We start from the raw sequence: 57,671 nt of genomic DNA, 5'->3' as shown, positions 1-57,671 counted from the left end.
TAAGGGTTTAACGACCAGAGGAAAATCCATTTCAAGGGAATAATCGGGTAAATTTTCACTTGAAATCAATTGGGTCTTTGGAATGGCGATGTTGTTTTTCCTTAAAATTTCGTTCGTGAAAAATTTATCATCATACATATCTACCTCCTCAGGTAGCTGTCCTACAAACTTGATATCCCGACTAAAAAAGTGTGTTACATCATGGTCTTTGTATAAAACGGTATTCAGCCAAAATGTGTTGGCACCCTTATCCAGAGCTTTTTGAATACCCTCCTTGGTGTCCGGAAAAACCCAATCCAAATCTGTTTCTATGTTGGGTCGGGGTACAGGCGTTACAATTTCCACACCATTTTTATATAGCTCACAAGCAATATCTGCCCCACTATCTGAATAGCCGCCAGGCTTCATGGGTTTCTGTACGCCATCTTTAATTGGGGGGAGTTTGGCTTGATATAAAATAGCTATTTTCTGCACGATGTTTTCTTTTAAAATGTTGGTAAACTCACTGCCCTGTATGCTTCAATTGGTATAGTTTCTTTTTAGGAAAAGTAAAAATACCGGCTAGGGCAGTTTAGAAAGATAAAGGTAAAAAAAGGAATTAACAGAATTATTCGGGCTTGATAATAATCTTAAGAAAGAGGACTTTATTAAGCGTTTAAGTGTGATTGATGTTTTTTTGCATCCGTTTGAAACTAAGCAAGTTCACTCTGTTTTCTAACGGAAGTGGTTGAATATCTGATGAATCCATAAAAATAGACGTTCTCCCTTCCGTATTTGTCAAAAAGGCCGTGACCAGACATCCATAAGGCGGTAAGCTCCGTATTTTACCCTGAAGACTAACCAATAAAATACCTAATTACGCCGGATGACTTATTTAAAAAAACGGCTTGTTCTTTTTATTTTCCTAGGTTTCCTGTACCAGTCTTATGGTCAAGAGAAGCAGCAGTACAGTGGCCCACTGCAAGTGGGAGGCTATGAAGGGAAAGCAAATTACTCTTATGTAGTACAGGGACAAGACACCCTTTACAATGGTACGTTTCAACTCCAAAGTAGCAATCTTGGAGCTTTAGTTGAAAAAGAAGATACCTCTTTTCTTATTGATGGAAATTTTGACAAGGGCACGCCCAATGGTCCTTGGCATTTTCAGTTTGGGGAGTTTCAAACTGAGAGTGAAAGCAAACTGGTAGGGTACGAGTACCGGGTATTGATAAGTGGCCGTCAAGAAGAATCTAAAGGGAAGCTTGTAAATGGGATACCTAACGATAAATGGACGTATGAGGTAAACCAAATAAAATCTTCGGAGGTTGAAAAGACTCTTTTTAAAAGTGTAATCAATTTTCAAAACGGAATACCCCAGCAAAGCTTTCAGATTGAAAATGATAGTACCGTACTTATAGGTCGGTTTTTACGTAACGGACTGGCACATGACGAGTGGACATCTTACAGCGCCAATGCCATAGATGATACGGAAAACTGGATTTTTAAAGAGGGTGTGTTAAAAGAAATTATAACCGTAACGGATGGTTTAACAAATCGGGTTCCAGTTTTTGGAACGGACAAAACGTATAAGGTCGTAGCTTTAAACCTTGGTTATTTAGAGCTGTTGAAAGCTACAATTTCTTCAAATGGATCAGTAGACTTTTCCGGTGGGGTTTCCGAACTTTTGTCCAAGAACAATGGTTATTATAAAAAGCTGAATGATATCCTCAATGAAATGGGGCCAGCCAGTGTTGCTCCCAATTTTAAGGTAAAAGTTCCGTTTTACGCGTTGGACTCTTTGCAGATGAAGACCATAAATCAAATAGCAAGAGACTACAAAGCTGCGCAAGTCATAAGTGATACCCTTTTAAATAACAGTCACTTGAATATTGTACGTCGCTCCGATGCCGATGCACAGTACAGATATGAAGTGGTCAAAAAAATAAATGCCGATTTTCTGCAACCGCTCAGCACTTTTGTAAAGTACAAGGAGGAAGATATTCTGGAATATATGGAGCTTCCTAAATTGATGCAGCAATTGTGGCCCTCCGGAAAACCCAATACGAAAATTGAAGTTGTAATGGATACGGCCCAAAACCTAAGAACTTTTGTGCTTGCCAATACAGGTGAATTCAATTTTAACGGGAACTCCACTAAAACGGTCGCGGCAATAGCCGAATACGCCAAACTCAGCCTGCAAGAGCTTATGGAGTCCTTATCCGATAGATTAACGAACGAAGCGCGCCTACAAGCACTGAACGGACTAGAAAAGGATTTGATTGCGGCTAATGACAGTTTGGTTCAAAAAATAGATTCATTGCAACCGGAACTTACTCTGGATTATAAAGCTCCGTTGAAAAACTTGAAGAATCTAGCAGATGGGTTACTTGGGGATTATGCTTTGTTGAAAAACCCTGAGAAGAAATTGGCTTTTGGAAACAAGTTAAAGGTATGCCTAGCCGAATTACACGAGCTGACAGGTGTTTTGGGAGACCTTCCCCATACATCCCTAGAAATAGAAGAGCTCTACCAGGATGCCATTTGGAATCCGTTTATGGCCACGGTTATGCAAGAAGGTGTAAAGAAACGTATTACCTCTGCCTATAACGAAATATTGATACCCCATTTTTTAGAAGAAGCTACAGCAGTAAATTGTGAAAAGGTAAAACCACTTACGGAGCAAATAACCCATACCAATAAGCGTATGGTAAAGCTTAGGGAGGGAGATACCAAAAAATTAGAACGCAAGTTGCGTAAGGAGAAGAATCCGCAAGAAGTTATGAAACTGCTCCACGAGCAATCAATCGCCAAAGAAAAATAGAAATGGAAAGTAGAAAATTCAATTTTATTTGGCTCGTACTTTTTCTATTGGTCGTAACCAATAGTGTAGTCGCTCAGGAAGAAGAAAAAGTAGAATTACCTGCGTATTCAAAATATAAGGACCCAACCACCAAAGTTTGGGTGAATACGTATGGTAAAATCCGAATAGGGAAACGTTTGTTTTGGGATGCACAGACCCATTTTCGTTTTCAAGAAACCGAGGATACACCGTTTATTGGCCAAATTGGTCAGATTTATAACCGTCATGCCATTGGGTATATCTATTCTAAAAAAGTGAATTTTAGTTTGGGTGGGGTAGTGCGTATAAATTTTAATACGGATGAAGATTCAGAAGATAGAAACGTAGTTCCCGAGTGGCGTATTTGGCACCAATACCAATTTGCCATGCCGTTATATTCGGCAATGATCTATCACCGTATCAGAATTGAGCATCGCTGGACACAGGGTTTCGAAGAAAATAGCGAATACATCTTTAGAAACCGATGGCGTTATATGTTTCGGGCCAAAGTACCGTTGAACAGTCACAAACTTAAACCCAAAACGTTTTATGTTTCCCCGGAAGCGGAATTGATTATGCAAAGTGGAAAGGAAGTTGTAGGCAGCCCCATGGAAGACCTGCGATTGACCACTACCTTTGGGTACATTGCCACACCAAGGTTAACATTTGCAGCGGGATTAATGTACTCGCAAGGGCAGGATTTTACCAATGCTGGATATTACAAGCAGGCTTGGACCTTACGTTTTCACATGTACTATTCGCCTGATTTTAGAAGGGTTAAAAACAAATTGCCAGAAATCCATTTGGACGATTGATGCGTATCTAAAACGTAAAATGAAGAAAACCATGAAAAAGAATATCATTCTCTATTTGATTCTGGCGGTAACTATTGGTAGTTCCGTGTTCTATTTTACCAAGTCTAGTTCTCTAAGTAAGCAACTGGAAGAAATACAGGAGCAACAAGGCCAGATTTCCGAGGAACTTGGCGAGTATGAAAAATTGGCGTTGATAGATTCCATGCTTCTAGCGGGTAATTACGATACAGCAATAGAGTCCTATACCGCTTCTTTAAAAGTGAAGGAAGAAAATAAAATGGGAATCCCGTTACGCATTGCATTGGCGCAGAAATTGGCGCAAGCGAAGTCCAAAGCTCAACCAAAAGAAGATTCTTTGAAAGCGGAATTGGACAGTCTGCCGAAACCAGTGATAGCTTCGGCAAATGAGGTTCGTAAATACGATTCCCTAAATTTTACGTTGGAAAAAACAAAGGTACAATTGGCCCGTCTAAAGCGCCAAATGAAGGATAGGTCTTTTGGGGAATATCTAAAATTTAAAAGTGCCAAGGGCAATTTTATGCACTACGTAGGAAAAGTAAAAAACGGAAAAGCCAATGGCTACGGCATTGCTCTTTTAGACAGTGGAAGCAGGTATGAAGGGCAGTGGGTAAACAATAACCGTGAGGGCGAAGGTACTTTTTACTGGCCTGACGGCGAATACTATATTGGTACGTACAAGAATGACAAACGTAGTGGTTTTGGAACGTACTATTGGCCCAATGGTGAAAAATATGCCGGTCAATGGAAAGAGGACAAGCGCAGCGGAACAGGCAAATTCTTTGACTCCCATGGCGATTTAGTCGCCGGTGGCGAATGGAGTGATGATAAGTTGGTTGAAATCAACGATAAGTAAGAAGAGTAGCGATAAAAGATTCTTTAATACAAAATAAAAATCCCCATGAACATAGTGTTTACGGGGATTTTTGTTGGCCTCTATTTTCGGCTGAAATACATTACTAGGATTCTCTTCGGAGTACTTCCAGAGGAGAACTACTTAACACAGTTCTAATATTGCTTAGGCCAATTGCCAATACCAGTACCGTAATTGCTGGTAAAAACACCACAAATGGTATCAATGAGGGTACAAAAGGCTCCTTAAAGACAAATACGGCTAGGCAAAGGCTACTTATCAAGGCAAGTACAATTCCCACCAAACTACCTAATAAACCTAGGAATACATATTCCAGGGCGCTTATCTTTAAAATCTGGTTGTTCTTGGCGCCCAAAGTACGAAGCAATACACTTTCCTTTATACGTTGATATTTACTAGTTCTAACCGAGCCGATAAGGACGATTAAACCTGTAAAAATACTAAAGAAGGCCATAAAGTTTATAACCCAGGATACTTGGTCCAGTATGTTCTCAATTAGCGTAGAAACTTGGCGTAAATCGATAAGGGTCAGATTCGGAAATTGAGCGACCAAATCCCGCTGCAGGATTGCTGAACCTTTTTCGTCCGGGATATTACTGGTAAAAACATTAAACTGTGGCGCCTGCTCCAGAACCCCTTTAGGAAAAACCACAGAAAAATTAAGCTGCATCTGCGCCCAATCTACTTCACGTATGCTACCAACGGTGGTTTCCATTAAAACACCTTGTACATTAAAAACAACGGGGTCTCCAATACTTAGTTTTGCGTCTCTGGCAAGATTATCGGAAATGGATATGAATACGGGCTCACCCTGTTTTACCTCAGGCGTCCAGGTGCCTTCTAGTAATTCCTCGGAAGGCGCAAGTGAGTCACGGTAGGTAGTCCTGAATTCGTGGTTCAATATCCAACGGCGAATTTGGTGTGTAGTATCTTTTCTGAGCTCGTTTACAGATGTGCCGTTAATGTTATGCATGCGCATAGTAACCAAAGGAATGTCTTTGAGAACGGGAAAACCTTTGTCTTTAATACTCCTTGCTACGGAATCGCGTTGCTTTGGCTGTATATCCAAGATAATAATGTTCGCATTTTTGGAGGTTTGGCCAATTTCTGCCTTTGCCAGCAAAATATCCTTTGTAAAATACAAAGTGCTGATTAAAAAGGTTCCTAGGCCAATGGCAACTACCAATACAACCGTTTGGTTGTTCGGCCTAAAAAGGTTGAGTAAACTTTGGCGAGCCGTAAAGCTCCAATGCTTGGGAAAAAAGCGTTTTACCATCTTGGTAAAAATTAGGGCTACAACTGCCAAGACGGCAAATGTAACCACGGTACCGCCCACAAAGCCCAAGGCGAATTTCGCATCCTTTATCAACCAAAAAGAAAATAAGAACAAGAATACCAAGATTGTCCCGAACACCAGCATCCGTATGGATTGCGGTTCCTGCGATGAATTTTCATCTACACGCAGTACATCTAATGGTGATACGTACCAAGTTCTCAATAAAGGCAAAAGCGCAAATAAAACGGACATAAATAGCCCGAGCAACACACCAATAATCAGCGGTTGTGCGGTAATGGTAATTTCAAGGTCAAAAGGTAAAAATTCCTTAAGCAGGTATGGAAATAGCTCTTGAACACCAATACCTATCAAGGAGCCGATAAGACCTCCAACAATACCTATTCCGCCTATCTGAATTAAGAAAATCAGAAAACTTTGAAGTCTTGAAGCCCCCATGCATTTTAAAACGGCGATGGCCTTTAATTTCTCTTTGATATAGATGTGAACGGAACTGGCAATACCAATACACCCTAAAAGCAAGGCAATAAAGGCTGCTAGGTTCAAGAATTTGCCCACGTTGTCATAACGCCGGCCTAAACGGTTGGTAGTACTGGTATGCGTGTCCAGGTCCGCATTTTCTAGCTCCAGTACAGGTTCCAGTTGGTCTTGAAGTCGCTTTAAATTGACCGTATCTTGTACCTTATAATAATATTGATATTCCTTTCGGCTTCCAAATTGCAACAGATTGGTCGCTTTAATATAGCGATAGGGGATAATCACCGGTGGTGCCACAGAACTTGAAATGGCCGTGCTTCCGGGAATAGCTTTTAATGCCCCTGCAATAGGAATGGTCAGTTCGCCAATTTTTATGGAATCCCCGGGGTGTACATCAAACTGAAGCATTAATGTAGCATCTACTAATGCGCCGCCCGACTTTTGGTAAGTTTCTGCAGCCGTTATTGGTTCGGTATCAATGTCTCCGTAAAAGGGAAAATTACCGTCCAAGCCCTGTACCTTTACCAATTTGGTGCCACCATTTTTCGGAAAAACCACCATGGATACAAAGTTGACCTCATAAGCATCGGGCCGTAACGAATCTATAATGGCCTGAGCCCGTTTCGTAGGAATTTGTTTTGAGTCTATTTTAAAATCGGCACCCATCAGCGCTTTTGATTGGCGCTGTATATTATCCTTTAAATTGGTGCTGAACAATTGTATGGAAACGACCGCTGCAATGCCCAGAATAATCGAAGCCATAAATAATAGCAGACGCACTTTGCTGGCTTTGGCATCGCGCCACGCCATTTTAAAAAGCCAAGGTGTGCGTAAACTTTCGTTAGATTTAGAATTCATCAAATTAAAGCAGTAGGTTGATTGGTTACTATTTTTCCACCTTTAAGTCGCAATATTTGTTGCGTACGGTTGGCTAATTCTAAATCGTGGGTAATGATGACCAAAGTGGTTCCGTTTTCCTTGTTCAGGTCCAACAACAACTGAATGACCTTCTCACCGGTTTCCGTATCTAGATTTCCCGTAGGCTCATCAGCAAATAAGATGGTAGGCGAATTGGCAAAAGCTCTTGCCAATGCTACCCGTTGCTGCTCACCCCCGGATAATTGGGAAGGGTAATGGTGTAAGCGGTCTTTTAAGCCCACTTTTTCCAATAAGTTTTTGCTCTTTTCTGTTGCGTCCTTGGCACCTTGAAGTTCTAGGGGCACGCTCACATTTTCCAGAGCCGTAAGAGTAGGCAACAACTGAAAATTCTGAAATATAAAACCAACTTCCTTATTACGTAACTGGGCGCGCTCGTCTTCATTTAAGGTATTTAAATCCTGTCCGCATAACGCTACTGAACCTGCATTTGGCGCATCTAAACCCGCACATAAACCCAGTAAGGTTGTTTTGCCACTTCCCGAGGGTCCTACGATTGAAAAAGTCTGTCCTTTCTCAACATCAAAAGTAATGTCGTGCAAAACTGTTAATTGCTTGTTACCGCTGGTATAGGTTCGCTCCAAACCGGTAATCTTTAATATCTTTGACATGATCTTAATTTAAATACCATTTATGTTCAAGCCGCATAATAAAGATTTCCGTTCTAAATTGCCAATGTCATTGGAGCGGAAACTCATAAAGTTTAGTTATTTTTTTATAGCTCTGTTTCTACTTTCTTGTGGTGATGCAAAAAAGGAAAAGACGGCTGAGGTAGGGAATACCTCGGAAAAAGTAGAAGAAACCATAACGGCAGATACCGAAACAAAGCGCATTCTGTTTTTTGGTGATAGTATAACAGCGGGTTATGGGCTTGATGATAGCAATGATGCCTATCCTGGAGTGGTGCAGCAAAAGATTGATTCCTTGAACTTGGATTATACCGTAATCAATTCAGGGGTGAGTGGAGAAACTACCGCTGGAGGCAGAAGCCGAATTGATTGGGTCATAAAGCAGGATATAGATATTTTTGTTTTGGAACTGGGAGCCAATGACGGCCTACGCGGAGTAGACTTATCCGAAACACGAGCCAACCTACAAGGCATAATAGATGTAGTGCGAGAGAAAAGTCCGGATACCAAAATCATTTTGGCCGGTATGCAGTTGCCCCCAAATATGGGAGATAAATACACCACGGAATTCAGGCAGCTTTTTATAGATATAGCTGATGAAAATGATATAGGTTTTATTCCCTTTATTTTGAAAGATGTAGGTGGTGTTGCTGCGTTAAATCAGCCCGATGGAATCCATCCTACCATTGAAGGTCATAGAATTGTGGCCAACACGGTATGGGAGACTTTGCAACCTTTGCTTAAAAGTTAGATGTTGCACCTGAGATATAATTAAAAAACCACCCTTTTAGGTGGTTTTTTAATTTTGTGGAGCCGGAGGGATTCGAACCCTCGTCCAAACAAGCAATAATAGAGCTTTCTACATGTTTAGTTCCCGATTAATTTTCGATGCATACCTGACCGGAAACGGCCTAATATACACTTAGCTTCTTAAAGTTTTGGTGCCGTTACCAAAGCAATAACGACCTTATGTTGACTTTTCTGGTGCCTCTAAATGAACCGCCGCCAACAAGGGCTGTTCAGAGACATCTCGCTTTCCAACCTTGTTGGAACGAGGCAAATCTTACTATAATTCAGATTATGCGGCAAGAGCGTAATTGTTTTCGCCAATTAAAAGTGTGAAGTATGATATTAATGAGCTGTACCCCAGCGCTCAACATGCTTACAATACCATTGGTCTCGCTGTCAAAACCAGTCGGCCCCGTAATAAGATGGCAAATTTTCATTTGTCCAAAACTCATTTTATTTTCAAAGAACTGCCTCAATTAATTAAGAAAGGCGTAATCGTTATTTGTGCGTTCGAGCGGGCTATCCGCTTTTACTCCTAGGCCCAATTTGCAAAAAAAACAAATTTGTCCTGCGGGGTAACCGCTACTATCCCTAACGCAAAATTTTTTGTAGCAAAAACTACCACGGTCGGCAAAGATACCCCAAAAAGTATTCCAAAAAAAGTTTTGATAGGCTGCAATCATAAGTTACATTTGAAACCATAGTCTATCCATAAGTTATAAAAGTCCATTATCATGAAGTTTGGAATCATTCGGGAGCGTAAAAATCCACCAGATCGCCGTGTAGTATTATCGCCGGAGGCCTGCCAAAAAGTCTTGGCCAATCAGCCAAAAGCGGAAATTATTGTAGAACCGTCGCCAATCAGGGTTTTTTCGGATGCGGAATATAAAGCAAAAGGCATTACGGTAGCTGCAAAAATGGAAGAGTGCGATGTACTTTTAGGGGTAAAGGAAGTACCTATTAAAAACCTGGTTCCCAACAAAAAATATTTTTTCTTCTCGCACACCATAAAAAAACAACCTTATAACCGAGACCTTTTACGTGCGGTTCTCAAAAATAATATTGAGTTGTACGATCATGAGGTAATTACCAATCAAAAAGAACAACGTTTGGTGGCCTTTGGTCGTTATGCCGGTATTGTTGGGGCGTATAACGGACTACGTACATACGGACTCAAATACAATTTATACCAATTGCCAAAAGCAGAGGATTTGGCAAATCAGCAAGAGTTGATTGCGGAGCTTCATAAAATTAGCCTTCCTAACATAAAAATTATTCTAACCGGTAGGGGCAGGGTAGGTAATGGCGCGCGCGAAATGTTAGATGCCATGAATATTAAAAAAGTTAATGTCACGGAATATCTAGAAGAAACGTTCAATGAGCCCGTTTACTGCCAAATAGATGCATCGGATTATAATAAAAGAAAAGACGGTGTAAGAGGCAATAAAGCCGACTTTTTTGCCAACCCAGAAGAGTACAGGAGCAATTTTTTCCGTTTTACCCAAGTGTCGGACTTTTTTATTGCCGGACATTTTTACGGACAGGGAGCCCCGTACCTTTTTACTCGGGAAGATGCTAAAAAAGAAGATTTTAAAATAAAGGTGGTGGCAGATGTAAGTTGCGATATAGATGGTCCTGTGGCAACCACCATACGCCCTTCTACAATTGCGGAACCTATTTACGGGTATGACCCTAAAACAGAATCTGAAACCGATTTTAAAAATGATACGGCCATAGCCGTTATGGCGGTAGATAATTTACCTTGCGAAATTCCTCAAGATGCTAGCGAAGGGTTTGGACAGGCATTTGTTAAGAATGTTATCCCTGCTTTTTTTAATGGAGATAAGGATGGAGTGTTAGAACGGGCAAGAATGACCAAAAATGGTAAGCTTACACCACGTTACCAGTATTTATCGGACTATGTGGAGTCATAATGTAGGGTAAATAAATAGTTTTTTTATTGTTAAGGTATTGTTAATAATTGTTATATTGTGATGCTCTTAAAACAAGAACCTATGACATTCAATTGGATTGCTGGTCGTGAAATAGATGAGAAATTACATCGTCTATGTATAGAACTTGAATACGAGTTTCGACCAAAAATCATTAAGTTTTTGATTGCACATTTTGATATGGAATGCTGTTCGGATTTTTCATGTTTTCATTTTAATGTTGATCTTGTTTCTAAGAAAGTAACCTTGTCAGATGACACTCCGCTTCTGTATCTACAGCAGATTAAACCGGATTTTAATAAGAAAATGGAGATGGCATTGGCCAGCCACTAGTTTACGGATATTTTCCAATCAATAATGGGCTGTTGTCTAGGTGCGGTAAAACAGCCTAGCGCTTTTAATTTTAGTAGTATTTCAGTTTTGGTTTCCAACGTCTTGACCAGTAATTGTTTTGTTTCTCCAGCGGGTATTTCAAATACGGGAGAACTGTCATAGAAAGTATATTCCATTTCATTTTCAAACAACAGATCGCTGCTGGTTATGTTTTTTAACTGTATTTCCAGTATTTGGGATTTTGGTCTGTATTTGGCCTTTACCACCTCTAAACTATTTTGCAATAGAGGTTTTAAGAATTCGGCCTTGCCTACCATTAAATCATTGTAAACGGCCACGGTCCTGCCTGCAAAAAGGGCTTCTTGCAAGCTTTGCATATTTTTCTCCTTGGCGAACACCAAGGTAATGGGGCGGTGATTTCCTTTTTCGGTATAATCCCAGTCAATAAGTCCGTGAATATCACTTGTACCCATTATCGTCAAATTATTTTCTAACGCCAAGGTTAGTGCCTCTTCAGAATAATCAACAGAATTTATGACCTCAATGCCGTGCAACTCTCCTTTTTTAATGCGTTTTTTCTGAAAATCTGTTAGAATGGGAGTGCCTTTAGGGCTTTGAGCGTACCAGGCCGGGTGATTCCAGAAGACAAAGGCGTTCTGTTTTTTGGCTTCCGAGAACGCTTTTTCGGCTTTATCAACATTCAATAAATTAGCATCTTGAATAAAAATCGCGTTATTATGGCCCACAGGCGCCGAACGTGTAATTTCCGAACCGTGAACAATTAGAAGATTGTGTTCCTTGGCTTCGGCCAGGGCAAGGTCATAGGAACGGTTGCGGTTAGGATGTGGAATATCCGCTTCATGAGGCTGGTACTCTAGATGCTCGGTAAGTGAAATGGCATCAAGATTTTCCCGTAGTGCTTCTTGCACACGAATGGTGGGCCAAACATTCCCGTCCGAAAAAACGGTGTGCTGGTGTAAATCCGTCTTTAAGGTTTTGTACCCGTCAATATCAGGGTAGGTCATAGGTTGCGCTCCAACATGTGAGTGTGTTTGTGAAAAGGTGTGCTGTAGAGTAAGGAATACGACTAAAAAGGCTAAATTTTTCATGAGGTTGGTTTATGTTGCTAAAATATACAACAACAATTTCAACCTTTATAAAACCGTATTAAGTAAAGTTAAATTTTTGAACTATTTAAGGATGTTGTACCGTGTCCTCGTAAGAACGGTTTAAGTGCCCAAAAAGACACCCAAATAAAACTTCCGAAACCAAAAATCCACAACCATGCGTCAACTAATAACAAGGAGTCAAAAAGACTTTGAGCTAAAGTCAAAGGTTTCGTTACAATATCCCACGAATTAAAACGTAAGAAACGACCAAGAAAAACACCATAACCGCTCAATAAACTTACAAATAGCATAATGGCATTGGCCAAGACAGGATGGTTTCGTTTTCTAAGGTAGCTAAAGACATCCATCATAGAGAGAACACCTAAAATTAATCCGTTCAAAGAAAAAACGAAGAATAATAGAAGATCCAGCCAAAAAGTGGGTCTTGAGCCATCTAAATGAACAAAATCTGTAATAATATACGGACTGTTGGGTAAAAAAAGTATCCACAACATTAGGATTACAATACGTAATGCCCGCGATTTTCCAACCTGAACATTGAATAAAAATTGCTTGGAAAGAAAGAGCGGGATAAGCGCCAAAAACAGATTCCACAGTAAAAAAGTAAAATCTATGGATTGTGTTAAATATACCCGTAACGCCAGAAGTATGGTGCCCAATGCAGTGAGCAACAGTAATCTCTTATGAAATAAATTGTTTTTTAAAGCGCTGATAATCATGAAAAAACTGAAGATTTAGTCTATAAAGTAGAACGGGAGGTGGTTATATTTGTTGTTGTTGAACTTAACTTTTGCCAATGAACCCAGCAGAACATTATATTCTTGATAAGCCTGAGCCTTTTAGAAGTATCTTATTGCATTTGCAATCGGTTATAGAACGAGCGGTTCCCGATGTTGATTTAAAGTTCAAATATAGAATTCCATTTTATTATATCAATGGGAAACCTTTTTGTTATTTAAATCAGAGCAAAAGTTATGTTGATCTAGGTTTTTGGAAAGCGGCCCACCTGACCGTACACCAAGAGCATATGGTTGCCCAAGGACGCAAGGTTATGAAATCTTTGCGCTATACTTCCTTGGAAGATATAAACGATAGAGTCCTTAAAGACGTGCTGAAAGAGGCATATGCTGTGCGGGATGCGAAGTTTTATAAGTAAACCAAGAAAACATCAGATATTATATTTTTTTTAATACTATAAGCGAATTGTTCTGTATATCCGTTACATGCTTAAAGACGGCCTTTAGATTTTCATAATCATCTGCGCCTATATGTGGGGAGTTGATAGAAAGCTCAAATAGAATAGTTATATGATTACTGTTACTTTGTGTTTGAAAATTCATTCTGACCAAGTTTTCTCCCATTTGTACGGTTTTGGAATTTGGAAGTTCATGAACTAGGTAACCTTCAGGAATGGTAATGGCCATTAGATAATTGAATTTACGGGCGTAACCAAAATCTACAGGGTAAGCCCTTTTCTCAAGCAAAAATGGGTTTTTTGGGAAAAAGCGTACTAAAAAGGGATTGAAATAGACCATTTCTCCATTCAAGGCATTGGGTATTTCAAAACCTAGGCGTTCCGATGTTTTTTTATCACTTTGTTTTTCCTCTTTCTGCTCATAGGAGGTAATTCTAAAATCTCCTTCAAAGCTTTCTTCTATGCTGTCTAAATACTCATCATTGGTTTGAGTGTCAATATTCTTGCGAGTGCTAATGGCATTGTAGCCTGTATTGGTTATGTCTAATAGACCCATTGCTTTTTTGTCTTCCGTATCAAAATCTAATTGAACACGTATTTTATGTTGGTTGTCACTTTCGGCCTCTATGGTGTGCCAGTAACTATCATTCTTAAAATCCATTACCCTGCCATAATAATTCAAGGCTCTATAAGGTAACATTGCAAATTCTAAGTACTTATCGGTAGCGTCTAGCAAGTATGTTTTACCATCAATATCCAATTTGGCAATGCAGTAGTTGAAATCGCTCATTACCGGATGGGATTTTTTGGGCAGACCGCTTTTACGGGTAGACATCAACATTAGGTTAGTTTTAATATTAGCCGCATTTAAAAGGTTTATTAAAGACATGTTTATTTCGGAAACACTCCCACGACCCTCATCAAAAGCTTCTTTGACGCGGGCTTTTCCGTAAATTCCATATTCTTCGTTCCAGCTAAAATGGTTCTGGACAAATGCATAAATGTTTTTAGCACGTTGTAGTTTATCCGGTTCGCTCAATAGGGTTTCCGGTACATGGTTTTCAAAGAATCCTTTTTTGGTAAGTTGTCTTCCTATGTTCTTATCGGTGCGGAACTCTTGGTCAACATCTTTCCAGCTTTTGGTATAACGGTCAACTACGCCATCTATTCTTCTGTGTTCGGAAAGTTCAAAATCAATACGTGAAATATAATTGGAAGGTGCAAGCATAAATTCTTCGGCTACTTCAAATGCCGGAATATCCTTCATTGCATAGGTCAATACTTCACAATCGGCACTTTGGGAATACCCTTCAATGTGAAAACAATTCTTTTTAATATCCGATTCGTTTATGTCTAATTCCAAACTTCCTATCATAGCCCTGTTATAGAGGTAGTTTCCCGGAATTTTAGCTTTAAACTCACTAAATATTTTAGGAATATCAGATTGAAACTTCCATCCTTTAAAATTGTAAATAAACGGAGATATCAATTTGTATTTGTATTCAAGAATACTTCCTTTCTTTAGATTGGGAAAAGTAAAGGTCTTTTCCGTGGCAAATTCATGCCGGTCTTTTGTAAATATATCTTTAGAAAGTACTTGGGTTTGGTTGGCTCCGTTATGTGTAATAGCTTTTAACTCCTCTAGTTTTTCCGAAGACTTTTTATTTCTCCTCAAAGGAATTGAAATAGTGGCTTGGTCATAGCCTTTTTCATTAAAAATTTTAATTTTTACATGGTACTCCTTTACAATTTGAATTCGATCATTAATAACCTCAAAGTAATTGTTGCCACTTTCGTAAAGCACAACCGCATTAGCTGTGGAATCATTGGGGTAGACCGTCATTTTAAATTCGTCCGGTTTTATTGACCCGAATGTCTCATCGTGTTGAGCTCGTAAATTACTGGTCAAAGCGAAAAAAAGAACATAAAAAGTGTATCGAATACGCATATTGATGGTTTAATCAACTCGATAACCCCTTTAAGAAGTAATTATTGTGAGGTTTTGTCGCTGAACAGATTTTTTTCGATAATCTATCAACTACATGACATGTTCTTATGAAATGACTATTACAAATCGTTAATAGTTTTTCTAATAGCTGTCAAATCAGTCAACAATTTTTTCATTAACCCTAAATCTAGCATGTTGGCACCATCACTTTTTGCATTGGCACAATCAAAATGTGTTTCTATAAAAAGCCCGTCTACGCCAGCGGCAATTCCTGCTCTTGCCATAGTGCCTATTAATGAAGGTCTGCCACCTGTTACTCCTGAAGATTGATTTGGTTGTTGTAACGAATGGGTTACATCCAACACAACAGGAGCAAATTGTTTCATGGTAGGTACGCCTCTAAAATCAACTATCATATCTTGATAGCCAAACATGGTGCCACGATCGGTAATAATTGCTTGTTGGTTACCCGTTTCGGTAACTTTATTAACCGCATGTTTCATGCTTTCCGGACTCATGAATTGTCCTTTTTTGATGTTCACGGTTTTCCCTGTATTTGCAGCAGCAACTACTAAATCCGTTTGTCGTGCTAAAAAAGCCGGAATTTGTAATACATCTACATATTCCGCAGCCATAACGGCATCTTGTTCCGTGTGAATATCGGTTACCGTAGGTACTTTAAAAGTTTCAGAAACTTTCCTTAATATCCTTAGCGCTTTTTCATCACCAATACCTGTAAAAGAGTCAAGCCTGCTTCTATTTGCTTTTTTGAAACTACCTTTAAATACATATGGTATTTTTAAATCACTGGTAATTGTAACAACATGTTCTGCAATGCGCAGCGCCATATCTTCACCTTCTATGGCACAAGGGCCAGCAAGTAGAAAAAAGTTATTGCTATCGGTATGTTTTATTTGAGGAATTAAGGATAAGTCCATTCGTCGAAAATTTTTGAGCAAAGATACTATTTTATGAGGCTAACTGTTGTCTTTACATAAGATTGTATAAAAACCAGATTTACATGTACTCTAAACAATGCCTGCCCTTGTTTTTACTATTGTTACTAGTTTGCCAAGTAAATGCGCAATTTGGTAAAAATTGTGAGTTGAGACAAATGAAAGTCAATCTCTTAAACCCTGGTTTTGAGTATGAAATGGCACTTGGTACGAACACTACTTTTGATGTTAAGGCAGGAATGCAAGTGTGTTTAGATCCGTTACGGTCTAATATTTACGAAGAACTAGGTTTTTTTCCTGCTGTTGCTGGTCAGTATCGGTATTACTACAACTTTGAAAAAAGGCAACAAAATAGAAGACAGATTTATGGTAATTCCGCAAATTATGTAGCACCTGCTGTAGCGGTTTTTTTTCCTGGTTCTAGAACAATTAATGAAGAAGAAGTAAAAGGGGCTTTTGGTTATGCGGGTTTGGTAACAGGATTGCAGCGCAGTTATGATTCCGGTTTTAATTTTTCCGTAGATGTTGGTGCAGCCTACTATTCAGGGCAGTTTAAAGGTGGGGTTTATCCTGTAGCCAATTTAAGTATTGGCTGGATTATTAGTGAAAAACGATGGTGTGTAGGGCGTTAATGTGTTTTTTAATCGAAAATCAATCGAGTTATTTTTTCTTACAATTTGTTTGGGAAAAATGAATTTTAGGCTTGATATTTGATGATTGTTTAGACTCAATTAATAGCTGAACCATTATATGAAAAATACCAATATCTTACTCGTTTTTTTTGTTTTTACAATTTTTGCAAATGCACAGAACCAAAAAAATGTAGAGGAACATCAAGTTCAGTTAGGATTGCCCATGCCCGCTATTCTTTATGAGAAAGGATTGGGCAGGAATACAACAGCTACAGTGGAGTTTGTTTCTGGCTTTGGTTTAAGAGGTTGTACCGGTTGCGAGACCGAATTTGGTATTTATCCCATTCTAAGAGGGCAGTTGCGTTACTATTACAATATGGACAGGCGGCTGGATAAAGGGAAAAATATTTCCGGTAATTCAGGAAACTATATTGCCATATTAATGGCGTATCAAGACCAAAAACCTTTTATTGGCGATTTAACCTTGTCCGAAAGTATTCTTGCCGTTGGCCCGGTTTATGGAATTCAACGTACCTATAGACGAGGGTTTTTCTATCGTTTGGAAGGTGGTTTGGGGTATTCTGAAACTCAGAATGAAAATGGTTTGGCCTTGTTATTGGCTGCACGTATAGGCTGGGCATTCGGAAAACGTCGTTAAGCCTCTGACACATATTTTTCCGCACTGTTTACGGGAGAAAATAAGCTTAGTTCAAAGTTGTCTACTACAATTGTAGCGAACTCTCTAAAAATCAACAACATAAAAATAACATAAGTTTGTGTTACTGCTAGAAAAATAGCAGTATCTTTGCACGCTTAAAATAGCGGCGGATTGCTATTAAATAATTACATATGTCAACAACAACTAAGAACATCGCGATCATTGCGCACGTAGACCACGGTAAAACAACCTTGGTAGATAAAATTATGTATCACTGTCAATTGTTTCGTGAGAACCAGAACACAGGAGATTTAATTTTGGATAATAACGATTTGGAACGGGAGAGAGGTATTACCATTACTTCAAAGAACGTATCCGTTGTTTATAAAGGTACCAAGATAAATATCATTGATACTCCTGGTCACGCCGATTTTGGTGGTGAAGTAGAGCGTGTATTGAACATGGCCGATGGGGTTTTGTTGTTAGTAGATGCTTTTGAAGGTCCTATGCCTCAGACGCGTTTTGTACTTCAAAAAGCAATTGATTTAGGTTTGAAACCTTGTGTGGTTATCAATAAAGTAGATAAAGAAAACTGTACTCCTGAAGAAGTTCATGAGAAGGTTTTTGATTTGATGTTCGAGTTGGGTGCTGAAGAGTGGCAGTTAGACTTCCCTACCGTTTACGGTTCGGCAAAGAACAACTGGATGAGCGATGATTGGCAGAACGAAACAGAGAACATTGAGCCTCTTTTGGATATGGTTATTGAGCATATTCCAACTTTTGAGCCAAAAGAGGGTAATACACAAATGTTGATCACTTCTTTGGATTTCTCTTCTTTTACAGGTCGTATTGCAATTGGTAGACTGCAAAGAGGAACATTAAAAGAAGGACAACAAATTTCTTTGGTAAAAAGAGACGGTTCTATAGTAAAATCAAAAATCAAGGAACTTTTTACTTTTGAAGGTCTGGGAAGGCTAAAAGTACAGGAAGTAGCTACTGGAGATATTTGTGCTATTACCGGAATTGAAGGTTTTGAAATTGGAGATACTATTGCCGATATAGAAAATCCGGAAGGTCTTAAGACTATTGCAATAGATGAACCAACTATGAGTATGTTGTTCACTATTAATGATAGTCCATTTTTTGGAAAAGACGGTAAGTTCGTTACCTCTAGACATATTAATGAGAGATTACAGAAAGAACTTGAAAAGAACTTGGCGTTACGTGTAAGCGAAACGGATAGTGCGGATAAGTTTTTGGTCTTTGGACGTGGTGTTTTGCACCTTTCCGTATTGATCGAGACTATGCGTCGTGAGGGGTATGAACTTCAAATTGGTCAACCTCAGGTTATTATTAAGGAGATAGACGGGGTTAAATGTGAGCCGGTTGAATCTCTAACTATAGATTTACCGGAAGCAGTTTCTGGAAAAGCTGTAGAAATGGTTTCTATGCGTAAAGGTGAAATGACCAGTATGGAAGCCAAAGGCGAACGTATGGTCTGTGAGTTCTTGATTCCATCAAGAGGTATCATCGGTCTTCGTAACCAATTGTTGACGGCTACTGCAGGTGAGGCTATTATGGCGCACCGTTTCTTGGAATACCAACCTATGAAAGGAGATATTCCACAGCGTCAGAACGGTTCTTTGGTTTCTATGGAAACCGGAAAAGCCATTCCTTATTCTATAGATAAATTACAGGATAGAGGTAAGTTCTTTGTAGATCCAGGTGAAGATATTTATGAAGGTCAGGTAATTGGTGAAAACTCTCGTGGTGATGACATGACCGTGAACATCACTAAAACCAAAAAACTTTCTAACGTCCGTTCTTCAGGAGCGGATGATAAGGCTAAAATTGTTCCTGCAATTAAATTCTCGTTAGAGGAAGCATTGGAATATATTCAGAAAGATGAGTATGTGGAGGTTACTCCAAACCATCTTAGACTTAGAAAGATATATCTAAAAGAAGTTGACCGAAAAAGGTATAAAATAGCATAATTTAAAAGCCCTGAATTTCTCTTCAGGGCTTTTTTTTGCCTTCTATTGAAAGGTATACTAAACGGATTCGACTACACAGTTTAACCTAAAAACAAGACTATGAAAATTAACGTACAAATAGCTGGTTTATTATTGATAGGCACCTTGCTATCCTCGTGCAACGAGCAGCCTAAAAGCAAAAAATCAGAAACTACAGCTGTTGTTCAAGAACAAGCTCAGGATTACGTGATACCTGAGTCTTGGGTAAATAACCGCGTAGAAAAAGCTAAAGATAAACTAGAACAATCAGAAGCGGGTAAGATTGTGTGGGCGGCTATGGAGGCCCATGGCGGTCTTAAAAATTGGTATGGGAACGGAGCGTTGTCTTTTCGTTTTAATTATCAGCCGTTGGACGGTAGTACGCAACGTGATAGCTATCAAGTGGTAGATGTTTGGCGTAATAAAGCGGTGCATACCAGTGCTACGGATAGTACGGCAAGGTTTGGTTGGGATGGAAAAACGGCTTGGGTACAGGCCAAGGATTCTACAGCATTCGCGTATGATACCAAGTTTTGGGCCTTGACGCCATTATATTTAATGGGGCACCCTTTTATTTTGGATGGAGAAGGTGTAAACTTGGAATTATTACCTGAAGCAACTTATAAGGGTAAGGCCAATGATGTGGTAAAAGTAACTTTTGCCGCAGGTACCGGAGATGCTCCAGATGATTACTATATTCTACAGTTTGATAAGGAAAGCCATTTGTTGACGGCTACGCGTTACATAGTTTCTTATCCGGAATATTTTAAGGATGGAGGTCATAATCCTGAAAAATTCATGGAAGTTGGTGAGTTACTGGATGTAAGCGGTGTATTATTGCCTAAAGAACTGAAAACCCACTGGACTACCAAAGACGGTAAACAGGGAGAGTATATTACTCAAATAGATATTTCGGATATCCACTTTGTAAAGGATATTGACAAAGATTTCTTTGCAGTTCCGGATAATGCGGAAATTAAATAGAAAAAAGGCCTTAATCTAGTTAAGGCCTTTTTTTTGTTCTATAGTTTTTTAATGGTATGATATGTTGTGGAAGGCTGCTGCAGCAGCACCTACAATACCTGCGTGGTTCTGAAGACCTGCCGGTATAACAGGAGTTTCTATGGTAATGTAGTCTTTAAATTGATCAAAGTCTTTTGAGGCACCACCACCTATAAGTATAGTATCCGGTGAAACGATAAGTTCAACTAATTTTAAAAATTTATTGAAACGTTTGCCCCATTTCTTATAGGATAACCCTTCTCTGTCTTTAGCGGAACCCGCCGCCCAGAGCTCAATTTTTTTGTATTCTTTATAAGGAATTTGACCTAGCTCAAAATTAGGGATCAATTTACCATCTAGAAAAGCACCACTTCCAAGACCGGTGCCAATTGTAATCATTACCACAAGGCCCTCCATGTCTTTACCCGTGCCATAATTCATAGAAGCATAGCCGGCAATATCGGCATCGTTTACCACGGTAACGTCAAGACCCGTTTTTTTGCCAAAAAGCTCTTCTACATTGGTGTTCTGCCAGCTTTTATGAAGGTTTCCAGGGGATTTACAGACGCCTCTTTTAATAACCGTTGGAAATCCAACACCAACTTTTCCCTTATAATCAAAATGCTCAACGATTTGGGCAATTACATTGGCCATATCCTTGGGTTTGCGAGATGCGGGCGTAGGTATACGATGACGTTCCGAAACCAATTTTCCGGTTTCAATATTTACAAGGGCACCTTTCATGCCAGAACCTCCTACATCTATACCTAAAACTTCCATTATTCCTTTTTAAAATTTGTTGGGGCAAAGTAACAAAAACTTTTCAGAGTAATCCAATGTTATGGACTTGCGAACATTTTATTCGGTTACTGTGAAAATGCCTGTATCGCCTTTTTCTAAAAGTGGCATTAACTCTTTTATTGTCTCAGGGTTTTCTTTTGCTATGTTTTTATTCTCCATTGCATTGCCTTTATGATGGTCATAAAGTTCAATTACGGGTTGGCCTTTTCTAAAGTATTTGGTTAATCTATAATTTTTGGTTCGCATTGAAATTCCGTTTCTAAAATAGCTATATGCAACTTCCTCAGTATCCGGAATGTTGTATTTTATATGTTTTTCAAAGCTTTCTCCATCGGTAGGTTTTATTTGGTCTATACCGCACATATCCAGTAGGGTGGGGTAGATATCCACACTTTCCACAATAGCCCGTACTTTTTTTGCTTTGTGTTGCGGATAGGGTGAATTGATAATTAGCGCGCTTTTTAAGGCATTTTCAAAAAGGGTGTGTTTTCCCCAAACGCGTTGGTCTCCCAAATGCCAGCCATGGTCTCCCCAAATGACAACGATGGTGTTTTTATCCAATTCCAAATCTTTTAATTCTTGATATAGTTTGCCAATTTGCGCGTCTATGTAGCTGATTGAAGCCAAATAGCCATGCCTTAATTTTCTGGCATAAGCATCCGATACTTGGTTGTCAAGACCAGCCTTTTCTTCCCCTAAAGCGTATTGGTTGAACTCGCCGCTGGTATGTAGGCTCTTTAAACTTATGTTTTCGGGGATATTTGGATTTGGTGAAACCGGTATTTTCTCCTCGTCATACAGGTCCCAGTATTTCTTAGGGGCATTAAAGGGAAGGTGGGGTTTAAAGAAACCAACACCCATAAAAAACGGTTCTCCATTTTTCTTCAGCTCCTTTAATTTTGAAATAGCAAGATTGGTCGTTAGACCATCAGGATAACCTTGGTCATCGGTTTCTCCTGCTTCGTACGGCTTTACTTGTTTTTTAAGGCTTTGTCTGTTTTCTCCATTAGCGTATGCAAAAAAGGCGTTCCAACCGGTTTTCCATTTGCCCGGGTCAAAAAGCATTTCGTTCCAGCTATAAGGAAGCTCCTTTTTTGTAGAGGGTTGTTCTTCGTAGCCATATACAAATCCATCCGCCGAATGGCTTATTTTTCCAATACCTACTGTGTGATATCCGTCTTGTTTAAAACGATGGATGAATGTTTCCGGCACGGATTTTTCAGGCTGATTGGAGATTTCTTCAATTATGGCATTATTGGATATATGAATAGGTTTTGAAGGGCGCATACCTGTAAGGATAGCATGCCTTGAGGCACCACACGTGGGCACTTGAACATAATGATTGGTGAACAGCGCTCCGCTTTTTGCCAAGGCATCCATATGGGGTGATTTTACATAGTGTTTTCCATAGGCACCTAGCTCCGTACGGAGGTCGTCTACACAAATGAACAGGACATTGGGTTTTTCTTTGTTTTGGGCCAATAGCTGGTTATTATTGCTAAGGCCTACTATGAGTAATAGCGCGGCAAAATGTTTGAGCATCTTAGTTGGGTTTGGTAAGTAAAAACTAAAGATACAGATTTTATGCAAGCTCACCGTTTTGGTGCAAAACATCAAAAATAAGTTGGTCTACCTCACTTAAATTCTCTTTGTCTTCATAAGATAACCAGGCTATTTCATGAATTTGGGAGTCGGGTTGTAGTGTGCCGCTGTGTTTGGCGGTATAGCAGGTCATGCGGGATAGAATTCCCGGTTTTTTGCCATGTGCCTGCGCTTCAAAAATACCCACGAACTCCATAGTTGGGATATCAATAGCTATATTAAAGTTTTTCTTGGTGCTTTGGGCGAGGGTGTGTGCATCGGTTTCGCCCTTGATGCGAATTCCTCTGGGGATAAAATAGAAGTCTTTATTCGTCTTTTTTAAGCATAGTATCTGTTCGTTCTTAATAAGTATCCATGCCAAATGATCTATAATATCCTCGGAAGGCTCTACATAATAATCAATGGAATTTAGGGAGTGGTCAGGGTCTATAATATCTAAGATTTTATCCATTAATCTTCCTGCGGCCGTGAGGGTTCCCAACTTTTTGTTTCGGCCTAAAGCACTTGAAATAGTCTCATCCCTATTTCCGAATTTATAACCGTTTCTAGTCGTCCACAAGATGTTCATTAAATGCTGCATCATTACATTGCCTAACTGGTCTACAGAAATGGCAATTTTTAATAGATACTCCCCAATGCCTTTTACACCTCTGGTAAACAGACTATGGAAAATACCGTATACAAAGCCAAGGGGACCTGTAATGAGTAAAAGAACAATAGAAATCAGAAAGAGGAGTGCACCAATAAAAGGATTTACGGGTTTGTCCGGTCTGTAGGTTCGTTTTTTTAAAATCATGATGTAGGCTTGAGGCTGCCGTAACAGCAAATCTTTTATAGGATTTTAAAGATAGCCGTTTCAATTTGTAGAACCATTGTTTTTGGTGGGTAATCAGTAAGTAAGTTTCAATTTTAGTGGCAAGTGGTCCGAGTATCCTTTGGGACTTGAAGATTTGTATTTAAAAGACCTGGGCCTTCCGCTGGAGGTGGCCAACACAGGGTCGTCAACAATGTCAAAAGTTTCTATTTGGGCTTCTACGCCGTTACCGGAAAGGAATCCGCGGGTAACCACAAGTTGGTCTAGCATTTGGTAGCGGTTGGCAAAAACGGTGCCGTCATACAATCCGCTTAAGAAGTAAGTACCAGTATTACCGGTGGCGGATTTGTTCATGATAGAAGTACTTAAATTATAGAGGAAAATTTCTCGCGCACGGTATTTTGAAGTGTGAACGAATTTGTCAAAATCATTGGTGCCTCCCATTACCTTGTCCAAGTCTCTGGACGCTTTTAAATGTTGAACGATACTGCGGTCAAAAGGCTCATCATTAAAATCACCCACTACCAAAACTTTACTTTCCCATTTAGCTTGGATGGCTGCAAGGTCATTATTGGCCTGTAGCTCTTCATAGGTAGTAGATTCTACTTTGGTATGCGCATCCACTAGAAATGAAATATGTTCGGCAACGGCAATGCGTAAAGGTTCCGAATGGTATTGACCTCTGCTACGCGAAGGCCAATGCGATGCAATTACTACAAATTCTTCTCCAGTATCATTGATTCTAAAAGTCACTTCAAAAATATCTCTGGTACGGTATCTTAGGTGAACCAAGTGAGATGCCCTTGAAACCACGGTAAGCTTACTGGGATTGTAGGCCATGGCTACGTCAATTCCCCTCAAATCGCTTGTGCCGGAAGCATCAAAAACCACACTAAGGTGGTTCATGCCCGCCTCGTCCAATAAATCTTGTAAGAGGGTGTCTTTTTCTATTTCACAAACGGTCAACAGATCAATTTGCTCGTTGGGCCAAATGAGATTTAGGCCTTCCGCCAGATTTTCTTTTTTCTTGTTGAAAACACTTTCTGTCCAACCCGCCGCAGGTGTAAAACTGAAGTCGTTGGAAATTGGGTCATCATCCGTATCAAAAAAATTTTGGAGATTCCACCAAGCAAAGTTAATGTGGGACATAACGTTTTGTGTTTAAAAATTACATTACCTAACAAGGTTGTGCCCAGCATTTTAAAAAATACTTAAAGCTTATACCTGTCTAAAGTTATGAAAATTACCGGCCTTCTATGTTATGCTTTTGTAGGGATACGGTTATTTTATGTGTAAGTGGGGCAATACACTACACGGCTCGCTGTACGACCTCAAAAATTTTGTTTCCGTCGCACTTCAATGTTTTTGAAGGGTATTTTAAAATTAAGGCGTAATCATGTGTTGCCATTAAAATAGACCGGCCGGATTTATGGATTTCCTGTAAGACCTTCATTACCTCCACACTGGTTTGCGGATCTAGGTTTCCAGTAGGTTCATCGGCTAGAATAAGCTCAGGGTCGTTTAAAAGGGCCCGCGCAATGGCTACACGTTGTTGTTCCCCTCCGGAAAGCTGATGCGGGAATTTGAACCCCTTGGTCTTCATACCCACTTTGTTCAGGACCTCTTCTATTTTCTGGTTCATTTTGTGGGTGTCCTTCCAGCCCGTTGCCTTGAGTACAAAATAGAGGTTTTTATTAATATTACGATCGGGCAACAATTTAAAATCTTGAAAAACAATACCAATTTTACGTCGTAAAAACGGAATGTCCTTTTCCCGTAATTTAGTGAGGTCAAAATCTACAATACGCCCGCTACCTTGCTTTAGGGGAAGGTCTCCATAGAGCGTTTTCATAAAGCTACTTTTGCCACTTCCAGTTTTACCGATCAAATAAACGAATTCGCCTTTAAGTACATCAAGTGTTACCTCGTTTAAAACAAGACTATCCTTTTGGAAAATTGCTGCATCCTTTAGCTCTAAAATCGTTTCAGACATGTTTAGCGGTAGTGGGTTTAAGGTTAATTTGTTAATCAATCGTTAAAGGTAGGGCGTAGTTTTACTTTGTGATCGCCAAATCTCGAACTTTGATTCGTAATATTGATATAAAAGTAATAAGTTAAAAACTAACGTACGGCAGGCACGGACAAAATCTTTTCGCTTTTTTGTAAGATTGTTCAGAGTGTGTAATTATTAAAATGAAAACACCGCTTGCCATATACTTAGATGCAATATTCAACGTTATTAAAATTAATTAACGGTAATACATATTTCTAGTTAGAACACTATGCTAAAAAAAATCACCGCGCTTATCCCTATTTTCTTGGGGATGGTTTCTATGGGAATTGCTCAAGAAACTGAAATTTATACCCACGATCAAAAACAATATCAAGATGCCTTGGCGCTCTATAACAATGAGCAATACCAAGCGGCACAGTCTATTTTTGCAAAGGTCAAGGACAATACCAATAATTTGGAGACCAAGGCCAATAGTGCATACTATGAGGCAAATGCTGCCGTAAGGCTCAACCAGTTGGGCGCAGATAGGCTCATGGAAGATTTTGTGACCAATTATCCAACTTCTACCAAAAGGAATTCCGCTTATGTAGATGTAGCCGAATACTATTTTGAGACGGGAAAGTACCCGTATGCTTTAAAATGGTACAATAAGGTTGAGCAAAGCGCCTTGTCTCGTAAGGAGATGGACAAGTTTAATTTTAACTATGGATATTCGCTCTTTTCTTCGGGAAAACAAAAGCAGGCCGAAAGCTACCTTCAAAAGGTAGAAAATTCTCCAGTTTATGGCTCTCAGGCCAAATATTACATGGGGTACATAGCTTATCAGCAAGATGATTACGATACGGCAAACCAACGATTTGACCAGATAAAGGATCCTGAAATTCTTGAAGAAAAGATGGATTATTACCAAGCTGATATGAATTTTAAGCTGGGTAAGTTTGATCAGGCCATAGCTTTGGCAAAGAAGCAAATGGCAAAAGGAGACCGAAAGGAGAAATCCGAACTCAGTAAAATTATTGGAGAAAGCTATTTTAACTTGAACGAATATGCCAATGCTATTCCTTATCTAGAGGATTACCAAGGTAAAAAAGGCAAGTGGAGCAATACGGATTACTACCTTTTGGGATATTCATACTACAAGCAAGGAGATTATGCCAATGCGGTACAGCAATTCAATAAAATTATAGGAGGAACCAACAGTGTTTCGCAAAATGCATATTACCATTTAGCGGAATGTTATTTAAAGTTGGACAAAAAACAAGAGGCATTGAACGCTTTTAGAAATGCTTCGCAAATGGACTTCTCACAGGAGATTCAAAAGGATGCCTATTTAAACTATGCCCGTTTGAGTTATGAGGTGGGTAATGCCTATGAGCCGGTACCACAGGTTATTTCGGATTATTTGGCCAAATATCCGGATAGTGCCAATACAGAAGAAATGCAAGAGCTGTTGGTAGATTCCTATATCACTTCCAAAAATTTTGCAGGGGCTATGGAACTTCTGGAAAAGAACAAAAATTATGCTAGTAAATCTACCTATCAGAAAGTGGCCTACTATCGTGGTATAGAACTGTTCATGAACGGTGACTATCAAGGTACCGTTGAAAATTTAGGAAAGTCATTAGGTAGTGCAGAGGGTAATCTTTTTAAGGCGAAAGCCAATTATTGGAAAGCAGAAGCGGAATATGCGCTCAATGATTACGGAGATGCATTGGTAGATTATATTCAGTTTCAGCAAAATCCATCGGCTAAATCTACAGAGGAATATAAAGAGCTGGATTACAACTTGGCATATACTTATTTTAAGTTGAAGGATTATAGTAATGCCATATCGTATTTTGGTAATTTCACCAATGCAGGGTCTAACGATACACAGAAATTATACGACGGTTACCTGCGTTTGGGAGATAGTTACTTTGTAACCAGTAAATATTGGCCGGCCATTGAAACCTATAACAAGGCACTTGCCCTGTCCGGACCGGAGAAAGATTATGCGGCTTACCAAAAGGCCATCAGTTATGGTTTTGTAGATAGACGCGATACCAAAATAGAAGAGTTAAGAACCTTTGTGTCGGCCTATCCAAAATCCAGTTTAAAGGACGATGCCCTTTTTGAGTTGGCCAATACCTTAATTTCTACAGGACAGGAGCAACAGGGGCTTCAGACCTATCAAAGGATGATTACGGAATATAAAGCCAGTTCATTGGTGCCACAGGCTATGATGCGCCAAGGTTTGGTGCACTATAATGCCAGCCGAAACGAACAAGCCTTAAAGGAGTTTAAAGCGGTGGTCCATAATTTTCCTAATACACAAGAAGCTATTCAGGCAGTTTCTACGGCAAAATTAATTTATGTTGATTTAGGCCGGGTTGATGAGTATGCAGAATGGGTTCAGAAACTAGACTTTGTAGAGGTTACGGATAGCGAGCTGGATAATGCCACTTTTGAATCTGCGGATAAGCAAAATATGGAGGGCAAAAAAGATGCTGCCATTAAAGGGTACGAAAATTACATAAAGCAGTTCCCTAACGGATTAAATGCGGTCAAGGCCAATTTCAACTTGGCGCAATTATATTTTGCAAAAGGAAAAAAGGAACAGGCATTGCCAAATTATAAATTCGTTGCGGATAAAATGGGGAGCGAGTATGCAGAGCAGGCGCTGACACGGGTTTGTGAAATCTATTTGGGCAAAGAAGATTATGCTTCGGCATTGCCTTATTTACAGCGATTGGAAAATCAAGCGGATATTCAGCAAAACAGAACTTTTGCCCAGTCTAACTTAATGAAAGGTTACTACAAGCAAAAAGATTATGGTAAGACGTTGGCCTATGCCGAAAAGGTTTTGGCTACACCCATTATAGATAATCGTATTAAAAGTGATGCTCAGATAATGATTGCCCGTTCTGCAATTGCTACGGGAGATGAAGCAAAAGCGGAGAAAGCCTATGCAGATGTATTGAAAATAGCGTCAGGTTCTACTGCTGCGGAAGCACTATACTATGACGCGTATTTTAAGAGTAAGGCGCAGGACTATGAAAACTCCAATATTGCGGTACAGAAACTGGCAAAGGATTATTCCGGTTATAAAGAATGGGGAGGAAAAGGGCTGATTTTGATGGCCAAAAATTTCTATGCTTTGGGAGATGCATATCAAGCTACTTATATTTTGGATAGTGTGATAAGTAATTTCGGTCAGTTTGATGAGATCGTTTCAGAGGCCAAAGCGGAACTTTCCATTATTAAGGCTAAGGAAGCGCAGAGCAACTCATCTGTGCGAACGGACTAACATTAAGAAATAGATTTAACAAGATTGAAAAAATTGAATCTGAGTGGGGTCTTAGAACCGGCTTCGCTTTTAAGGTGTAAATTCAAAAAAGAACACAGAATGCACAAACATATAAAGCTTACTCTTATTTTTCTTACGGGTGTTTTTCAGTTAGCCATAGCGCAAGAAGAAGAAAAAGATGATATAGGTACGGAAACCGTTACCGTAACCAAGGCCTATACGCCAACGATCAATGATGCTTTTAAGATTAAGACCATGCCTAATCTTAATGATTCTATCGTATTGCAAAAGAAGAAAATCAATTATAGTATTTTTTCCGTTCCGGTAGCGTCAACATTTACACCTGCCAAGGGCAAGGCTTCGGCCGTAAAGAAAACCCCGCCACCGGTACTGTATAACTCATATGCTTCTGCTGGTATTGGTAATCCTGCCAATTTAATGGGTAAGTTTTATACGAGCAGAACTATTGATCGTGAATCCGGATATACCCTTGGTTTGGGACATAATTCCTCTCGTGGGGATATTGATGGCGTAGCGTTGGATAATATTTACTCGAACACGGAATTAAATGCCAGCTACACCAAAAGGGATAGTGATTTTGACTGGGGAGTAGATGTAGGTGCCCAACATCAACTTTACAATTGGTACGGTATTCCAGATGCTACCTTTACTGAGGAAACCGTAGATGGTATTGATGAGCGTCAGAATTATTATATGGCAGAAGCATCGGGTCACATAAATGTTGAGGATTCTTATTTTGAGAACGCAAAACTAGAATACAGAAGATTTTGGGATGCTGTTAAATCCGGTGAAAATAGGGCTGTTTTTAAAACTGGCTTTTCATTTCCGGTGGCAGATGAAGATTTTAAGGTCAAAGCAAAAGTGGATTACGTAAGCGGTAGTTTTGAAAACTCCAGTCTTAACAACCCAACTAATACACCGGGAATAGATTATAGCAATTTACAAGTAGGTATTAATCCTACCCTGGTATTGGTAAATGAAGATTTATCGTTGAATTTAGGGGTAAACCTTGTGTATGGTCTGGATACCCAAAACAATGATAGTAACTTTTATATTTATCCAGCGGTTACCGCATCTTACAGGTTGTTAGATGACATGGCCATCGTTTACGGTGGGGTAGAGGGTGATTTAATGCAGAATTCCTACTACGGTTTTGTAGAGGACAACCCGTACGTATCTCCAACATTGACCATTGTTCCTACGGATAAGAAGTACGATGCCTATGTAGGTCTTAAAGGGCAAATCCTGCCTAATTTAAGCTATAATGCCAAAGTAAGTTATACCACGGAAGATAGAAAGGCATTGTATAAACTTAATGCTAGAAATGACTCAAGAACCGATGAAAAAGGCTATTACTATGGTAACTCTTTTGAGGTGTTCTATGATGATGTAAAAACTATTGGAGCTTTTGGAGAGTTGAATGTAGATGTAAACCGGAATTTTAGTTTGGGAGTAAATGTGGAGTACTTTAATTACAACACCGAAACGGATAACCCGGCTTGGAATTTGCCAAACTTAACAAGTTCATTGTTCATGGATTATCAAATAGGGGAAAAGTGGTATGCTGGAGCCAACCTTTTTTATGTGGGCGAAAGAGATGATGTGGCCACTATTGCCAGCGCAAGCGGAAACCCGGCAGATTTCTTTGCTACGCCAATAACTTTAGATGGTTATTTTGATGCTAATTTTCATGTGGGCTACCGGTGGAACGATCAACTTTCCTTCTTCTTAAAAGTAGCGAATATCGCTAATAACAATTACCAGCGCTTTGCGAACTATCCGGTTCAGGGCTTGCAGGTTATGGGCGGGTTAACCTATAAGTTTGATCTTTAGGTTTGAAGTAAAAATAAATAGGGTGTATTCAACCGATTTTTATAGGGTCTTATCTATACCGATGTAAGATTCATGGTAGAATACGTATTTTTGTAGCTATTGCTATAAAGAAAATGTATCATGTTTTATAAGAATAAAAAGGCTTGTGTGAGCTTCGGTAATTACGGGTTCCTTTTAGGGCAAAAAGTGCTTGGTGCCATTTTTTTAGTATCAATGGTTCTGTTTGTTGCATGTGGTTCCGATGATTCCGGTACGCCATCTACATCTGATATGGATACTGATGGAGACGGTATTCTTGACTCTAAGGAAGTGTTGGATGGTACAAGTAAGACCAATCCGTGCGATCCTAAACAAAATAGTGGTTATACAGGTTATGATGTTGATAATACCATTTGGCTAGGGGCCGATTGTGATACGGATGGAGTTACCAATTCCGAAGAGCTTGCCAATGGTACGAACCCTTATGTAAACGAAATTAAAGATACTGACGGGGATGGTATTCCTGATTTCCAAGAGGATGCGGATGGTACTGATAAAGAGAATCCGTGTGATCCCGTGCAAGATGAAAATTATACAGGATACAACCCTGCGAACAACATTTGGAAAAGTGCAGATTGTGATGCGGATGGTGTAAATAATGGCGATGAGGTAACCGCAGGAAGCAATCCATATTTGGATGATACGGTTTATGCCGTTGCCCAGTTCCTTCCTAAATTGGCCGATCTTAAAATATTTAGAGGAAATCCATCGGATTTAATTCCTAATACAACTTCGCATGAATATAGTCTAAGTACACCTCTTTATAGTGATTATGCTCAAAAATTCAGAACGATATCCCTTCCTGAAGGTGCGCAAATGACTTATAATGACCAAGGCCTTTTACAGTTTCCGGATAACACGGTTATTAGTAAAACATTCTTTTATTACAATGATGAAAGAGACCCATCAAAAGGGAAAAAACTACTTGAAACCCGAATTTTGATAAAGACCAACGGTACGTGGGATATGGGGAACTACCTTTGGAATGAAGATCAGACCGAAGCGGAACTTAGTAACGAGGCACCGGTAATCCAAGTAAACTGGATAGATAGCTCGGGAAGTGGTCAATCTGTAGGATATAAGGTTCCGTTTAGCGTTAACTGTACGCAGTGCCATGACGTTAACAATACTACCATTCCTATTGGACCCAAGGCAAGAAATTTAAATTTTGTCTATAATGGCAAAAATCAACTTCAATATTTTATTGATAAAGGGTTACTTTCCGGTGCGCCTGCCATTTCGGAGATTGAACGTTTGCCGGATTGGTTGGATGATTCTTTTACGTTAACCGAACGTGCCAAAGCCTATATGGATGTGAACTGTGCCCACTGCCACCAACCTAGCGGTTATCATAATTCTAACCAAGGTGTCCGTCCGGATTTTAGGTATGAAACCTCGTATGCGGATAGTAATGTTGAAGATTTTAAGGCCGATATTAGGCTAAGAGTAGAGACAGATCCAGCTTACGGCCCATCTATGCCACTTGTTGGCATTACGCAATTACATGCGGAAGGTGTAGATCTAATTCAAGCGTATATTGATTCTTTGGATTAACGTTCGAAAATACTTTTCAATTTTCATGTAGAAGTAGCTGTATAGACTGAAATACAGGAACATCGCCTTAATTTACTTATTTTAGAGTCCGTTTAAACGCTCTATGATGACCAAATTTTCACTGAGGGATTTTGTATTTCTTTTGTTGGGGCTTTGTTTTTTACTTCGCATGGAGTCGCAAAACCTAGTTGAAAACCCCAGTTTTGAAGACTTTGTACATTGTCCTGAACATTTGGGCAACTTTAGTACGGATGTAAAAGGTTGGTCAACACCTACCGAGGGTTCAACAGATTACTTTAATGGGTGTAGTGCGGAAATGGGTACACCAAAAAACTTCAATGGTTCGCAACCGGCAGATTTTGGTCAGGGTTATGCAGGGTTGTATCTATATGCGCCAGATGATTACAGAGAATATTTTCAGACCAAATTGTTACGACCTTTAACAAAAGGGGTTACCTATAAAGTATCTTTTTTTGTGAGTTTGGCCGAACGTTCAGATTTTGCCATAAAGGAATTTGGGGTGTTGTTCGCTAAGAATAAATTAAGCGTACCCATAAAGAAAGCCCTATCAAAAAAGCAGTTGTATCAACAGAAAAATAATGTTTACAATTATTTGGAAATTGGGTATTCAAACTTCTATTCGGATACCCAAGATTGGATATTGGTGCACACCCAATTTGTAGCAAAAGGTTCTGAGGAATATTTAATTATTGGTAATTTTAAGAGTAATGCGCGTACACGTCTTTTTAAGACAAAGCGAAATGCCAAGCAAGGCGCATATTACTATGTGGATATGGTTGAGGTGTCCGAAGCTATGGGCAATAATACTATCTTACCCAAGGGAAAACCGCGCACGTTTGAACTCAATAAAACTCATGTTTTTGAAGATGTACTCTTTGCTTTTGATAAAGCGGTCATACTCCAAACGGCAAAACAGGAGCTTCATGAAATCTATTCTTACTTATCTGAAAACCCAACGCTCAAAATTTCAATAAATGGATATACGGATTCTGTTGGAAGCAAGAAATATAATGAATCATTGTCCAAAAAAAGGGCAAAAGCGGTATCGGATTATTTGGTTCATTTAGGGTTGAACAAAAATCGGATAGTTTGGAAAGGTCATGGAGGCCAAAAACCCATTGCGGACAACGGTACTTCTAAAGGTAGGAGAAAAAATAGAAGGGTGGAGTTTATGATTAGCAAACCCGCACCCTAACTTTATGTTTTAGTAATCTGAATAATCAGTAGGGTAAAGCAGCATGATGTCCGCTTTGCTTACATTGTTTTGATAATTAGGATCGGCCTTTAGTTTCAACCACTTCGGGGCAGTTCTAAAAGCATCCCAATGAGCATCTCTAGATTCCATATCCTTAAAAGTGGTCATATACATGAGGTTGGGCATACGGTCACCGGATAGGACTTCGGCATAAAAAACAGCATTAAAACCTAGGGATTCAAAAAGTTCTACTTCGCCTCCCGCATTAAACATATCTACTTTATTCTGGTAAATTGCTTCGGTGGCAGATTCATAACTACGTAATTCATAAACGCGATCTTTTCTCGGGCCTTCTACTTTTGAAGCCTCCATTGTTGGCATTTCTGAAAAGGCTTTCATTAAAGTAGAACTTATTCTTTCGTACGGTGCATCGTTATATTTTGCATTTATATAATTGGAGCCTGCGGAAACATAACTTTTATCCTGAGACAGCATATGGTCCAAGGTCAAGAATTGTTCAAACGACTTAAAGGGTAGGAGTACATAAATTTTAAGTTCTTCACTATCTTCCTCCGGAATAGGTTTGAACACGCCTACATGCTCTATTCCGGCCCGTTTTAATGCGGGTAGGTAAGCATTTTCCAAATAACTGTCCACAGCCGTTTCTTGATTTTTATCTTTGAGAAAATAGGTTTTTAGCTGGTAAAATTCACGTTCTTGAGTTTGTGCATTTGCAGAAAAACCAATGGCGAAAATCAAAAGTAGTGTTGTAAAGTAACTCTGAATACAATTTTTCATATGAAATATAGGGTTTGGTAAAATCAAACTTAACAAAGAACCCTGTTAAAACCTAAAATAACCAAGGATAAGGTGATTGTGCGATAGCGTTGAATTATGAATTTATATAGCTTATTATTTCTGAAAGAATCAACGTAACTTGCAAGAAAGAAGAATAACATGGATTTAAATCTTGCGGTACTTATAGATGGTGATAATATCCCCTCAGCATATGTAAAAGAAATGATGGAGGAAATTGCCAAATATGGCAATCCTACCATAAAACGAATTTATGGCGATTGGACCAATCCACGTTTGGGTAAATGGAAAAATGTCCTACTGGAAAATGCCATTACCCCAATACAGCAATACGGGTACACCCAAGGTAAGAATGCCACGGATTCTGCTATGATTATTGATGCTATGGATATTTTGTATTCGGGCAAAGTAAACGGTTTCTGTCTTGTGAGTAGTGATAGTGATTTTACCCGTTTGGCAACTCGTTTGCGGGAAGCCGGTATGCAAGTTTTTGGTATAGGAGAGAAGAAAACTCCAAATCCGTTTATTGTAGCTTGTGATAAGTTTATTTATATAGAAATCCTTAAGAAGGAAGATGAGGAGGAAGAGAATGCCGTGAGCAATAAAACCGCAAAAGTTGCTAAGAACAATGTAGATAGGATTACGGCCAAGGATATTAGGTTAATAGCTTCAACAATAGATGATGTGGCCGATGATGATGGTTGGGCTTTTTTGGGTGATGTAGGGAGTCTTTTGCAGAAAAAACAACCTAATTTTGATTCTAGGAACTACGGTTTTCAAAAACTTACCCCGCTTATAAATTCAATAAAATCAATTGAGGTAGACCGGCGCGAGGATTCTAAAGGGCGCAAAAAATTGGTGTACGTGAAAATGGCGGAAAAGCCAAAATCCCGTTCTACAAAATAATAAGGGTCTAATGTTCGTTTTAAATAGATGGTCTCATTTTTCAATGAAAAATGTACCGGAAATTAGTACGAATTAATTTGTTGAATACATGAGAACTTTCAAAAAGAATTCACCCGCCTTGTTTGCAGCTTTTTTAATGAGTGTAACATTTAGTAGCGCCATAGATGCCCCCGTCATAAATGTTGATGTAGAAGATTATAAGGCCTCAAAACCTGCCGAAAGTGAGTTGCTGGGAAGTTGGGAATACGCTGCCGAAAATGCACCGGATAAGTACAAAGTAGGAGCGCTTTCTATCTTTCATGAACATGGAGAAAACAATGTCTTCGTTCAATTGGATGAAAGGGAAATCTTAGGAACAAAAGTTAATTTGGTAGGCAATACCATCAGTTTTGAAGTAACCTTGGAAGGAACTGTTTTTGCTGTTAAGCTTACGGCCAAGGGCGAGGCTCTAACGGGTACGTACACCTCTGCGGACGGTACGTTTGAAATAAAAGGTGCACGTGTAAAAATCATGTAAAACCAGAATTGGGGAAAAACACTTTTTTTCTCAAAAGCTAGTAGTAAGGGAGTAGTACAATATTTATGTACTTTTGGAAAGCTTCAAATTCTCTTACTATGAAAAAAATACTTCCTTTATTAGTACTGTTCCTTACGGGTTGTGAATACCTAAAGGAAAAAGTAGATTTGGTTATTGTGAACGCAAATGTCTACACGGTAGACGCCGAATTTTCTAAAGCGGAAGCCTTTGCCATTCATAAAGGTAAATTTATTGCAGTAGGTACTACCGAAGAAATTAGGGATAAATATACCTCGGACCAGTTGGTAGATGCAGATGGCCGTACTATAACTCCAGGACTTATTGATGCCCATTGCCATTTTTTTGGCTTGGGACTTAAACAACAAACGGTAGATTTGGTAGGTACCAAAAGCTTTGAGGAAGTTCTGGAACGTGTTCAGGCTTTTCAAAGCGAGAATCCTAAAGAATTCATATTGGGTGATGGTTGGGACCAAAATGATTGGGAGGTAAAAGAATATCCCACCCGTAAAGAATTAGATCAACTTTTTCCGGATACTCCAGTGGCCTTAAGTCGCATTGATGGTCATGCGTTGTTAGTCAATAAAGCTGCATTGGATTTGGCGGGTATCGATTGGAGTACAAAAGTAGAGGGAGGAGAAATTGTAAAAGGTGCAATGGGTATTACCGGAGTACTGGTAGACAACCCAATGGAATTGGTGTATTCTAAAATTCCAATGCCTGACTTGGATGCTCAAGTGAAGGCATTAAAAGATGCAGAAAGAATTTGTTTGAATAATGGATTAACTACCGTTGATGATGCAGGATTAAATCGTGCTACTATAGAGCTAATTGATAGTTTGCAACAAACCGGAGAACTTTCGATTAAGGTGTACGCCATGGTGAGCAATAATCCAGAAGACGTAGACTATTTTATCTATAAAGGACCTATAAAAACCGAAAGACTAAACGTACGTTCCGTTAAAGTGTATGGAGACGGTGCACTTGGTTCTAGGGGAGCGGCTTTAAAAAAACCTTATTCCGATAAATGGGGGCATTATGGTGCCATGGTTACACCTATAGATGAAATAGAGCATTTGGCGCGGCGTTTGGCAATTTCGGAATATCAAATGAATACTCATGCCATTGGCGATTCTGCCAATGCGGTGGTGCTAAGAACTTACCAAAAAGTATTAAAGGACAGGCCCAATCGTCGTTGGAGGGTAGAACATGCCCAGATTATAGATTCGTTGGACTTTGATTATTTTGCGAATGGGGTAATACCCTCTGTGCAGCCTACTCATGCTACGAGTGATATGTATTGGGCCGAAGACCGTTTAGGAGAGGACCGTGTGAAAGGAGCGTATGCATTTAAAAAGCTTTTGGATAAGGCAGGAACACTTGCTTTAGGTACAGATTTTCCGGTAGAACAGGTAAGTCCGTTTTTAACTTTTTATGCTGCTGTAACTAGAAAGGATGTTAAGGGGTACCCTGAAGGCGGTTTTCAAATGCAGGATGCACTCACGCGCGAAGAAGCGTTAAAGGGTATGACTATTTGGGCGGCGTATTCTAATTTTGAAGAAGATGAGAAGGGTAGTATAGAGGCTGGGAAGTTCGCGGATTTTGTTATCTATGATAAGGATATGATGACCGTTCCTGTTGCTGAGATTCCAACCATTATGGCAGAACAAACCTTTATAAACGGTAAGACAAGATAGTGGGCAAGAGTTCACAAAATAAAAAAACCGAAGCCCTAAAGCTTCGGTTTTTCTAATTATAGATTTCAGGATAAATTACATTTTTGCAGCGGTAATAGGAACGGCAATTCTTGTTTTGTCCCATCCCATAACCATTTTAAATCCAGCGCCATCTTCTTTAAAAGCAATAGAAAATTCCTCCAATGAATTGGAATCTTCAGAACTAGGTACGCTTACACGTGCAACATCTGCGCTTTTATCATAAGAATAAGCACCCCACTGGTTAAGATTTTTGTTCAATACTACGGTCCATTCGCTTTTACCTGGAATAGTAAAGATAGAATAGGTTCCGGCTTTAATTTCTTTACCACCAAAATTTACGTCTGAATAGAATGTAATCTCAGCGGCTTCATTGGCACCGGTACGCCATACTTTTCCTGCCGGAGCCAGTTCGGATAGCGAACGACCTTTTAATTGTGGGCGACTATAAATAATACGAGCGGTTTTTGTAGATACCTTGTAATCGGTAGGGAATGCGGCCATATCCATAGGGCTTTTATCCAACCCGCTAAATTTCTGGGCTAATGCATCTGTAGAAAAGGTCATGGCAAAGGCCATTAAAGCAATAAAAAGTACTTTTTTCATAATTGTGTTTGTTTTGCTATAAAACTAATTAGTATTCAATGTAAAATCTACTAAAAAGTCGTTAATTTTTATACTACTTACAGAACGTATTATTTTTAATGAAAAAAAACAAAAATAACAATATATTGATGTTTTTAAATTGTTTTATATTTCGATATGAAATCAATAAAGGCATTTGTGTTTTATAATTGAAAGTTTAGTTGCAATTTTGATTTCAAATTAGAAATAAACAAAGAGTTATGTGTGGAATTGTATGTGCATTTGATTTAAAAGAAAGTTCAGATGTTTTAAGACCCCAATTATTGGAGATGTCTAAGAAAATACGTCACCGTGGTCCGGATTGGAGTGGTATCTATGCCGATGAAAAAGCCATCTTAGCGCATGAGCGTTTGGCTATTGTTGATCCAGCTTCCGGAACCCAGCCGTTGTACAGTGAGGATAAAAAATTGGTTTTGGCCGCAAACGGCGAAATCTATAACCATAGAGAGTTGCGCAAGCAATTTGAAGGAAAGTATAATTTCCAGACCGAATCTGATTGCGAAGTTATTTTGGCCCTTTACCAAGAAAAAGGAGCTAGTTTCTTGGATGAGATGAACGGTATTTTTGGTTTTGCCATATATGATACGGAGAACGATTCTTATTTTGTGGCACGTGACCATATGGGTATTATACCTTTATATGTAGGATGGGATCAAAACGGGACGTTCTATGTAGCTTCTGAATTGAAAGCTTTGGAAGGAACCTGTACAAAAATTCAACTTTTTCCTCCGGGCCACTATTTGAGTAGTGAAGATGGCGAGTTCAAAAAATGGTATTCTAGAGATTGGATGGAGTACGATGCCGTGAAGGAAAACGAAACGAGCATAAAGGAAATTAAAGAAGCGTTGGAAGCTGCCGTACACCGTCAGTTAATGTCAGATGTACCTTATGGTGTATTGCTTTCAGGAGGTTTGGATTCTTCCGTTACATCGGCGATAGCGAAAAAATATGCACAAAAACGTATAGAGTCAGGTGATACTACAGATGCTTGGTGGCCTCAGTTGCACTCTTTTTCGGTAGGTCTTGAAGGTTCTCCGGATTTGGCTGCTGCTCAAAAGGTGGCAGACCATATTGGTACGGTACATCATGAAATTAAGTTTACCATTCAAGAAGGTTTAGATGCTATTAAGGATGTGGTTTACAACTTAGAAACGTATGATATAACTACCATTAGAGCTTCCACGCCAATGTATCTTATGGCAAGGGTGATTAAGTCTATGGGTATTAAAATGGTGCTTTCGGGAGAAGGTGCAGATGAGCTTTTTGGTGGATACCTTTATTTTCATAAAGCACCTAATGATAAGGAATTTCATGAAGAGACTGTTCGTAAGTTGAGCAAGTTGCATATGTACGATTGTTTACGTGCCAATAAGTCCTTGGCGGCTTGGGGTATTGAAGGTCGTGTGCCGTTCTTGGATAAAGAATTTATGGATGTAGCTATGCGCATCAACCCAAAAGATAAAATGATCAATGGGGAGCGTATGGAGAAATGGGTAGTGCGTAAAGCATTTGAAGATATGTTGCCCGAAAGCGTAGCATGGAGACAGAAAGAACAATTTTCCGATGGTGTAGGATACAGCTGGATTGATACTTTAAAGGAGATTGTAAACGAAGAGGTATCTGATGAGCAATTGGCAAACGCAAAATTCCGTTTCCCAATTCAAACACCAACATCAAAAGAAGAATTTTACTATCGTTCTATATTTGAATCTCATTTCCCATCGGATGCTGCAGCATTATGTGTGCCTCAAGAAGCATCGGTTGCTTGTAGTACGCAAATAGCTTTGGAGTGGGATGAGGCGTTCAAGAACATGAACGATCCATCTGGTAGAGCCGTGGCAAACGTTCACGATGACGCCTATTAGAAGTATTTAACCATTCTTTTATAGAATTAGCTAAGAAATGACCTGTTGTGCAATAGAAGCCAACAGGTTTTTTCGTTTGCGCCTTAGATGGAAGGAGATGCTTTTAAGTTTCTATAAATCATAAAAGTTGTTTTGGTATTGCTAATCTGTTTTTTATAAGCAGAGGTTTTATAAGTTGAAGTTGAGTGATTTAGGAGCTGGTTAGGTGTAGATTTCCTATGTTGCCCTATAGTTGTAATTTTCCACAATTTTTGTTGATAACTTAGAGGTATCGTTATTCTCAAAACCCTATATTCCATGGGGTTTTGCGTATATTTGTGAGATTGCCAAAAATTAAGTCTAACAACTAGTTAATTTTATGAGCGAAGAAGCAAATAAAGAAGAAAACAAAAAACAATATTCAGCGGACAGTATCCAGGCTCTAGAGGGTATGGAACACGTACGTATGCGCCCATCCATGTATATTGGAGATGTTGGTGTAAGAGGTCTTCACCACTTGGTATACGAGGTGGTGGATAACTCCATAGATGAGGCTATGGGTGGTTATTGTGATACGATCAGTGTTACGATAAACGAGGATAACTCCATAACTACACAGGATAACGGTAGGGGTATTCCTGTAGACTTACATAAAAAAGAAGGTATATCCGCTCTAGAAGTGGTTATGACCAAAATTGGTGCCGGTGGTAAGTTTGATAAGGATTCCTATAAGGTTTCCGGTGGACTTCACGGGGTTGGTGTTTCTTGTGTGAACGCACTTTCAAATCACCTTAAAGCTACCGTTTACCGCGATGGTAAAATTTGGGAGCAGGAGTACGAAAGAGGTAAATCTCTTTATCCTGTAAAAAGTGTAGGGGAGACCGATAAGCGGGGAACCGTGGTGACCTTTATACCGGATGACACAATTTTTAAGCAAACTACGGAGTATAGTTATGAGACTTTATCCAATCGTATGCGTGAGCTTTCCTTTTTGAACAAAGGGGTAAGCATTACTATTACGGATAAACGTCAAAAAGACGAAAACGGGGAGTTTGTTAGTGAACGTTTTTATTCCGATCAAGGTTTAAAAGAGTTTGTTAAGTTCCTTGATGGAAACCGTGAGCCGCTAATCCAGAATGTAATTTCTATGGAAGGCGAGAAAAACGATATTCCTGTTGAGGTTGCAATGATTTATAATACGAGCTATACGGAAAACCTGCACTCGTACGTAAACAATATTAATACCCATGAAGGGGGGACACACCTTTCCGGTTTTAGGAGAGGGCTTACAACTACCTTGAAAAAGTATGCCGATGCTTCTGGTATGCTTGAAAAATTGAAATTTGAGGTTCAGGGAGATGACTTTAGAGAAGGTCTAACGGCCATTGTTTCCGTTAAAGTTGCAGAACCACAATTTGAAGGGCAGACCAAAACCAAATTGGGTAACCGTGAGGTTTCTTCTGCAGTTTCACAGGCAGTTTCAGAAATGTTGTCGGATTATTTGGAGGAACATCCGGATGATGCCAAAATCATAGTTCAGAAAGTAATTCTTGCCGCTCAAGCACGTCATGCCGCTACTAAGGCCCGTGAAATGGTTCAGCGTAAAACCGTAATGAGCATTGGTGGTCTTCCCGGGAAATTATCGGATTGTTCGGAGCAGGATCCTGCACAATGTGAAGTTTTCCTTGTTGAGGGTGATTCTGCGGGTGGTACGGCCAAGATGGGCCGTGACCGTAAGTTTCAGGCAATTCTTCCGTTGCGAGGTAAGATTTTGAACGTGGAGAAAGCTATGCAACACAAGGTTTTTGAAAACGAGGAAATTAAAAACATCTATACGGCCTTAGGGGTTACCATTGGTACCGAAGAGGATAGTAAAGCTTTGAACTTGGAAAAGTTGCGTTATCATAAAGTAGTGATCATGTGTGATGCCGATGTTGATGGTAGCCATATAGAGACACTTATTTTAACCTTCTTCTTTAGATATATGCGCGAGCTTATTGAAAGCGGACACGTTTATATAGCCACACCACCGTTGTATTTGGTGAAAAAAGGATCTAAAAAACGTTACGCTTGGTCAGATAAGGAACGTGATGAAATCGCGGATAGCTATAGCGGAGGCGTTAGTATACAACGTTACAAAGGTCTGGGTGAGATGAATGCCGAGCAGTTGTGGGATACCACCATGAACCCGGAATTCAGAACATTACGTCAGATACAGATAGATAATGCTACCGAAACGGATCGGGTATTCTCTATGTTAATGGGTGATGAAGTACCGCCACGAAGAGAATTTATAGAGAAGAATGCTGTTTATGCGAACATTGATGCATAACAATTAGCGTTTTCACAACAAATATTCGTCCGCCACTTGGCGGACGAACTATTTTAGGGGGATACAATAATTCAAAACCCCTATTATGAAAGTACAATTAGTATCAATGGTTTTATTTATGTCCAGCGTAGTTTGCTTTGGACAGGAGAATCTAAAAGAAAGAGAAAAACAGGCGGCCTTTGATCCGGCCTACACATCTTATTCTAGAAAAAAACCAGCCTACGTTACGCTTAAAGATGGAGCCAAGATAGAGGCGGACATCAAAGATGTTGACCGTAAAAAAGGTCAGATCAATGAAATTAAATTCATTAAGCCAGATGGTAAAAAGCTACGTGTAAAGGCAGAAGAAATTGTAGATCTGTATATGGCTCCTGCTGGGCTTGAAAAATTGAACAATCAGAGTAATTTCTTGAACGATGCTACCAAATGGGGTAAAACCGATGCTTCAAAATATATGAACAAAGGCTATACCATGTACACCAATCAAATGGTTTCCTTAAAAAACAAAAAGAAGGAAGCGGAATATTTGATGCAAGTTATCAATCCAAAATTCAGTCAGGTTATTCAAGTATATTCTGATCCATGGGCTAAGCAGACCGCTAGTTTTGGAGTTGGAGGTATGAAGTTGGCGGGAGGAATCGCTAAGTCGTATTATATTAAAAAAGGTGATGAAAAAGTGCTGTGGTTGACCAAGAAAGACTTTGATGAGCATTTTGAATCTTTGTTTATGGATAACGAAAAATTCAAAGCTAAGTACGGAGGGGAGAAATTCAAATGGAGTCTGTTAGGTGTATACATTCTGGATTACACAGAGTTTGTTCTGGAAGATAACATGTAGTATTCTGCATAGATCAACTCATAATTTTAAAAAGGCCGCAATCAGTATGATTGCGGCCTTTTTGTTTTAAGTTGTCAATTATTTAAATATTTGATAATCTGTAAGCCAAGTTCCTCTGGTTTAAAATGTTCTTTATTTACCACATAATATAAAACCAGAGCACATTGGATTTTTCAGTTGTAGTTATGTATTTGGGCTTCATCTTGGCCGCTTACTCAGTAGTAGGAAACGATACCATACAGACATTGGGTACTTTTTTAAGTTCTAACGAGCGGAAAAAATGGTGGGTTCTGTGGTTGTTTGCGGGCGGTATCTTGGCGGCGACCTTAATTTTTGGATACGTAACCCATGGAGGGGATGTTTCTTATGGGAGATTGGCAAAATATCCCATGCCCCAACCGTTTGCTTGGTATTATTTATTGCCTCCCATTATCCTTATGTTGTTAACACGAACAGGTATTCCTGTGAGTACGTCATTTTTGATTCTTACTTTCTTCAACGAGAAAAATTTGAGCAGTATGGTCATTAAATCGCTCTCTGGCTACGGAGTGGCGTTTGCAGCGGCTATTGTGCTCTATTTGGCTATATCCAGATTGGTGGAAAAATGGTTCATAGAACGGTCTATAACGGCAAAGGAGGAAAGGCTCTGGACAATCTTGCAATGGTGTTCTACCGGTTTTTTATGGTCACAGTGGCTTATTCAGGATTTTGCTAATATTTACGTTTATTTGCCACGCGAATTGGATGTCTATTCAATGATTTTCTCCTTGGTGGTTATTTTGGGCTTATTGGCCTTTATCATTGCGTCCAAAGGTGGGGCAATTCAAAGTATAATCAAATCAAAGACAAATACGGTAGACATTAGATCTGCAACGATCATAGATTTCGTCTACGGTATTGTACTCTTTTATTTTAAAGAAATGAATAACGTACCTATGAGTACCACATGGGTCTTTATTGGTATTCTGGCAGGTCGTGAAATAGCATTGAACTATATGCTAAGGAAAAACGAGCCCAGGGCAAAAATGTTTAAATCGTTGGGTATGGATTTAGTCAAGGTGGTTATAGGTCTTGTTGTTAGTATCATCTTGGTATTCGCTGTAAAATATTTGGCAACGTCTATTTAATTTTATTTAAAATGAAGCTTGGGTTTGTATTTATGTCTGTCTTTTTACTGTGTAGCAATGCTATTGCGCAAGATGAGGATGAAAGAAAGGGCATAAATATAGCTGACTTGGTAGAGATGTCCGGAGATTGGTTTATTGCTTACCGAGACGGAATAAAACAGGTTCAGGCAGACGAGACCGTACCTGTTGAAAATGAGCATACAAGTAGTTTTGTTTTAAAGCGAAGTTATTTTACTCTTAAGAAAGAACTGAATGATATTTTTTCGGTTAGGTATACTATGGATCTTACTATAGATACGGAAGGCGATGATGCGGGTAATGTTGAAACACGCTTAAAGTACCTTTATCTAATGACCAAGCCTAGAATTAATAGTAAGGTGTTTACCGGTACCGGAATAGAGGTAGGAATGGTACATAGGCCTTGGTTAGATTATGAGCAAAAAATAAACACCTATAGAGTTCAGGATAACATGTTTATAGAGCGAAACAGGATATTCAACTCTGCAGATTTTGGTGTAACGGTTACGGGTAACATAGGGCCTAAAATGGATGAGGAATTCCTGACAAACGTAAACGGTGTTATGAAAGGTAAATATGCTAGTTATTCATTGGGGATATATAATGGAGGGGGCTATTCCGGAATAGAAAATAATAACAATAAAGTGGTGACCGGCCGTTTAACCGTGCGCCCTTTGGTCAATAGGTTGCCGCAATTGCAATTAAGTGGTTATTTTAATAGGGGAAAAGGAAACAGTGAGTTTTCTCCGGATTTTAATCAGGTTTTAGGTTTTTTGGCCTTTACGGAGAAGCAGTTTAGAATAACGGCTCAATTTCATGATGGTGTGGGGGATTTTAGAGCCAGATATGTAGATGCGGAAGACCCATCGCATGCTTTGGCCAATCATGGGTATAGCTTCTTTGGTGAGTATAAATTTGGCAAATCCCCTTTTTCCATTTGGGGGCGTTTTGATGAATTTACAGTAGAGGAGATAAATGAAGAGACCCAGCGCGTCATTGGAGGGTTTACATATAAGGTGAATAAAATGATTCGGCTCATTTTAAATACCGAACATACCACGGTAGATGGTAATACAGAAGATATCTACGAACTTAACCTAGAAATATCATTTTAAAAACAATAGCTATGGAGAGTATACTTTTTCCCACAGATTTTTCCGAAGTTTCAATGAATGCCTTTTTGTATGCTGTTGACTATGCAAAAAAAACAGAAAAGAAAATCATTGTTTTTCATGCGTATAATTTAGAAACCGAAACTTCGGAGGTAGAGCAAGCGTTGTACGAAAAACTGGATATTCAGAATTTCAGGAATAAAAAAGAAACCTTTCCGCCTTTTGAAAAAATACTCAGAGAAAGACAAATAGATAGTCTAAAGGTAAAATACGTGGTTCGTGAAGGAAATTTTATAGAAACGTTTACCCATTATATTGATAAAAGGGAAGATAAGATTGATCTTGTAGTGATGGGGACACAAATTAGCAAGAGTGGCCTTTTTCAGTTGTTTACGGAGACCAGTACATTAAAGATTCTGGATGAAATTAATAAACCCGTTATTGTAGTTCCGGGCAACGCAAAGTTTGATGGCAACTTAGATAATATTCTTTTCTTGGTAGATTATCATGAAGATGAGAAAGAACCTTTGGAGGATTTGATAAACGAGTCTAAAGGGTTTAACGCAAAACTTCATGTAGTTCATTTTGATTTGGCTCATGGAGATTCCATTGTGCCGCTAATGGATCGGTTCAAGGCTTCTCTAAAGAATTTTGACATAAGTAACGTTACGTTTGAAACTATAGATTCCATAGACATTAAAAAGTCGCTATTAGACTACTGTATTCAGCATGAGATAGATATTGTTTGTCTGATCAACCATAAGCGTAATTTTTATCAAAGATTGTTTACCTATAGTTTAACCGAGGATTTAATAAGGAATATTAATACACCCGTAATGGCTATTTATAGGGATTAATTAGTGAAAGAAATACTCACCAGCTCGTTAAAGAAAACGGGTTAATGAGAATTTGTTCTATTTTAAAACCCCATATTCAATAAAGAATATGGGGTTTAGCGTATTTGAAACCTAGTAAAATTTTTACTCCCGTAAGGCCATGGTGTTGCCTTGTGAGTCGGATAGAATACTTCCTTCCGTAGACGCTTTCATGGAGACAATTTCGTCTGCCATATCGGTTCCGGGGTATGATATTATGTAAGTGTCATTTTCATGACTCCATGTAAAATCGGTTTTAAAAGTAATTTTGCCATTACTCTTTTGGTGGTATCTTCCTAAATAGGCATCGTTAAATATCCATTCTTTACGGATGGTACTCCCTCCTTTGGATGTCTGACTTGCTGCTGTTACCTCTACGTCTGACCAAATGCCGATAACTGGGTCATTGTTTTCGGGAATTTCGGTACAGTTGCTTACCAGTACTATGGCAATTATCGCTAAAAATGAAAAGACTTTTTTCATTGTCGTAGGTTTTAGTTGATTGGGGGTTTTCTTTAAATTAGAACGCCTGTTTTTAAATTCCTATTGCTACAATTCGATGTACGGCAACAAATCCCTTTTATCTTCGTTAAAGCGCAATTTTTTTTAACAGGAGTGTATTTCAACGAGTAGTTTATCGGTTAAATTTCTTCCATTTAACCCAATTTTCACCGTAGTTTTCCTTTCAGATTGTTTATTTTTGGGAACCCTTTTCAAAAAAATGATTTTTAATAAGAACAAAGCTTGCTAGGTTCAGCAGGGCCGAGTAAGATTTATTAAGGTCAAAAAAGGGCGTTTTTTGAGAAAAGTCTTTAATAACAAATAAATAATAACAAATGAAAGTTACCGTAGTAGGGGCAGGAGCAGTAGGAGCAAGCTGTGCCGAGTATATTGCCATAAAGAATTTTGCATCTGAGGTAGTCTTGTTGGATATCAAAGAAGGTTATGCCGAAGGGAAAGCCATGGACTTGATGCAAACTGCATCATTGAACGGTTTTGATACCAAGATAACAGGTGTAACCAATGATTACTCTAAAACTGCTAATAGTGATATTGCCGTAATTACTTCTGGTATTCCAAGAAAACCGGGTATGACCCGTGAGGAGTTAATAGGTATTAATGCGGGTATCGTAAAAACGGTATCGGCTAATCTTGTAGAGCACTCGCCAAATGTAACCCTTATCATAGTAAGTAACCCAATGGATACTATGACGTATTTGGTGCACAAAACTACAAGTTTGCCTAAGCATAAGATTATAGGTATGGGCGGTGCTTTGGATAGTGCACGTTTTAAATACCGTTTGGCCGAAGCTCTTGAGGCTCCAATATCAGATGTAGATGGTATGGTAATAGGTGGCCATAGTGATACCGGTATGGTGCCATTAATATCTCATGCTACAAGAAACAGTATTCGAGTATCGGAATTTTTATCGGAGGACCGCTTAGAGCAAGTGGCTGCAGATACTAAAGTAGGTGGTGCTACACTTACTAAATTATTGGGAACAAGTGCATGGTACGCGCCAGGTGCTGCGGTTTCAGGTTTGGTGCAAGCTATCGCTTGCGATCAGAAAAAGATTTTCCCATGTTCTACCTTGCTAGAAGGTGAGTATGATTTAAACGATATCTGTATAGGTGTTCCGGTTGTTTTGGGTAAAAACGGAATCGAAAAAATAGTTGATATTCCACTTAGCGATGCCGAAAAAGCTAAAATGCAAGAAAGCGCTGCAGGAGTGAAAAAGACCAACGGTCTACTAGAATTATAGTAGTTGGTTCAATAATAAATAAGAACATCTGTTCCGGAAATATTTCTGGGGCAGATGTTTCCGTTTTACAATAACTCCAAATATATTGCCAATTCCTATGGGAAAATCATATATTTGCACGCTGTTATAAAAAGCACGCAATTAATTCACATAACCAATGCAGAATAAAGGACTTATTAAGCTTTTTGCCCTACTCTTTGGGCTAGTAAGTATCTACCAGCTATCCTATACTTTTATAGGTGGTAAAGTAGAAAACGAAGCTAAATCGTATGCGGAAAGCCGTATTTCAGAGGCAGAAGAGAACTACGTTTCTAAACGTGAAGAGTTAGAGACTAGGTATTTAGACTCCATAGGAGACAATTCTATTTTAGGTTTTACAAATTATAATGAAGCCAAAAAGAAAGAATTGAACAAAGGTCTTGACCTTAAGGGTGGTATTAACGTTACCCTTCAGATTTCCGTAAAGGATATCTTAAAAGGATTGGCCAATAATACCAAAAACCCTGTTTTTAATAAAGCCTTGGCAGATGCCGATGCCGCTTCAAAAAATAGCGATGACACGTATATAGAGCTATTTTTTAATGCTTTTGATGAAATAAAAGGAGATACTAAACTAGCTTCTCCGGATATTTTTGCTAATAAAGGCCTTAGTGGAGAAATTAATTTTCAGATGTCAGATGATGAGGTTAAGCCTATCATCCGTACAAAAATTGACGAATCCATTGTTTCTGCTTTTGAAGTACTTCGTGAGCGTATAGATGGTTTTGGTGTAACACAGCCAAATATCCAACGTGAAGGTAACTCAGGCCGTATCTTGGTTGAATTGCCAGGAGCTAGAGATATTGCCCGTGCGCAGAGCCTATTGTCAAGTACCGCTCAATTGGAGTTCTGGGAAACTTATGAGCCTAATAATCCTGAATTACAAGGTTTCTTTTTTCAGGCCAATGAAAAGTTGAAGTCGCTTGTAGATATGGGTGATGATGAAGAGCCGGTAAAGAAAGAGTCGGAATTGGATTCTTTGCTTTCTGATGTATCTACAGATTCATTGGATATTGCTGGTCAGAAAAACCCATTGTTCGATAAGTTTCAATTAGGAGCGCCTAGCTATGCTGTTGGTGTTGCCGCTATTCAAGATACTGCCGAAATAGGTTCGTACTTAAGAATGAAAGAAGTTAGAAGATTACTTCCTGCAAGTATGCAGTTCGTAAAGTTCTTATGGGAAAGACCATCTGAAGGTTCGGAGATAGCCGAACTTTATGCATTAAAATCTAATCGTGACAATACACCAAGAATTAGTGGTGATGTGGTTAGTGATGCTCGTGACGAGTTTGTAAACGGTAAACCTGCCGTAACCATGAGCATGAATACCAAAGGGGCTAAGGAATGGGAAAAGCTTACTGGTGATGCTTATAATAATAGAACGGGTATTGCTATTGTACTAGATAATAAAGTATACACTGCTCCAGGGGTTTCGTCGGGACCTATTTCCGGTGGACGTTCAGAGATTACCGGTACTTTTACGGTCAACGAAACAAAAGATATTTCAAACGTATTGCGTGCTGGTAAATTACCGGCGTCCGCAGAAATCATTCAATCAGAAGTTGTAGGTCCATCTTTGGGACAAGAAGCTATTGATAGTGGTTTTATGTCGTTTATGATCGCTATGGCCATTGTATTGGTCTGGATGGTTTTCTATTATGGTAAAGCGGGTGCTTTCGCAGATGTTGCTTTGCTGTTAAATATTCTGTTGATATTTGGGGTGTTGACCAGCTTAAGTGCTGTATTGACCTTACCTGGTATTGCGGGTATCGTTCTAACCATTGGTATGTCCGTAGATGCGAACGTACTTATTTTTGAACGTATAAAGGAAGAATTAGCAAAAGGAAAAGGAAAATCATTAGCGGTAGCGGATGGTTTTAGTAATGCCCTTTCGTCTATTCTTGATGCAAATATAACAACGGGTCTTACGGCGATTATTCTCTTTATTTTTGGTTCGGGTCCTATTAAAGGTTTCGCAACAACCTTACTTATAGGTATTGTAACGTCTTTATTTACTGCAATCTTTATTACACGTCTATTGGTAGATTGGTATATTGAAGGAAAAGGTCGTTCGTTGGATTTCTCAACAGCACTTACAAAGAACCTTTTCAAAAATGTAAATATCAATTTTCTTTCAAAAAGAAAGTTTGCCTATATACTATCTGCAATTTTAGTAGGTATAGGTGTTTTCTCTTTAGCAACCAACGGATTGCAACAAGGGGTTGATTTTATAGGAGGACGCTCGTACCAAGTTCGTTTTGAGCAGTCTGTTAATCCATCTGAGATAGCTTCCGAGTTAAATGATGTATTTGGTAGTGGAACTAACGTAAAAACGTTTGGAGATGCCAACCAGATTAAGATTACTACGCCATATAAGGTAGATGTAGAAGGTATAGAGGTTGATAATGAGATTCAGAACAAATTATATGCCTCGTTACAGAAATACCTTCCAGACGGTATTAGTGAAGAAAACTTTAAAGCAGGAGGTTCAGGCGATAAATCAATAGGTATATTGCAATCTGTTAAGGTTGGACCTACCATTGCGGATGATATTAAGAACAACGCGTTCTTGGCAATTTTAGGATCTCTTGCAGTGGTATTCTTGTATATATTGTTCCGTTTCCGCAAATGGCAATTCTCATTAGGTGCTGTAGTGGCGGTTTTCCATGATGTTATGATTGTATTGGGAATATTCTCTTTGTTCGGTACTATTATGCCGTTCAACATGGAAATTGATCAGGCTTTTATAGCGGCAATACTTACGGTAATCGGATACTCATTGAACGATACCGTGGTTGTTTTTGACCGTATTCGTGAGATAATAGGCGAGCGTGGTTGGCGCGGTGGTGAAAACATCAACTTGGCACTTAACAGTACATTAAGCCGTACATTAAATACGTCTTTAACTACATTTGTGGTATTACTAGCTATCTTCATTTTTGGAGGGGAATCGTTAAGAGGATTTATGTTTGCTATGATAGTAGGTGTTGTAGTAGGAACCTACTCATCACTATTCATTGCAACCCCGGTAATGTTCGATACGTTGAACAAGTCTTCTAGAGCTGGTGACCTAGTAAAAGATACAGCTAAACAAGAAACTGAGGAAGTAAAATAAATTTCTCTATATTTGAAGAGTTAAGAACTAACTAACTCAATTAATTACAAAAAGCCGTTTGCATTTGCAAACGGCTTTTTTTTGTCCGGCGTTTTTGGACTTAAAAAAAGCGACTGTCGTTTAGGAGGGCAATACTTTTCCGGTTGAGCCCGTATCGGATTTTTCTAGTTGATAGATGAACTCAGCTTCAAGGCCGGGTTCTTTTCTGTGGGATACAAAAATAACGGTAGTATTGCTTTGAGAGGCAAATTTGTTGACCAAGGCTACAAAAAGAGCTGCGCTGTCATCATCCAGTCCTGCTGTGGGTTCGTCAAGAATGAGTAATGGAGGATGTTTTATCATGGCTCTTGCGCACATGATCAGTCGTTTTTGCCCCATGGAAAGGTCATGAAAAAGTTTATCTTTCATACCCCATAGGCCAATAAGTTGAAGCCATTCTTTTGCCAACCTCAATTGTGCTTCGGTAGGATGTATGTACAGTCCAACGGAGTCATAGAATCCGGAAATAATCATATGACTAACGGAATGATAGCCCGTAAATTTATCCGTCATTGAAGGCGTAAAATAGCCTATTCGTTTTTTAATTTCCCATACGCTTTCTCCGGAACCTTTTTTACGGCCAAAAATATAGAGTTCTTGGCCATAACCCTTAGGGTTTTCACCAGTTATCATAGAAAGTATGGTTGTCTTTCCACTGCCGTTTCTACCCCTTAATTCCCAAAACTCACCTCTTTTAATATGCCAGGAGATATCACGTAGAATAGGCTTTTCATTGTAGGATACGCCTACGCCTTTTAATTCTATTAATGTCTCTCCTTCAATTTCATAAATGTGTATAGGTTGGGGGATGTCATTTTTAAACAGTTCCTTTTTGGTCTGATTGGAAAAACCATCAGGCGTACCTTTGGCAACTAAATCTTTACCCTCCAGCTTGTAAAACGTATTCGCAAAGGGCATTACATCTGCTTTGCGACTTAATATTTGTACCATGGGGGTATGAACCGAAACTTTCTGAAGTGTATTCTTTAGGTCTTCTTGGGCGTCGGTATCCAAATTATCAAATGGGTTGTCCAAAACAATAAAATCTGGCTGGCTACTAAGGATATATTTTAATAACGCTTTTTTTTGCTCCCCACTAGACATTGATTTTAAACTTTGTTTGGTATCTGATGTAATAACCTTGCTATCATGACGGTCTTCTCTGTCAATAAAGCGCTCAACGGCCAATTTAGACATTAGGGCACCCTTTAAGTTTTTCAGCTCATAAAAACCTCCGGGAAGTGGTCCTTGTAAAAGTGCTGTTATCAGTTCCCCTTTTTGTGAAGTATTCGCCGTAAAAACGGCCCAATGTTTTGGTGTCATAAAAGAACTCTAAAAATATGTACAGTATTGTTATGATATGTGTTGGTTTTGTCTAAATGCATTCCGTTTTTATAGCTATTTTGTGAGAAGGTAGTTTGTTGATGTGAATTACGAAAGTTTTTTAATTAATAGTTGGTGTCATGACGCTGTAATAATTAGTTGCATTTATAGAGACCTACATGCTATTTTTTAAAATATTGGGTTATATAGATTAAGCTCTCACCTAAAATAAATTTACGCTATCATTGTTTTACAACTGAACCATAACCATTACCTCCCAAAGTTTGAAGCTCTAAACTATATGAATGTGTACCTGCTGAAATAGGAATTGTTAAAAGAGTATTATTCTGACCTGGACCTGCATATAAAAAATAAGGAATACCATCTACCGTAAATGTAAGTTCAGCTCCTTCTGGACTAAGAAAGTCTCCACCATTTAATCTCATTTCAAAAACAACCGCAGGCCCTGAGCTAATAATTAAATCTCCCTGAACAAAAGTACCTATAGCCCCAGGGTTAACATTACTTCCATTACTAAAGGATATTGTTTGGGTAGGAGGACCAGTGATATTAATAGTAAATTCTACAAAATCAGTCGCTCCATCATTATCTGTAACTGTCATTGTTGCAGTATAAGTTCCCGGAGTGTCGTAAATATGTGTAGTCTCAAATGGGAAACCTCCGTTAATTGTTGCTCCATCTCCAAAATTATAAGAGGTACCTACGATAGTTCCATCAATGTCTGTTGAATTCAAGTTTTTAAAATTTACAGACAATGGAGCGCTACCTGTTAAGGTACTCGTGGTACCCATTGCATTCGGCGGCTGATTACTAGATTCTTCAACGTTTATCATTACTGTTTCGGAATCCGTTGCCCCATTGTTATCGGTAACCGTCAAAGTAACAGTAAATGTGCCTGGATTAACGTATTGATAGTTAGGATTCGCAAGTGCACTTGTTTGGCCATTTTCCCCAAAATCCCAAGAATAAGAGACTATGGATCCATCGTCGTCAATAGATTGGTCCCCTGTAAAATCAACACTAAGGGGTGTAGTGCCATTTGTGGCACTGCTAGAAATTACTGCCGTTGGTGGCTCATTCACTGGTTCACTAACACTTATCGTTATAGTGACAGAGTTCGTTGCACCATCGTCATCGGTAACTTTAAGGGTTACGATATAATCACCAGGACTTATATATTCATATGTTGGATTTGCCTGTGAACTTGTTCGGTTATTCTCCCCAAATTCCCATTCATATGAAACTATGGAACCATCGTCATCAATAGATTGGTTCCCTGTAAAATCAACACTAAGGGGTGTCGTGCCACTTGTAACACTTGTTGAAATAACTGCAGTAGGACTATTATTGGGGTCATCTACACCGGTAACAATTACACTAACCGTAGCAATATTAGAATTAGAATTACCATCGGTTACCCTATATTGAACAGTTGTTGTTTGGCTATCACCATTGTTTAGACCATCAAATTCGCCATTCGTATTGAATGTAAGGTTTCCGCCAGCGGTTATGGTAAACAGACCACCACCTGAACCGCTAATAGATTGTCCAATATTAGCAGGGCTGCCCCCGACCCAATTGACTGTTAAGTCATTATTTTCATTATCAGTGTCATTTGTTAAAATTAGTACGTTTAGATTGCCAGCTTCAGCTATTGTATAAGTGTCATTAACAGCCACAGGTGCTAGGTTAACTGAGGAATCTACCGTAACGTTAATCGTTGCTGTTGCGATTCCACCATTTCCGTCATTTACGGTATACACAATATTATCTTCTCCGGTATAACCAGATGTAGGTGTATAAACGATAGTATTTCCTGAAACTATAGCCGTACCGTTTCTGAAGTCGGATATTATGGTAATCGTAAGTTCGTCGCCATCGGCATCGTTAATATAGGGAGAAAGGTCGATACTATTATTATTACTGTCCTGCTCCACATCAACGGAGAAATCCCCAGCCGTTGGCGCAGTGTTCGTATCCGCTGTGACCGTAACGTTCACGGTATAGTCCAATGTAGTGTTATCCTCGGCGGTTACGGTGTAGGTTACATTGTTGGTAAAGTCGGTGGGGGTTCCTGAAGGTGGGTTGACAGATTGTCCGAAAAACTCAATAATAGGGGACAGTGCGGTTACATCCGTTCCAAAGGGCAAGGTCACCGATATATCCGTACCGTTGAATGTTCCCGATACCCCATCAATCACAAAACTGTCAATTGATTTTTCGCCGCTGGTTTCCGTGACAACGTTCACGGTCCAGACCTGTGGGTTGCCGTTCTCGGCGGTCACGGTATAGTTCACGGGCTGGCTGAAATCCTGTTGCGATGCCGGCCCGGGGTCTATGCCTGCCCCAGTGGAAATATCCAATATGGAGGGAACTACGTTCAGGTCCGTTCCGTTCGGTACGTTCACCGTTATGGTATGGTTCACATCGTTTATGGCCACACTGTTCTGAACGGGCAGTTCAAAGCCCGTTATCGCGTTCAGGCCGCTTCCCGTAGGGGCGGAGACCGTAACGTTCACGGTCCATACCTGCGGCGTCCCGTTTTCCGCGGTAACGGTATAGAGCACCTGTCCACTAAAATCCTGTACGACACCTGTCGCGGGCAAGACCGTGGCCCCGGGCGAGACCCCTAGGACCTGTGGGGCGACGTTCAGGTCCGTTCCGTCGGGTACGTTCACCGTTACCGTATTGGTATCCGGGTCGATATCCGCACTGTTCTGGACCGGGAGCCCGAACGCGGTTATGTCATTGGCCCCGCTCCCCGTAGGCGGCAATACGGTGGTATTGACCGTCCACTCCTGTGTATCGCCATTTTCCGCTGTGACCGTATAGGTAACGGCACCGGAAAAATCCTGAACGACGGTCCTTGCCGGGGATACCGTGGCGTCCGCCGATATGTCCAGTACCGAAGGGGCACCGGTCAAGTCGGTACCATCGGGTACCGTAACGTTGATGGTAAATGTGGTAGCGTTTATGTCCGCGCCTGTTTGGCCGGGAAGTTCGAATGCCGTTATGGCGTTCTCCCCACTGCCCGTGGGCTGGGATACGGTCACGTTCACCGTCCATACCTGCGGCGTTCCCGTCTCGGGGGTCACCGTATAGGCAACGGCCCCGGAGAAGTCCCGGACCTGGCCGATGGCCGGTGCCACGCTCGCCCCTGGGGAGACCTCAAGTATTTCCGGGGCTATATTAAGGTCGGTTCCGTCGGGTACGTTGACGGTTATCGTATGGTTCCCGGTATCGATGTCGGAACCGTTCTGGCCCGGAAGTCCGAAGGCCGTGATATCGGTATCCCCCGCAACGGGCAGTACCAGTACCTTGGCCGTTACCGTCCAGACCTGCTCGGTACCGTTGCCGGATGTAACGGTATATTCCACAGGGGAAGTGAAATCGCGTACCTGCAAGAGGGCGGGTGCCAGGGTGGCGCCTTCCGAGACTATCAACAGTACGGGGGCCACGTTCAGCGCCGTGCCCTCGGGAACGGTCACCGAGACGGTATGGGCCTGCGTATCTATCGTTGCGGTCTCGATCTGGCCGTTCAGTGCGAAGGCCTCTATATCGTTCGCCGATTGTAGCGATACCCCCGTAATCTCGACAAGGACGCTTCCGCTGACCTCCGGGTCGGAGACCGAGGTGGCCGTTACCGTGACCGTTCCCGCGGAAAGACCGGTCAAAAGACCGTTTTCGTCCACGGTCGCTATGGTATCGTCACTGGAGGACCAGGTCACACTTGGGTCCGTTGCGTTCTCGGGAAGGACCGTTGCCGCCAGTTGGCGCTGCGCTCCCGTGGCACCGGGGTCCGCCTGTGAAACGGAAATGCCCGTTACCGGTACCCTGTCCGGGGGGATCACCTCTACGGTGACCGTATCGCTGGCATCGGGATTGGAAACGGAGGTTACGGTAACCTCCGCCGTGCCCAGCCCTACCGCGATACATACATTGTTTTCGTCTATGAGAACGACATCGGGGTCACTGGAGACCACCGTTACCTCCTGATCGGTAGCATTGGGCGGGTCGAAGGTGAACGCAGGGGGTATCTCGTCCCCGAGCTTCATCTTGATCGTATCCTGGCTCGAAAGGGTTATCGATATCACCTCTATAAATTCCACCACGTTGAAGTCCACACCGGCCTCGATCTCCTGTCCGTTGCTGTCTCGCAGGGTGAAGACCAGTTGCTGCGGGCCTATCTCCGAAGGGGTGAAGACGAGCGGGTAGGTACCGGGGACGATAGGGCCGTATTCCCCCTTTGGGGCGTAACCGTTCTCCTCCGAGGGCACGAGGCTTCCCGCGCCCGAACCGAGCCCGTACACGGCTTGGTAGCCGATCTCCAGATCGGTGTCCAGCCTTTCGAACACCAGTGAAACGTCCACCGGTTTTTCCAGTTCGAGCTCCGAGAGCTCGCTGGAGGCCTCCCAGACCACCGGTACATCGGAGAGCTCGTAGGAGACCTCTATATCCTGTGAAATCCCGAAGTTGTCCGCCCCGGTTATTTTTACCCTGTGGCCGCCGGTCTTGGAACCCATGTACACCAAGGGTGCGGAAAGGCCCTCGGATATGGGCCACCCCTTCCCGGGTTCCACGCGGTTGCCCTCCATGTCCTCGAAATGGCCCTCGCCGTCGAGTATCTCATAGGTGATGGTATATTCATAGTTCTCCAGTACCTCCTCGGGAACGATGGTAAAGGTGCTGGGAAGCCCCTGGTTCACATAGCCCTCGGCGGTGTGCTGCTCGCTGAGCTCGAACTCCACCTCGGTGATGAGCCCTACCTCCTTGGTACAGGCAAGGGCCAACAAAAAAAGACAAAAAAAGGATATCGGGATCTTTATGTAGTTCTTCATTTTGTGGTAGGGGAACTTTTAGCTCATTTTAAAAAATACTTCAATATCTTTCCGTGTTTTTAAAAGAAAGTCCTACAAGATATGCAATCCGTTCCAACCGTGCATAACCAAGGAACTTTTTT

44 protein-coding genes and 1 other RNA gene (1 of these 45 running past the window's edge) are annotated in these 57,671 nt (G+C 40.1%); 27 read left to right on the top strand and 18 right to left on the bottom strand.

The features are described from left to right. Nucleotides 1–474, bottom strand: the 5' portion of a protein-coding gene (locus KO513_RS06800) for an ATP-grasp domain-containing protein (protein ID WP_371735450.1). The gene continues 588 nt to the left of window position 1, outside the view; only the first 474 of its 1,062 coding nucleotides appear in the window; its start codon is at nucleotides 472–474; its stop codon lies off the left edge, out of view. Between the two features lie 391 nt (nucleotides 475–865). On the opposite strand from KO513_RS06800, the gene KO513_RS06795 reads away from it, so the two are divergent. From KO513_RS06795 to KO513_RS06785, 3 genes are read left to right on the top strand one after another with little or no spacing between them, the layout of a single operon-like run. Further along, nucleotides 866–2,800: a hypothetical protein gene (locus tag KO513_RS06795; protein ID WP_215912799.1), complete on the top strand. Its 1,935-nt coding sequence runs from the start codon at nucleotides 866–868 to the stop codon at nucleotides 2,798–2,800. Nucleotides 2,801–2,802: 2 nt separating this feature from the next. Then, nucleotides 2,803–3,633 (top strand): DUF2490 domain-containing protein, encoded by an 831-nt coding sequence (locus KO513_RS06790; protein WP_215912798.1) that lies wholly within the window; start codon nucleotides 2,803–2,805, stop codon nucleotides 3,631–3,633. A gap of 31 nt (nucleotides 3,634–3,664) precedes the next feature. Beyond that, nucleotides 3,665–4,507, top strand: coding sequence for an MORN repeat-containing protein (locus tag KO513_RS06785; protein ID WP_215912797.1), 843 nt, complete (start codon nucleotides 3,665–3,667; stop codon nucleotides 4,505–4,507). 103 nt (nucleotides 4,508–4,610) lie between these two features. Here the strand turns inward: KO513_RS06785 and KO513_RS06780 are convergent, their stop codons facing one another. Further along, nucleotides 4,611–7,106 carry an ABC transporter permease gene (locus KO513_RS06780; protein ID WP_215913982.1) on the bottom strand — a complete coding sequence of 832 codons (2,496 nt, stop codon included), beginning with the start codon at nucleotides 7,104–7,106 and terminating at the stop codon, nucleotides 4,611–4,613. A 47-nt stretch (nucleotides 7,107–7,153) separates the two neighbouring features. Further along, nucleotides 7,154–7,843 (bottom strand): ABC transporter ATP-binding protein, encoded by a 690-nt coding sequence (locus tag KO513_RS06775; protein WP_215912796.1) that lies wholly within the window; start codon nucleotides 7,841–7,843, stop codon nucleotides 7,154–7,156. Between the two features lie 22 nt (nucleotides 7,844–7,865). Here KO513_RS06775 and KO513_RS06770 point away from each other — a divergent pair, with 22 nt between their 5' ends. Next, nucleotides 7,866–8,612 carry an arylesterase gene (locus KO513_RS06770; RefSeq protein ID WP_215912795.1) on the top strand — a complete coding sequence of 249 codons (747 nt, stop codon included), beginning with the start codon at nucleotides 7,866–7,868 and terminating at the stop codon, nucleotides 8,610–8,612. Nucleotides 8,613–8,666: 54 nt separating this feature from the next. Here the strand turns inward: KO513_RS06770 and ssrA are convergent. Continuing rightward, nucleotides 8,667–9,064: a transfer-messenger RNA gene (gene ssrA / locus KO513_RS06765) on the bottom strand. A gap of 320 nt (nucleotides 9,065–9,384) precedes the next feature. On the opposite strand from ssrA, the gene KO513_RS06760 reads away from it, so the two are divergent. Together KO513_RS06760 and KO513_RS06755 are read left to right on the top strand one after the other, a co-directional pair. Beyond that, complete coding sequence (locus KO513_RS06760; protein ID WP_215912794.1) at nucleotides 9,385–10,584, top strand: NAD(P)-dependent oxidoreductase; 1,200 nt, start codon at nucleotides 9,385–9,387, stop codon at nucleotides 10,582–10,584. Nucleotides 10,585–10,665: 81 nt separating this feature from the next. Next, entirely contained in the window at nucleotides 10,666–10,935 is a 270-nt protein-coding gene (locus KO513_RS06755; protein ID WP_215912793.1) for a hypothetical protein, read from the top strand. On the opposite strand, the gene KO513_RS06750 is transcribed toward KO513_RS06755, so the two are convergent. Together KO513_RS06750 and KO513_RS06745 are read right to left on the bottom strand one after the other, a co-directional pair. Continuing rightward, nucleotides 10,932–12,044: an Sb-PDE family phosphodiesterase gene (locus KO513_RS06750; RefSeq protein WP_215912792.1), complete on the bottom strand. Its 1,113-nt coding sequence runs from the start codon at nucleotides 12,042–12,044 to the stop codon at nucleotides 10,932–10,934. The genes KO513_RS06755 and KO513_RS06750 overlap by 4 nt on opposite strands. Nucleotides 12,045–12,112: 68 nt before the next feature. Then, nucleotides 12,113–12,784, bottom strand: coding sequence for a DUF1361 domain-containing protein (locus KO513_RS06745; RefSeq protein WP_215912791.1), 672 nt, complete (start codon nucleotides 12,782–12,784; stop codon nucleotides 12,113–12,115). A gap of 77 nt (nucleotides 12,785–12,861) precedes the next feature. Here KO513_RS06745 and KO513_RS06740 point away from each other — a divergent pair, with 77 nt between their 5' ends. Then, nucleotides 12,862–13,221, top strand: a complete 360-nt coding sequence (locus KO513_RS06740; protein WP_215912790.1) for a DUF1801 domain-containing protein — start codon at nucleotides 12,862–12,864, stop codon at nucleotides 13,219–13,221. Between the two features lie 19 nt (nucleotides 13,222–13,240). Here the strand turns inward: KO513_RS06740 and KO513_RS06735 are convergent, their stop codons facing one another. After that, nucleotides 13,241–15,208: a DUF3857 domain-containing protein gene (locus tag KO513_RS06735; protein ID WP_215912789.1), complete on the bottom strand. Its 1,968-nt coding sequence runs from the start codon at nucleotides 15,206–15,208 to the stop codon at nucleotides 13,241–13,243. Nucleotides 15,209–15,327: 119 nt separating this feature from the next. Further along, entirely contained in the window at nucleotides 15,328–16,146 is an 819-nt protein-coding gene (kdsA, locus tag KO513_RS06730; RefSeq protein ID WP_215912788.1) for a 3-deoxy-8-phosphooctulonate synthase, read from the bottom strand. A 176-nt stretch (nucleotides 16,147–16,322) separates the two neighbouring features. Between kdsA and KO513_RS06725 the strand changes: the two genes are divergently transcribed. The 4 genes from KO513_RS06725 to KO513_RS06710 all read left to right on the top strand — a co-directional run bounded on the left by KO513_RS06725 (nucleotide 16,323) and on the right by KO513_RS06710 (nucleotide 20,450). After that, on the top strand, nucleotides 16,323–16,796 hold the full coding sequence (locus KO513_RS06725; protein ID WP_215912787.1) for a hypothetical protein: 474 nt from the start codon (nucleotides 16,323–16,325) through the stop codon (nucleotides 16,794–16,796). Between the two features lie 118 nt (nucleotides 16,797–16,914). Beyond that, nucleotides 16,915–17,454: a hypothetical protein gene (locus tag KO513_RS06720; protein WP_215438256.1), complete on the top strand. Its 540-nt coding sequence runs from the start codon at nucleotides 16,915–16,917 to the stop codon at nucleotides 17,452–17,454. 191 nt (nucleotides 17,455–17,645) lie between these two features. Continuing rightward, entirely contained in the window at nucleotides 17,646–19,448 is a 1,803-nt protein-coding gene (gene typA, locus KO513_RS06715) for a translational GTPase TypA (RefSeq protein ID WP_215438255.1), read from the top strand. A 99-nt stretch (nucleotides 19,449–19,547) separates the two neighbouring features. Continuing rightward, nucleotides 19,548–20,450, top strand: coding sequence for a hypothetical protein (locus tag KO513_RS06710; protein WP_215912786.1), 903 nt, complete (start codon nucleotides 19,548–19,550; stop codon nucleotides 20,448–20,450). Nucleotides 20,451–20,498: 48 nt separating this feature from the next. On the opposite strand, the gene ppgK is transcribed toward KO513_RS06710, so the two are convergent. The 5 genes from ppgK to KO513_RS06685 all read right to left on the bottom strand — a co-directional run bounded on the left by ppgK (nucleotide 20,499) and on the right by KO513_RS06685 (nucleotide 25,678). Next, the gene (ppgK, locus tag KO513_RS06705) at nucleotides 20,499–21,248 is read right to left on the bottom strand and encodes a polyphosphate--glucose phosphotransferase (RefSeq protein ID WP_215438253.1); all 750 of its coding nucleotides are present in this window, start codon (nucleotides 21,246–21,248) and stop codon (nucleotides 20,499–20,501) included. Between the two features lie 78 nt (nucleotides 21,249–21,326). Next, on the bottom strand, nucleotides 21,327–22,811 hold the full coding sequence (locus KO513_RS06700) for a sulfatase (RefSeq protein ID WP_215912785.1): 1,485 nt from the start codon (nucleotides 22,809–22,811) through the stop codon (nucleotides 21,327–21,329). Between the two features lie 40 nt (nucleotides 22,812–22,851). Continuing rightward, nucleotides 22,852–23,667: an NUDIX hydrolase gene (locus KO513_RS06695; RefSeq protein ID WP_215912784.1), complete on the bottom strand. Its 816-nt coding sequence runs from the start codon at nucleotides 23,665–23,667 to the stop codon at nucleotides 22,852–22,854. Nucleotides 23,668–23,760: 93 nt separating this feature from the next. After that, nucleotides 23,761–24,834 carry an endonuclease/exonuclease/phosphatase family protein gene (locus KO513_RS06690; RefSeq protein WP_215912783.1) on the bottom strand — a complete coding sequence of 358 codons (1,074 nt, stop codon included), beginning with the start codon at nucleotides 24,832–24,834 and terminating at the stop codon, nucleotides 23,761–23,763. Between the two features lie 160 nt (nucleotides 24,835–24,994). After that, on the bottom strand, nucleotides 24,995–25,678 hold the full coding sequence (locus KO513_RS06685) for a cell division ATP-binding protein FtsE (RefSeq protein WP_215438249.1): 684 nt from the start codon (nucleotides 25,676–25,678) through the stop codon (nucleotides 24,995–24,997). A gap of 289 nt (nucleotides 25,679–25,967) precedes the next feature. Between KO513_RS06685 and KO513_RS06680 the strand changes: the two genes are divergently transcribed. The 4 genes from KO513_RS06680 (at nucleotide 25,968) to KO513_RS06665 (ending at nucleotide 33,648) form a co-directional block, all read left to right on the top strand. Then, nucleotides 25,968–28,985 (top strand): tetratricopeptide repeat protein, encoded by a 3,018-nt coding sequence (locus KO513_RS06680; protein ID WP_215912782.1) that lies wholly within the window; start codon nucleotides 25,968–25,970, stop codon nucleotides 28,983–28,985. Between the two features lie 99 nt (nucleotides 28,986–29,084). After that, nucleotides 29,085–30,839: a TonB-dependent receptor gene (locus KO513_RS06675; RefSeq protein ID WP_215912781.1), complete on the top strand. Its 1,755-nt coding sequence runs from the start codon at nucleotides 29,085–29,087 to the stop codon at nucleotides 30,837–30,839. A 147-nt stretch (nucleotides 30,840–30,986) separates the two neighbouring features. Further along, on the top strand, nucleotides 30,987–32,432 hold the full coding sequence (locus KO513_RS06670; RefSeq protein ID WP_215912780.1) for a hypothetical protein: 1,446 nt from the start codon (nucleotides 30,987–30,989) through the stop codon (nucleotides 32,430–32,432). Nucleotides 32,433–32,535: 103 nt separating this feature from the next. Further along, the gene (locus KO513_RS06665) at nucleotides 32,536–33,648 is read left to right on the top strand and encodes an OmpA family protein (RefSeq protein WP_215912779.1); all 1,113 of its coding nucleotides are present in this window, start codon (nucleotides 32,536–32,538) and stop codon (nucleotides 33,646–33,648) included. Between the two features lie 9 nt (nucleotides 33,649–33,657). On the opposite strand, the gene KO513_RS06660 is transcribed toward KO513_RS06665, so the two are convergent. Further along, complete coding sequence (locus tag KO513_RS06660; RefSeq protein ID WP_215912778.1) at nucleotides 33,658–34,446, bottom strand: NIPSNAP family protein; 789 nt, start codon at nucleotides 34,444–34,446, stop codon at nucleotides 33,658–33,660. Between the two features lie 159 nt (nucleotides 34,447–34,605). Between KO513_RS06660 and KO513_RS06655 the strand changes: the two genes are divergently transcribed. The 3 genes from KO513_RS06655 (at nucleotide 34,606) to KO513_RS06645 (ending at nucleotide 37,602) form a co-directional block, all read left to right on the top strand. Beyond that, nucleotides 34,606–35,370, top strand: coding sequence for an NYN domain-containing protein (locus KO513_RS06655; RefSeq protein ID WP_215438243.1), 765 nt, complete (start codon nucleotides 34,606–34,608; stop codon nucleotides 35,368–35,370). A gap of 88 nt (nucleotides 35,371–35,458) precedes the next feature. Beyond that, entirely contained in the window at nucleotides 35,459–35,887 is a 429-nt protein-coding gene (locus KO513_RS06650) for a hypothetical protein (protein WP_215912777.1), read from the top strand. A gap of 98 nt (nucleotides 35,888–35,985) precedes the next feature. Then, on the top strand, nucleotides 35,986–37,602 hold the full coding sequence (locus KO513_RS06645) for an amidohydrolase (protein ID WP_215912776.1): 1,617 nt from the start codon (nucleotides 35,986–35,988) through the stop codon (nucleotides 37,600–37,602). 75 nt (nucleotides 37,603–37,677) lie between these two features. Here the strand turns inward: KO513_RS06645 and KO513_RS06640 are convergent, their stop codons facing one another. Next, nucleotides 37,678–38,226, bottom strand: coding sequence for a DUF2911 domain-containing protein (locus KO513_RS06640; RefSeq protein WP_215438240.1), 549 nt, complete (start codon nucleotides 38,224–38,226; stop codon nucleotides 37,678–37,680). A gap of 239 nt (nucleotides 38,227–38,465) precedes the next feature. On the opposite strand from KO513_RS06640, the gene asnB reads away from it, so the two are divergent. The 6 genes from asnB to KO513_RS06610 all read left to right on the top strand — a co-directional run bounded on the left by asnB (nucleotide 38,466) and on the right by KO513_RS06610 (nucleotide 46,393). Next, nucleotides 38,466–40,130, top strand: coding sequence for an asparagine synthase B (gene asnB, locus KO513_RS06635; RefSeq protein WP_215912775.1), 1,665 nt, complete (start codon nucleotides 38,466–38,468; stop codon nucleotides 40,128–40,130). 358 nt (nucleotides 40,131–40,488) lie between these two features. Further along, a complete protein-coding gene (gene gyrB, locus KO513_RS06630; RefSeq protein WP_215438238.1) occupies nucleotides 40,489–42,441 on the top strand; it encodes a DNA topoisomerase (ATP-hydrolyzing) subunit B in 1,953 nt (650 codons plus the stop codon). Nucleotides 42,442–42,526: 85 nt separating this feature from the next. Continuing rightward, the gene (locus tag KO513_RS06625; protein ID WP_215912774.1) at nucleotides 42,527–43,279 is read left to right on the top strand and encodes a hypothetical protein; all 753 of its coding nucleotides are present in this window, start codon (nucleotides 42,527–42,529) and stop codon (nucleotides 43,277–43,279) included. Between the two features lie 164 nt (nucleotides 43,280–43,443). Then, the gene (locus KO513_RS06620) at nucleotides 43,444–44,406 is read left to right on the top strand and encodes a hypothetical protein (RefSeq protein ID WP_252735697.1); all 963 of its coding nucleotides are present in this window, start codon (nucleotides 43,444–43,446) and stop codon (nucleotides 44,404–44,406) included. 32 nt (nucleotides 44,407–44,438) lie between these two features. Further along, nucleotides 44,439–45,539, top strand: a complete 1,101-nt coding sequence (locus KO513_RS06615) for a hypothetical protein (protein WP_215912773.1) — start codon at nucleotides 44,439–44,441, stop codon at nucleotides 45,537–45,539. An 11-nt stretch (nucleotides 45,540–45,550) separates the two neighbouring features. Continuing rightward, nucleotides 45,551–46,393, top strand: coding sequence for a universal stress protein (locus tag KO513_RS06610; protein ID WP_215438235.1), 843 nt, complete (start codon nucleotides 45,551–45,553; stop codon nucleotides 46,391–46,393). Between the two features lie 123 nt (nucleotides 46,394–46,516). Here KO513_RS06610 and KO513_RS06605 read toward each other — a convergent pair whose 3' ends face one another. Then, nucleotides 46,517–46,894 carry a hypothetical protein gene (locus KO513_RS06605; protein ID WP_215912772.1) on the bottom strand — a complete coding sequence of 126 codons (378 nt, stop codon included), beginning with the start codon at nucleotides 46,892–46,894 and terminating at the stop codon, nucleotides 46,517–46,519. A gap of 353 nt (nucleotides 46,895–47,247) precedes the next feature. Between KO513_RS06605 and KO513_RS06600 the strand changes: the two genes are divergently transcribed. Beyond that, nucleotides 47,248–48,174 (top strand): malate dehydrogenase, encoded by a 927-nt coding sequence (locus KO513_RS06600; RefSeq protein WP_215912771.1) that lies wholly within the window; start codon nucleotides 47,248–47,250, stop codon nucleotides 48,172–48,174. 157 nt (nucleotides 48,175–48,331) lie between these two features. Continuing rightward, nucleotides 48,332–51,328, top strand: coding sequence for a protein translocase subunit SecDF (secDF, locus tag KO513_RS06595; protein WP_215912770.1), 2,997 nt, complete (start codon nucleotides 48,332–48,334; stop codon nucleotides 51,326–51,328). 120 nt (nucleotides 51,329–51,448) lie between these two features. On the opposite strand, the gene KO513_RS06590 is transcribed toward secDF, so the two are convergent. Together KO513_RS06590 and KO513_RS19760 are read right to left on the bottom strand one after the other, a co-directional pair. After that, a complete protein-coding gene (locus tag KO513_RS06590) occupies nucleotides 51,449–52,690 on the bottom strand; it encodes an ATP-binding cassette domain-containing protein (protein WP_215912769.1) in 1,242 nt (413 codons plus the stop codon). A 242-nt stretch (nucleotides 52,691–52,932) separates the two neighbouring features. Then, nucleotides 52,933–57,081, bottom strand: coding sequence for a beta strand repeat-containing protein (locus KO513_RS19760; RefSeq protein ID WP_215912768.1), 4,149 nt, complete (start codon nucleotides 57,079–57,081; stop codon nucleotides 52,933–52,935). A gap of 129 nt (nucleotides 57,082–57,210) precedes the next feature. Between KO513_RS19760 and KO513_RS06580 the strand changes: the two genes are divergently transcribed. After that, on the top strand, nucleotides 57,211–57,612 hold the full coding sequence (locus KO513_RS06580; RefSeq protein ID WP_215912767.1) for a hypothetical protein: 402 nt from the start codon (nucleotides 57,211–57,213) through the stop codon (nucleotides 57,610–57,612). The last annotated feature ends 59 nt before the right edge of the window (nucleotides 57,613–57,671 follow it).

The organism is Zobellia sp. B3R18, assembly GCF_018860715.1.
Lineage (GTDB): Bacteria > Bacteroidota > Bacteroidia > Flavobacteriales > Flavobacteriaceae > Zobellia > Zobellia russellii.
This window is presented reverse-complemented; position numbering and strand designations above follow the sequence as displayed.

Coding starts and splice junctions, on each gene's coding strand:
- KO513_RS06710 (WP_215912786.1), top strand. CDS start 19,548: ATGAAAATTAACGTACAAATAGCTGGTTTATTATTGATAGGCACCTTG.
- KO513_RS06700 (WP_215912785.1), bottom strand. CDS start 22,811: ATGCTCAAACATTTTGCCGCGCTATTACTCATAGTAGGCCTTAGCAAT.
- KO513_RS06650 (WP_215912777.1), top strand. CDS start 35,459: ATGAGAACTTTCAAAAAGAATTCACCCGCCTTGTTTGCAGCTTTTTTA.
- KO513_RS06625 (WP_215912774.1), top strand. CDS start 42,527: ATGAAAGTACAATTAGTATCAATGGTTTTATTTATGTCCAGCGTAGTT.
- KO513_RS06615 (WP_215912773.1), top strand. CDS start 44,439: ATGTCTGTCTTTTTACTGTGTAGCAATGCTATTGCGCAAGATGAGGAT.
- KO513_RS06735 (WP_215912789.1), bottom strand. CDS start 15,208: ATGCGTATTCGATACACTTTTTATGTTCTTTTTTTCGCTTTGACCAGT.
- KO513_RS06725 (WP_215912787.1), top strand. CDS start 16,323: ATGAAAGTCAATCTCTTAAACCCTGGTTTTGAGTATGAAATGGCACTT.
- KO513_RS06775 (WP_215912796.1), bottom strand. CDS start 7,843: ATGTCAAAGATATTAAAGATTACCGGTTTGGAGCGAACCTATACCAGC.
- KO513_RS06605 (WP_215912772.1), bottom strand. CDS start 46,894: ATGAAAAAAGTCTTTTCATTTTTAGCGATAATTGCCATAGTACTGGTA.
- KO513_RS06685 (WP_215438249.1), bottom strand. CDS start 25,678: ATGTCTGAAACGATTTTAGAGCTAAAGGATGCAGCAATTTTCCAAAAG.
- typA (WP_215438255.1), top strand. CDS start 17,646: ATGTCAACAACAACTAAGAACATCGCGATCATTGCGCACGTAGACCAC.
- KO513_RS06755 (WP_215912793.1), top strand. CDS start 10,666: ATGACATTCAATTGGATTGCTGGTCGTGAAATAGATGAGAAATTACAT.
- KO513_RS06590 (WP_215912769.1), bottom strand. CDS start 52,690: ATGACACCAAAACATTGGGCCGTTTTTACGGCGAATACTTCACAAAAA.
- KO513_RS06695 (WP_215912784.1), bottom strand. CDS start 23,667: ATGATTTTAAAAAAACGAACCTACAGACCGGACAAACCCGTAAATCCT.
- KO513_RS06745 (WP_215912791.1), bottom strand. CDS start 12,784: ATGATTATCAGCGCTTTAAAAAACAATTTATTTCATAAGAGATTACTG.
- KO513_RS06610 (WP_215438235.1), top strand. CDS start 45,551: ATGGAGAGTATACTTTTTCCCACAGATTTTTCCGAAGTTTCAATGAAT.
- gyrB (WP_215438238.1), top strand. CDS start 40,489: ATGAGCGAAGAAGCAAATAAAGAAGAAAACAAAAAACAATATTCAGCG.
- KO513_RS06760 (WP_215912794.1), top strand. CDS start 9,385: ATGAAGTTTGGAATCATTCGGGAGCGTAAAAATCCACCAGATCGCCGT.
- KO513_RS06780 (WP_215913982.1), bottom strand. CDS start 7,106: ATGGCGTGGCGCGATGCCAAAGCCAGCAAAGTGCGTCTGCTATTATTT.
- KO513_RS06665 (WP_215912779.1), top strand. CDS start 32,536: ATGATGACCAAATTTTCACTGAGGGATTTTGTATTTCTTTTGTTGGGG.
- asnB (WP_215912775.1), top strand. CDS start 38,466: ATGTGTGGAATTGTATGTGCATTTGATTTAAAAGAAAGTTCAGATGTT.
- KO513_RS06720 (WP_215438256.1), top strand. CDS start 16,915: ATGAAAAATACCAATATCTTACTCGTTTTTTTTGTTTTTACAATTTTT.
- KO513_RS06675 (WP_215912781.1), top strand. CDS start 29,085: ATGCACAAACATATAAAGCTTACTCTTATTTTTCTTACGGGTGTTTTT.
- KO513_RS06660 (WP_215912778.1), bottom strand. CDS start 34,446: ATGAAAAATTGTATTCAGAGTTACTTTACAACACTACTTTTGATTTTC.
- KO513_RS06790 (WP_215912798.1), top strand. CDS start 2,803: ATGGAAAGTAGAAAATTCAATTTTATTTGGCTCGTACTTTTTCTATTG.
- kdsA (WP_215912788.1), bottom strand. CDS start 16,146: ATGGACTTATCCTTAATTCCTCAAATAAAACATACCGATAGCAATAAC.
- KO513_RS06785 (WP_215912797.1), top strand. CDS start 3,665: ATGAAAAAGAATATCATTCTCTATTTGATTCTGGCGGTAACTATTGGT.
- KO513_RS06795 (WP_215912799.1), top strand. CDS start 866: ATGACTTATTTAAAAAAACGGCTTGTTCTTTTTATTTTCCTAGGTTTC.
- KO513_RS06740 (WP_215912790.1), top strand. CDS start 12,862: ATGAACCCAGCAGAACATTATATTCTTGATAAGCCTGAGCCTTTTAGA.
- KO513_RS06640 (WP_215438240.1), bottom strand. CDS start 38,226: ATGAAAAAAGTACTTTTTATTGCTTTAATGGCCTTTGCCATGACCTTT.
- KO513_RS06750 (WP_215912792.1), bottom strand. CDS start 12,044: ATGAAAAATTTAGCCTTTTTAGTCGTATTCCTTACTCTACAGCACACC.
- KO513_RS06770 (WP_215912795.1), top strand. CDS start 7,866: ATGTTCAAGCCGCATAATAAAGATTTCCGTTCTAAATTGCCAATGTCA.
- KO513_RS06600 (WP_215912771.1), top strand. CDS start 47,248: ATGAAAGTTACCGTAGTAGGGGCAGGAGCAGTAGGAGCAAGCTGTGCC.
- ppgK (WP_215438253.1), bottom strand. CDS start 21,248: ATGGAAGTTTTAGGTATAGATGTAGGAGGTTCTGGCATGAAAGGTGCC.
- KO513_RS06655 (WP_215438243.1), top strand. CDS start 34,606: ATGGATTTAAATCTTGCGGTACTTATAGATGGTGATAATATCCCCTCA.
- KO513_RS06645 (WP_215912776.1), top strand. CDS start 35,986: ATGAAAAAAATACTTCCTTTATTAGTACTGTTCCTTACGGGTTGTGAA.
- KO513_RS06680 (WP_215912782.1), top strand. CDS start 25,968: ATGCTAAAAAAAATCACCGCGCTTATCCCTATTTTCTTGGGGATGGTT.
- KO513_RS06690 (WP_215912783.1), bottom strand. CDS start 24,834: ATGTCCCACATTAACTTTGCTTGGTGGAATCTCCAAAATTTTTTTGAT.
- secDF (WP_215912770.1), top strand. CDS start 48,332: ATGCAGAATAAAGGACTTATTAAGCTTTTTGCCCTACTCTTTGGGCTA.